This is a genomic window from Xanthobacter sediminis, from assembly GCF_043195015.1.
Classification (GTDB): Bacteria; Pseudomonadota; Alphaproteobacteria; order Rhizobiales; family Xanthobacteraceae; genus Xanthobacter.
Genome location: NZ_JBAFWH010000003.1, coordinates 115,343 through 172,139 on the forward strand (window position 1 = coordinate 115,343; position 56,797 = coordinate 172,139).

Annotated in this window: 52 protein-coding genes (2 of these 52 cut by a window edge); 24 read left to right on the top strand and 28 right to left on the bottom strand. The window is 68.9% G+C overall.

The features are described from left to right. The 3 genes in view from V5F61_RS04600 to V5F61_RS04610 are tightly spaced (at most 12 nt apart) and all read right to left on the bottom strand, a layout consistent with a single transcriptional unit that may run on beyond the window. Positions 1-489, bottom strand: partial view of a DUF4381 domain-containing protein gene (locus tag V5F61_RS04600; RefSeq protein ID WP_393989600.1) — the 5' portion only. It extends 24 nt beyond the left edge of the window; 489 of the gene's 513 nt are visible here — the first part of the coding sequence; it begins with the start codon at positions 487-489; its stop codon lies beyond the left edge, outside the window. Then, positions 489-1,475: a DUF58 domain-containing protein gene (locus tag V5F61_RS04605; protein WP_393989601.1), complete on the bottom strand. Its 987-nt coding sequence runs from the start codon at positions 1,473-1,475 to the stop codon at positions 489-491. The genes V5F61_RS04600 and V5F61_RS04605 overlap by 1 nt, the downstream gene beginning before the upstream one ends. A gap of 12 nt (positions 1,476-1,487) precedes the next feature. Continuing rightward, positions 1,488-2,408: an AAA family ATPase gene (locus tag V5F61_RS04610; RefSeq protein WP_393989605.1), complete on the bottom strand. Its 921-nt coding sequence runs from the start codon at positions 2,406-2,408 to the stop codon at positions 1,488-1,490. Positions 2,409-3,367: 959 nt separating this feature from the next. On the opposite strand from V5F61_RS04610, the gene V5F61_RS04615 reads away from it, so the two are divergent. From V5F61_RS04615 to trmB, 11 genes are all read left to right on the top strand, one after another. Next, a complete protein-coding gene (locus V5F61_RS04615; RefSeq protein ID WP_393987717.1) occupies positions 3,368-4,513 on the top strand; it encodes a tlde1 domain-containing protein in 1,146 nt (381 codons plus the stop codon). Positions 4,514-4,990: 477 nt separating this feature from the next. Continuing rightward, positions 4,991-5,497, top strand: a complete 507-nt coding sequence (locus tag V5F61_RS04620) for a PadR family transcriptional regulator (RefSeq protein ID WP_393987716.1) — start codon at positions 4,991-4,993, stop codon at positions 5,495-5,497. A gap of 93 nt (positions 5,498-5,590) precedes the next feature. Next, on the top strand, positions 5,591-6,616 hold the full coding sequence (gene cobT / locus V5F61_RS04625; protein WP_393987715.1) for a nicotinate-nucleotide--dimethylbenzimidazole phosphoribosyltransferase: 1,026 nt from the start codon (positions 5,591-5,593) through the stop codon (positions 6,614-6,616). Positions 6,617-6,780: 164 nt separating this feature from the next. Further along, positions 6,781-8,199, top strand: a complete 1,419-nt coding sequence (miaB, locus tag V5F61_RS04630) for a tRNA (N6-isopentenyl adenosine(37)-C2)-methylthiotransferase MiaB (protein WP_393987714.1) — start codon at positions 6,781-6,783, stop codon at positions 8,197-8,199. A 3-nt stretch (positions 8,200-8,202) separates the two neighbouring features. Further along, the gene (locus V5F61_RS04635; protein WP_393987713.1) at positions 8,203-9,288 is read left to right on the top strand and encodes a PhoH family protein; all 1,086 of its coding nucleotides are present in this window, start codon (positions 8,203-8,205) and stop codon (positions 9,286-9,288) included. A gap of 3 nt (positions 9,289-9,291) precedes the next feature. Continuing rightward, positions 9,292-9,813 (top strand): rRNA maturation RNase YbeY, encoded by a 522-nt coding sequence (ybeY, locus tag V5F61_RS04640; RefSeq protein WP_393987712.1) that lies wholly within the window; start codon positions 9,292-9,294, stop codon positions 9,811-9,813. A gap of 15 nt (positions 9,814-9,828) precedes the next feature. Beyond that, entirely contained in the window at positions 9,829-10,803 is a 975-nt protein-coding gene (locus V5F61_RS04645) for a hemolysin family protein (RefSeq protein ID WP_393987711.1), read from the top strand. Positions 10,804-10,897: 94 nt separating this feature from the next. Then, positions 10,898-12,550: an apolipoprotein N-acyltransferase gene (gene lnt / locus V5F61_RS04650; protein WP_393987710.1), complete on the top strand. Its 1,653-nt coding sequence runs from the start codon at positions 10,898-10,900 to the stop codon at positions 12,548-12,550. Positions 12,551-12,648: 98 nt separating this feature from the next. Continuing rightward, a complete protein-coding gene (locus V5F61_RS04655; protein WP_394033150.1) occupies positions 12,649-13,056 on the top strand; it encodes a helix-turn-helix domain-containing protein in 408 nt (135 codons plus the stop codon). Positions 13,057-13,161: 105 nt separating this feature from the next. Further along, complete coding sequence (gene metK, locus V5F61_RS04660) at positions 13,162-14,355, top strand: methionine adenosyltransferase (RefSeq protein WP_393987708.1); 1,194 nt, start codon at positions 13,162-13,164, stop codon at positions 14,353-14,355. A 287-nt stretch (positions 14,356-14,642) separates the two neighbouring features. Continuing rightward, positions 14,643-15,353, top strand: a complete 711-nt coding sequence (gene trmB / locus V5F61_RS04665) for a tRNA (guanine(46)-N(7))-methyltransferase TrmB (RefSeq protein WP_393987707.1) — start codon at positions 14,643-14,645, stop codon at positions 15,351-15,353. 101 nt (positions 15,354-15,454) lie between these two features. Here trmB and V5F61_RS04670 read toward each other — a convergent pair whose 3' ends face one another. The 9 genes from V5F61_RS04670 to hemE form a co-directional block, all read right to left on the bottom strand. Beyond that, positions 15,455-16,327 (bottom strand): Rossmann-fold NAD(P)-binding domain-containing protein, encoded by an 873-nt coding sequence (locus V5F61_RS04670; RefSeq protein WP_393987706.1) that lies wholly within the window; start codon positions 16,325-16,327, stop codon positions 15,455-15,457. 41 nt (positions 16,328-16,368) lie between these two features. Beyond that, positions 16,369-17,310 carry a lyso-ornithine lipid O-acyltransferase gene (gene olsA, locus V5F61_RS04675; RefSeq protein ID WP_393987705.1) on the bottom strand — a complete coding sequence of 314 codons (942 nt, stop codon included), beginning with the start codon at positions 17,308-17,310 and terminating at the stop codon, positions 16,369-16,371. Positions 17,311-17,316: 6 nt separating this feature from the next. After that, complete coding sequence (locus tag V5F61_RS04680) at positions 17,317-17,694, bottom strand: Fur family transcriptional regulator (protein ID WP_393987731.1); 378 nt, start codon at positions 17,692-17,694, stop codon at positions 17,317-17,319. A gap of 150 nt (positions 17,695-17,844) precedes the next feature. Continuing rightward, positions 17,845-18,312 carry a GNAT family N-acetyltransferase gene (locus V5F61_RS04685; RefSeq protein WP_394104010.1) on the bottom strand — a complete coding sequence of 156 codons (468 nt, stop codon included), beginning with the start codon at positions 18,310-18,312 and terminating at the stop codon, positions 17,845-17,847. Beyond that, positions 18,312-18,995, bottom strand: coding sequence for a tRNA (adenosine(37)-N6)-threonylcarbamoyltransferase complex dimerization subunit type 1 TsaB (gene tsaB / locus V5F61_RS04690; protein ID WP_393987703.1), 684 nt, complete (start codon positions 18,993-18,995; stop codon positions 18,312-18,314). The genes V5F61_RS04685 and tsaB overlap by 1 nt, the downstream gene beginning before the upstream one ends. Before the next feature lie 152 nt (positions 18,996-19,147). After that, the gene (locus tag V5F61_RS04695) at positions 19,148-19,711 is read right to left on the bottom strand and encodes a NifU family protein (RefSeq protein ID WP_393987702.1); all 564 of its coding nucleotides are present in this window, start codon (positions 19,709-19,711) and stop codon (positions 19,148-19,150) included. Positions 19,712-19,862: 151 nt separating this feature from the next. Next, positions 19,863-21,134 (bottom strand): transcription termination factor Rho, encoded by a 1,272-nt coding sequence (gene rho / locus V5F61_RS04700; RefSeq protein WP_393987701.1) that lies wholly within the window; start codon positions 21,132-21,134, stop codon positions 19,863-19,865. Positions 21,135-21,393: 259 nt separating this feature from the next. Then, positions 21,394-21,819, bottom strand: coding sequence for a protoporphyrinogen oxidase HemJ (gene hemJ / locus V5F61_RS04705; protein WP_393987700.1), 426 nt, complete (start codon positions 21,817-21,819; stop codon positions 21,394-21,396). A 26-nt stretch (positions 21,820-21,845) separates the two neighbouring features. Beyond that, entirely contained in the window at positions 21,846-22,892 is a 1,047-nt protein-coding gene (gene hemE, locus V5F61_RS04710) for a uroporphyrinogen decarboxylase (protein WP_393987699.1), read from the bottom strand. 327 nt (positions 22,893-23,219) lie between these two features. On the opposite strand from hemE, the gene V5F61_RS04715 reads away from it, so the two are divergent. The 10 genes from V5F61_RS04715 to V5F61_RS04760 all read left to right on the top strand — a co-directional run bounded on the left by V5F61_RS04715 (position 23,220) and on the right by V5F61_RS04760 (position 33,159). Continuing rightward, complete coding sequence (locus V5F61_RS04715) at positions 23,220-24,083, top strand: pyruvate, water dikinase regulatory protein (protein WP_393987698.1); 864 nt, start codon at positions 23,220-23,222, stop codon at positions 24,081-24,083. 6 nt (positions 24,084-24,089) lie between these two features. Next, the gene (locus V5F61_RS04720; protein WP_393987697.1) at positions 24,090-24,704 is read left to right on the top strand and encodes a Maf family protein; all 615 of its coding nucleotides are present in this window, start codon (positions 24,090-24,092) and stop codon (positions 24,702-24,704) included. Further along, on the top strand, positions 24,701-25,549 hold the full coding sequence (locus tag V5F61_RS04725) for a shikimate dehydrogenase (protein WP_393987696.1): 849 nt from the start codon (positions 24,701-24,703) through the stop codon (positions 25,547-25,549). The genes V5F61_RS04720 and V5F61_RS04725 overlap by 4 nt, the downstream gene beginning before the upstream one ends. A gap of 4 nt (positions 25,550-25,553) precedes the next feature. Further along, the gene (coaE, locus tag V5F61_RS04730) at positions 25,554-26,159 is read left to right on the top strand and encodes a dephospho-CoA kinase (protein WP_393987695.1); all 606 of its coding nucleotides are present in this window, start codon (positions 25,554-25,556) and stop codon (positions 26,157-26,159) included. A gap of 20 nt (positions 26,160-26,179) precedes the next feature. Beyond that, positions 26,180-26,902 (top strand): DNA polymerase III subunit epsilon, encoded by a 723-nt coding sequence (dnaQ, locus tag V5F61_RS04735; RefSeq protein ID WP_393987694.1) that lies wholly within the window; start codon positions 26,180-26,182, stop codon positions 26,900-26,902. Positions 26,903-27,266: 364 nt separating this feature from the next. After that, the gene (gene mnmE / locus V5F61_RS04740; RefSeq protein ID WP_394104011.1) at positions 27,267-28,568 is read left to right on the top strand and encodes a tRNA uridine-5-carboxymethylaminomethyl(34) synthesis GTPase MnmE; all 1,302 of its coding nucleotides are present in this window, start codon (positions 27,267-27,269) and stop codon (positions 28,566-28,568) included. A 134-nt stretch (positions 28,569-28,702) separates the two neighbouring features. After that, on the top strand, positions 28,703-30,613 hold the full coding sequence (mnmG, locus tag V5F61_RS04745; protein WP_393987692.1) for a tRNA uridine-5-carboxymethylaminomethyl(34) synthesis enzyme MnmG: 1,911 nt from the start codon (positions 28,703-28,705) through the stop codon (positions 30,611-30,613). Positions 30,614-30,640: 27 nt separating this feature from the next. Next, a complete protein-coding gene (gene rsmG / locus V5F61_RS04750) occupies positions 30,641-31,345 on the top strand; it encodes a 16S rRNA (guanine(527)-N(7))-methyltransferase RsmG (protein ID WP_393987691.1) in 705 nt (234 codons plus the stop codon). A 57-nt stretch (positions 31,346-31,402) separates the two neighbouring features. After that, positions 31,403-32,245 carry a ParA family protein gene (locus V5F61_RS04755; RefSeq protein WP_393987690.1) on the top strand — a complete coding sequence of 281 codons (843 nt, stop codon included), beginning with the start codon at positions 31,403-31,405 and terminating at the stop codon, positions 32,243-32,245. Positions 32,246-32,277: 32 nt separating this feature from the next. Next, positions 32,278-33,159, top strand: coding sequence for a ParB/RepB/Spo0J family partition protein (locus V5F61_RS04760; RefSeq protein WP_393987689.1), 882 nt, complete (start codon positions 32,278-32,280; stop codon positions 33,157-33,159). A 146-nt stretch (positions 33,160-33,305) separates the two neighbouring features. Here V5F61_RS04760 and V5F61_RS04765 read toward each other — a convergent pair whose 3' ends face one another. Then, positions 33,306-33,773, bottom strand: coding sequence for a Ros/MucR family transcriptional regulator (locus V5F61_RS04765; protein ID WP_393987688.1), 468 nt, complete (start codon positions 33,771-33,773; stop codon positions 33,306-33,308). Positions 33,774-34,620: 847 nt separating this feature from the next. On the opposite strand from V5F61_RS04765, the gene recR reads away from it, so the two are divergent. Then, complete coding sequence (recR, locus tag V5F61_RS04770; RefSeq protein WP_393987687.1) at positions 34,621-35,226, top strand: recombination mediator RecR; 606 nt, start codon at positions 34,621-34,623, stop codon at positions 35,224-35,226. Positions 35,227-35,284: 58 nt separating this feature from the next. On the opposite strand, the gene V5F61_RS04775 is transcribed toward recR, so the two are convergent. The 13 genes from V5F61_RS04775 to V5F61_RS04835 form a co-directional block, all read right to left on the bottom strand. Further along, the gene (locus tag V5F61_RS04775) at positions 35,285-37,228 is read right to left on the bottom strand and encodes an FUSC family protein (RefSeq protein WP_393987686.1); all 1,944 of its coding nucleotides are present in this window, start codon (positions 37,226-37,228) and stop codon (positions 35,285-35,287) included. Then, positions 37,225-37,701 carry a MarR family winged helix-turn-helix transcriptional regulator gene (locus V5F61_RS04780; protein ID WP_393987685.1) on the bottom strand — a complete coding sequence of 159 codons (477 nt, stop codon included), beginning with the start codon at positions 37,699-37,701 and terminating at the stop codon, positions 37,225-37,227. The genes V5F61_RS04775 and V5F61_RS04780 overlap by 4 nt, the downstream gene beginning before the upstream one ends. 79 nt (positions 37,702-37,780) lie before the next feature. Beyond that, a complete protein-coding gene (locus V5F61_RS04785) occupies positions 37,781-38,926 on the bottom strand; it encodes a cytochrome-c peroxidase (protein WP_393987730.1) in 1,146 nt (381 codons plus the stop codon). A 289-nt stretch (positions 38,927-39,215) separates the two neighbouring features. Then, on the bottom strand, positions 39,216-40,094 hold the full coding sequence (gene nadC, locus V5F61_RS04790) for a carboxylating nicotinate-nucleotide diphosphorylase (RefSeq protein WP_393987684.1): 879 nt from the start codon (positions 40,092-40,094) through the stop codon (positions 39,216-39,218). 244 nt (positions 40,095-40,338) lie between these two features. Next, entirely contained in the window at positions 40,339-41,892 is a 1,554-nt protein-coding gene (locus V5F61_RS04795) for an L-aspartate oxidase (protein WP_393987683.1), read from the bottom strand. Then, the gene (gene nadA / locus V5F61_RS04800) at positions 41,889-42,872 is read right to left on the bottom strand and encodes a quinolinate synthase NadA (protein ID WP_393987729.1); all 984 of its coding nucleotides are present in this window, start codon (positions 42,870-42,872) and stop codon (positions 41,889-41,891) included. The genes V5F61_RS04795 and nadA overlap by 4 nt, the downstream gene beginning before the upstream one ends. An 83-nt stretch (positions 42,873-42,955) precedes the next feature. Continuing rightward, a complete protein-coding gene (locus V5F61_RS04805) occupies positions 42,956-43,909 on the bottom strand; it encodes an NUDIX hydrolase (RefSeq protein WP_393987682.1) in 954 nt (317 codons plus the stop codon). A 60-nt stretch (positions 43,910-43,969) separates the two neighbouring features. Continuing rightward, positions 43,970-45,022, bottom strand: coding sequence for a two-component system response regulator (locus V5F61_RS04810; RefSeq protein ID WP_393987681.1), 1,053 nt, complete (start codon positions 45,020-45,022; stop codon positions 43,970-43,972). Beyond that, positions 45,019-45,594, bottom strand: a complete 576-nt coding sequence (locus V5F61_RS04815; protein WP_393987680.1) for a chemotaxis protein CheB — start codon at positions 45,592-45,594, stop codon at positions 45,019-45,021. Before V5F61_RS04815 ends, V5F61_RS04810 begins: the two co-directional genes overlap by 4 nt. Before the next feature lie 2 nt (positions 45,595-45,596). Continuing rightward, positions 45,597-46,451: a CheR family methyltransferase gene (locus V5F61_RS04820; RefSeq protein ID WP_393987679.1), complete on the bottom strand. Its 855-nt coding sequence runs from the start codon at positions 46,449-46,451 to the stop codon at positions 45,597-45,599. Continuing rightward, the gene (locus V5F61_RS04825) at positions 46,448-50,050 is read right to left on the bottom strand and encodes a response regulator (protein ID WP_393987678.1); all 3,603 of its coding nucleotides are present in this window, start codon (positions 50,048-50,050) and stop codon (positions 46,448-46,450) included. The genes V5F61_RS04820 and V5F61_RS04825 overlap by 4 nt, the downstream gene beginning before the upstream one ends. Positions 50,051-50,154: 104 nt before the next feature. Beyond that, positions 50,155-50,517: an arsenate reductase (glutaredoxin) gene (arsC, locus tag V5F61_RS04830; RefSeq protein WP_393987677.1), complete on the bottom strand. Its 363-nt coding sequence runs from the start codon at positions 50,515-50,517 to the stop codon at positions 50,155-50,157. A 105-nt stretch (positions 50,518-50,622) separates the two neighbouring features. After that, entirely contained in the window at positions 50,623-51,846 is a 1,224-nt protein-coding gene (locus V5F61_RS04835; protein ID WP_393987676.1) for an MFS transporter, read from the bottom strand. 324 nt (positions 51,847-52,170) lie between these two features. Here V5F61_RS04835 and lptM point away from each other — a divergent pair, with 324 nt between their 5' ends. Both lptM and lysA read left to right on the top strand, forming a co-directional pair. Next, entirely contained in the window at positions 52,171-52,467 is a 297-nt protein-coding gene (gene lptM / locus V5F61_RS04840; RefSeq protein ID WP_393987675.1) for an LPS translocon maturation chaperone LptM, read from the top strand. 52 nt (positions 52,468-52,519) lie between these two features. Further along, complete coding sequence (gene lysA, locus V5F61_RS04845) at positions 52,520-53,788, top strand: diaminopimelate decarboxylase (protein ID WP_393987674.1); 1,269 nt, start codon at positions 52,520-52,522, stop codon at positions 53,786-53,788. Positions 53,789-53,857: 69 nt separating this feature from the next. Here lysA and V5F61_RS04850 read toward each other — a convergent pair whose 3' ends face one another. After that, on the bottom strand, positions 53,858-55,195 hold the full coding sequence (locus V5F61_RS04850) for a putative bifunctional diguanylate cyclase/phosphodiesterase (RefSeq protein WP_393987673.1): 1,338 nt from the start codon (positions 55,193-55,195) through the stop codon (positions 53,858-53,860). A gap of 207 nt (positions 55,196-55,402) precedes the next feature. After that, a protein-coding gene (locus V5F61_RS04855) for a bifunctional acetate--CoA ligase family protein/GNAT family N-acetyltransferase (RefSeq protein WP_393987672.1) crosses the window boundary here: on the bottom strand, positions 55,403-56,797 show its 3' portion. It continues 1,272 nt past the right edge of the window; the window shows 1,395 of its 2,667 coding nt (coding positions 1,273-2,667); the start codon falls outside the window, past its right edge — the gene reads right to left on this strand; its stop codon occupies positions 55,403-55,405.

Below are 56,797 nucleotides of genomic sequence, written 5' to 3' on the forward strand. Positions count from 1 at the left end.
CCGCACCGCCGCCACCAGGGCCGCGCGGTCGATCTCCTCCGCCTCGGGCGCGCCGGGCGGCAGATAAGGCGCCATGGCGAGGAAGCGGCCGATCTGCGGCGGCACGCCCTGCGGGCCGGCACCGACGAAACGCGCGAACGCCTCGCCGGTGAAGGCGGCGGCGGCGGCGTGCGGGTCGCGGCTCAGCAGCACCCTGCGCACCAGCACGGCGGCGGCCGCGCCCACCGCGCGGGTGTCGCCCTGCCGCGCCGCGCGCTTGAATTCCTGCAGGGCGCGATAGGCCAGCGTCTGCCGCCGCCGCCACTCCAGGAACAGGCCCAAGGCGGCGAGCGCCAGCATCAGCCCCGCCACCGCGAACCAGCCCGGCGCCGGCGGCCAGAAGGCCACCGCGTCCGGCAGGTGGATGTCGTGGAGGGTGGCAAGCGGGTCCGCGCCGGGGTCCAGTGTCACCGGCGGGCTCTGCGGGGGCAGAACGAGATCCTGCGCCATCAGCCCACCGCCCGGCGCGCGGCGCGGCCGGTTCCCAGCCGCTCGGGGTGGAGAAGGTCGCCCGCGTCCTGCCCGGTCTCCAGCGGCACGAAGGCCATGCCGTGCTGGCGGGCGAAGGTCTCGATGCGGGCGCGTCGGGCCGCGAAGCGCGCGGCATAGGCGGCCGCGAGGTCGCCCCGCGCCGGATCGAGCCGCGCCACCGCCTCGCCGTCGCTGATGCGGTAGGTGCCGCGCGGCGGCAGGCGCGCCTCCAGGGGATCGAAGGTGAAGACGGCGGTGGCCTGGCTCGCGTGGGAGAGGCGGTTCAGCTCGCGGGCGGCGGCGGCGTCGAAATCGGCGAAGTCGCTGGCGATGAACACCAGCGTGCCGGGCCGCGCCGCGCCACGCAGGCGGGCGAAGGCCTCCGCGAGGGTGGGTTCGGGCGCCGTCGCGGTCTCCTCCAGGCCGAAGCCCTGGGCGGTGGCCTCGGCCACGGCCTTCACGAAATGGAGGATGCGCCGCCGGCTGCGCTCGGGCCGGAAGGCGGCCAGCTCGAAGGGGGTCAGCACCACCCCGCCCACCCTGTCTCCCCCGGCGATGGCGACCCAGGTGAGCACCGCTGCCGCGCGCGCCGCCAGCACCGACTTGAAGCAGTCGCGGGTGCCGAAGCGCATGGCGCGGCGCGTGTCCACCAGCAGCAGCACCGGCCGCTCGCGCTCTTCCTGGAACAGCTTGGTGTGGGCCTTGCCGGTGCGTGCGGTCACGCGCCAGTCGATGGTGCGGATGTCGTCACCGGGCTGGTAAGCGCGCACCTCGTCGAATTCCATGCCGCGCCCGCGGAAGGAGGAGCGATGGCCGCCGAACTGGTGGGTGCGCACCTTGCCGCCGGGGGCGAAACCGCCCACCCCGTCGCCGGGCCGCGCCGCCACCAGCTCCTGCAGGCTGGCGACGAGGCCGTAGAGGGGATCGGCGGCCGTTTCGGCGGGCGCGGGCGGGGTCTGGGGCATGGCGTTCGCGGGTCAGCTCACGGGGACGCGGGCGATGAGGGCGTCGAGGAAGTCGTCGGCCCCCATGCCGTCGGCCTCGGCCTCGAAGGTCATGAGCACGCGGTGCCGCAGCACCGGCTTGGCCACCGCCTGCACGTCCTCCGGAGTCACGAAGTCGCGGCCCCGCAGCCAGGCGTGGGCACGCGCGCAGCGGTCGAGGGCGATGGAGCCGCGCGGGCTCGCCCCGAACGACACCAGCCCGTCCAGGTCGGAGCCGTAGAGGGTGGGGTTGCGGGTCGCGAACACGAACTGCAGCAGATATTCCTCCACCGCCTCGGACATGTAGGTGGAGAGCGCCGCGCGGCGGGCGGCGAAGATGGTGCTCTGGGAGAGCGGCGCGCCGACGCCCACCACCTCGCCGTTCGCCTCCCCGCGCACCAGGCGCAGGATGCGCCGCTCGGCTTCAAGGCTGGGGTAGTCTATCTTCACATGCAGCAGGAAACGGTCGAGCTGGGCCTCGGGGAGCGGATAGGTGCCCTCCTGCTCGATGGGGTTCTGGGTGGCCATCACCAGGAACAGCTTGGGCAGGGCGTAGGTGACGCCGCCCACGGTCACCTGCCGCTCGCCCATGGCCTCCAGCAGCGCCGCCTGCACCTTGGCCGGGGCGCGGTTGATCTCGTCCGCCAGGATGAAATTATGGAACACCGGGCCCGGCTGGAAGCGGAACGAGCCGTCCTCCGGGCGGAAGATGTCGGTGCCCGTGAGGTCGGAAGGCAGGAGGTCCGGCGTGAACTGGATGCGCTGCTCGTCGCAGTCGATGGCCTTGGCGAGGGCCTTGATGGCCTTGGTCTTGGCGAGACCCGGCGCGCCTTCCACCAGGAGGTGCCCGTCCGCCAGCACCGCCACCAGCAGCAGGTCCACGAACGCCGGCTGCCCGAGGATGCTGGCGTTCATGTAGTCGGCGAGGCGGGCGAACGCGCCGGCGAGGTCGGGGGCGGCCGGCTTCGCGGCAGCGGCGCTCGCACCCGCCGGGGCGCTGACGTCAAAGGCGGCATCGGGTGTCGAGGACATCGCGGGTCGGTTCCAGTTCGGGCGGTCGATGAGGCCCCTTATAGCGCTCTCGCGGCGCGATACGCACGGGTGCGCTGATCATCACTTCGCGCGCAAAAGGGGGCATGGCGGGGCGGGGCGCCGGCCTGCGTGCTCTTGACGCAGGCCGGCGCCCCGCCCCGCCGCCACGGCAGGCGGATCAGCACCGGCGCTCAATTCTCCCGCGGCACCCACGCCTTTCGCTGCGTCGGGAAGGCCCCTCCCCCGCTTGCCGCAGCCGGGTGCCACACCCAGTTGTGAAGGCGAAGCCCGTGCCGACGCCGGGCGCGCGTGTATGACTTGAGCCGGACAAGCCCATGATCGGGCAAGGGGGCGGTACGCAGATGAGCTGAGGCGGAATATGGCCCTTGGTGCGCCGCAGCATGCGGAGCGCACAGGCTGGTAACGGGCGCCCCGGCCGGGGCGCCGGCGCGGGCAAGGCCTGCTGGCGTCGCTCCTTATTCTCGCCTTTTCAATCTGTTCCGGTCCCCGTAAAGACATTGGTTACGAAACCGGCCTAGGGTCCGGGCAAGTGCCTTGAGGTGGGTCGCCGCAGTGCGGCAGCCAGCGGAAAGGCCGGCCCTTTCCGGGTCCGAGGAAAGGGCATCGCGGATCATGGCATCCGGCATCGCCTCGGACATGGTGTGGTGATCGTGGGCTGGCGTCGGCGGGGTGGGGCTCAATCTCCGGAATCACGGGATCCGGCGGGCCTGCGCGAGGCGGTTTCCGGGGGCTCAGCCTCGGGCAACCGCGGCATGGAAGACTGGCAGCCGGGGGACCGGGGCCGGGACGGCAGTGAGGCAGCCTTTCGAGCATCGAGGGTCATGGCGGAACCGACTTTCACACCGGACCCGGATTTCGACCCGGATCTGTACGACGAGGCCCCGCGGCGCCGCTGGCGCGCGGCGCATGTCGTCGCTGCAGGTCTCGTGGGCGTGTCGGTGATCGCCGTCGGTGCCTTCGCCGCCACCTCCGGCTTCGCGCGGATCGAGCCCGAAACCGCGGCCGACGGCATCGACTATGCCGCACTCCGGGCGGCCATCCACGCCGGCCCGCGCGTTTATACCCTGGCCAGCGCCGCCGATCCGGTGAGCCGGGCCGACGGCCTGCCGGCCTCTGGCGCTCTTTCCGTCGATTCCTACTGGATTCTCAGCCCCGGCCTCGCCGCGGCGCCACAAAGCTTCGCCACGCCGCCCCTCACGGCGGGCACCAACCCCGAGCGCGACGCGCGCATCGCCGCCATCATCGTCGAGAGCGTGCCGGTGCCCTCGCGCAATCCGCTGGTGGCCGGGCGCCTGCCGGAGGTGGAGCCCTCCGCCCCGCCGGTGCCGTTGCCGCTGGGCAATCCGCTGCTGCGGGCTCGCCGCCAGCTCGCCTCCCTCACCCCCGGCGACCTGCCGGAGATGCCGGCGCCCGCCAGCCGGCCCGCGGAGCCGGCTGCGCCCACCCCCGCATTGCCCGCGGCGCCGAGCGCACCCGCCGCGCCAGGCGCGGTAGAACAAGAAGTTCCCATGCCCACGCCGGGCAGCGGCTTCGCGCTCTACGACATCGAGGGGCGCACCCTCTACATGCCCAGCGGCGAAAAGCTGGAAGCCCATTCCGGCTATGGCGAGGCCATGGACGACATCCGGCAGGTGGCGCTGAAGATGCGCGGCCCCACCCCGCCCAACGTCTACACCCTGCGCCCGCGCGAGGCGCTGTTCCACGGGGTCGAGACCCTGCGCCTCAGTCCCGTGGGCGGCAGCAAGATGTATGGGCGCGACGGCTTTCTGATCCACCCGTTCATGATGGGCCCGCGCGGCGATTCCAACGGCTGCGTCTCCGTGAAGGAGCACACCAAGGTGCTGGAGGCCTACCGGCGCGGCGAGGTGAAGAAGCTGGTGGTCGTGGCGCGCCTGCCCAACAGCCAGAAGCCCGCTCCCTCGCTGCTCTCCTGGCTGATGCCGAAGCAGCAGACACCCGCACAGTGACCTGCGCGGCCTGCGCCGCCCGACCACCCCACCTCCCCGACATCGCGCCAGTGCTCACGCTTCGGCGGCAGTCGCGTGCTGGCGCGTCTGTCCTTTGCTCCGGCCTTGACCGGCGCCAAGCGCCCGCCGCCCGGTGGCGGGCAGCGCTCACGGGGGGATTCTCCCGGACGCGGCCCAGACGTGATCAAACGTCGGCCAGAAGGTTCACGGGTCCCTGGCGGCGCCATCCTCGACATTTCGGCGGTCGCCGTTTCCGCGTCCCCGCGGGCGGGCGCCTTGGCGGTTGTGGTACGTCTTGACACTCAGATATATCGAAAGATATGTTTGTGTCAGATCATATCTAAAGACATATCTTAGGAGTCTAAAATGTTCGGATGCCGATCCTTCCGGGATGAGGCCCGTTTCGCCGGAGAGGGCGGCCGGGGCGAAATGCACGGGCCGCGCGGCGGCCGTGGGCGCGGTGGTGGTGGCGGGGAGATGTTCCGCATCGGCCGCATGCTGGCCCATGGCGACCTGAAGCTGCTGGCCCTCTCCCTCATCGCGGAGCAGCCGCGCCACGGCTACGAGATCATCAAGGTGATCGAGGAGAAGACCGCCGGCTGGTATTCGCCAAGCCCGGGCGTGGTCTATCCCACCCTCACCTTCCTGGAAGAGGCGGGCTACGTGACCGCCGAGCCGGACGGCGCCAAGAAGCTCTATTCCATCACCGTCGAGGGCCGCGCCTATCTCGACGAGAACCGCGACTTCGCCGATGCCATCCTCGCCCGCCTCTCGCAGATCGGCGACAAGATGAGCCGCGTGCGCAAGTGGATGGGCTGGAGCGAGAGCGGCCCCAATGCCGGCGCCGAGCTGCCGCGCCTGGTGGAAGCCGCCCTCGAGAACCTGCGCGATACCGCCCAGCAGAAGCTGGAGCAGAGCCGCGCGGCGGAAACCCGCATCGTCGAGATCCTGGCCCGCGCCGCCGCCGAGATCCGTGAGGCGTGAGCGCCCGCCCCGGCGCCTCATTTGCGATGTGGCGCCAGGGGCTTTATTGAGCGCGCACGATCGCGCCGTCCCGCGCGCTGCCCTGGGCTTTCCATGTTCGCTCCCGAAACCGGCCTTCCCTTCGACGACATCCGCGCCCTCATCGCCACCATGCCCGGCCCCGATGAAGGCGCCCTCGGCGCGGCGCTGAAGCGCCAGAGCCAGCTGGTGAAGCCGCCGGGCGCCCTCGGGCGGCTGGAGGAGATCGCGGTTCACGTGGCCGCGTGGCAGGGCAATTCCATGCCTGTGGTCAACCGCCCCATGGTGGCCGTGTTCGCCGCCACCCATGGCGTGGCGGACCGGGGCGTCTCGCCCTATCCGGGCGCGGTGACCCGCCAGATGATGGACACCTTCACCGCCGGCAAGGCCGCCGTGAACCAGATCTGCGCCACCTTCGACGCCGGCCTGCGCATATTCGACCTCGCCCTCGACTATCCCACCCCCGACATCAGCCGCGAGGCGGCGCTGGACGAGAAGGCCTGCGCCGCCACCATGGCGTTCGGCATGGAAGCCATCGCCGGCGGCTCCGACCTGCTGTGCCTGGGCGAGATGGGCATCGGCAACACCACCATCGCCGCCGCCATCTGCCACGGCCTCTACGGCGGCACGGCGGAGGACTGGGTGGGCGCCGGCACCGGCTCCACCGGCGATGTGCTGGCGCGCAAGATCGAGGTGGTGCGCGAGGCGGTGGCCCTGCACAGGGACCACCTGAAGGACCCGCTGGAGCTGCTGCGCCGCCTGGGCGGGCGCGAGATCGCCGCCATGGCCGGCGCCATCCTCGCCGCCCGGCACGAGAAGGTGCCGGTGATCCTCGACGGCTATGTGGTGACCTCCGCCGCGGCGGTGCTGCACGCCATCGACCCCTCCGCCATCGACCACTGCCTCGCCGGCCACGTCTCCGCCGAGAAGGCGCACGGGGCGGTGCTGGAGCGGCTCGGCCTCAGGCCCGTGCTCGACCTGGGCATGCGGCTCGGCGAGGGCTCGGGCGCGGCGCTCGCCATCGGCGTGGTGAAAGCGGCGGTGGCGTGCCACCGCGGCATGGCCACCTTCGCCGAGGCCGGGGTTTCCCAGGACGACTGAATCACCGGAGCCGGCCCGCCCGGTGCCGGGATGTCCGCAGTTCCCAAAGCCTCCGTTTGCCGGTAGGATCACGAAATCCTGAAGCCAACGTGGGACGAACCGATCCGGCGTCACGATCACGTCGCGCCCGCGCGCGAAGGTGTGAGCCGGCAGAACACGCGACAATGCAGCAGCCCCGCAAGCTCTATGTGAAATCCTTCGGGTGCCAGATGAACGTCTACGACTCGCAGCGTATGGCGGACACCCTGGCGCGCGAGGGCTATGAGGAGACGCAGGACCCGGCCGATGCCGATCTCGTCATCCTCAACACCTGCCATATCCGCGAGAAGGCCGCCGAGAAGGTCTATTCGGAGCTGGGCCGCCTGCGCAAACAGAAGCAGGAAGCCGGCGCCGACACCATGATCGCGGTGGCCGGCTGCGTCGCCCAGGCCGAGGGTGCCGAGATCATGCGCCGCGCACCGGTGGTGGATCTCGTGGTCGGCCCCCAGAGCTACCACCGCCTGCCCGAGCTGCTGGCCGAGGCGAAGGCGGGCCGGCGCATGGTCGACACCGACTTCCCGGTGGAGGACAAGTTCGACCACCTGCCCGCTCCCACCCTCGCCGCCACCCGCTCCCGCGGGCCCGCCGCGTTCGTGACGGTGCAGGAGGGCTGCGACAAGTTCTGCACCTTCTGCGTGGTGCCCTATACCCGCGGCGCCGAGATGTCGCGCCCGGTGGCGAAGATCCTGGACGAGGCCCGCAGGCTCGCGGACCAGGGGGTGCGCGAGATCACCCTCATCGGCCAGAACGTCAACGCCTTCCACGGCGAGGGCGAGGACGGCGCCACCTGGGGCCTCGCCCGCCTGCTGGAGAAGCTGGCCGGCATCGCCGGCATCGCCCGCCTGCGCTACACCACCTCCCACCCGCGCGACATGGACGAGGCGCTGATCGCCGCCCACCGCGACCTGCCGCAGCTCATGCCCTATCTGCACCTGCCGGTGCAGTCCGGCTCCGACCGCATCCTCGCCGCCATGAACCGCAAGCATGGGCGCGATGCGTTCTTCGCGGTCATCGAGAAGATGCGCGCCGCCCGGCCGGACCTCGCGCTCTCGTCGGATTTCATCGTCGGCTTCCCCGGCGAGACCGACGCCGACTTCGAGGACACCATGGACCTGGTGCGCCGGGTCGGCTTCGCCAGCGCCTATTCCTTCAAGTACAGCCCCCGCCCCGGCACCCCCGCCGCCGAGCACGACGCCCAGGTGCCCGAGGCGGTGAAGAGCGAGCGCCTCGCCATCCTGCAGAAGGAGCTGGAGGCCTCCAAGGCCGCCTTCGACGCCGCCTGCCGCGGCCGCACCTTCGACATCCTGCTGGAGAAGCCCGGTCGCCAGCCGGGCCAGCTCATCGGCCGCTCGCCCTATCTCCAGAGCGTGGTGGTGAACGATCCCCCGGCCCGCATCGGCGACATCATCACCGTCACCGTCACCGATGTGGGGCCCAACAGCCTCGCCGGGCGCTGCGAGGGCGGCCCCGCCGCGCCGACCGCACCCGCGCAGATCACCCGTTCCCGTGGCCCGGCGACCCATGCGGCGCCCTTGGAGGCTTAGAGCTTGCGCAGACCCGGCAGCGACCGCGACCGCTCCGATCGCCCCGCGCAGGGCCCCGCCCGCGCGGCGGTGACCGCGCCCTGGGCCACCACGGACGAGGAGGCCCCCACCCATGTGGTGCTCGCCTTCGACGACAACCGTCTCGCCACCCTGCTGTTCGGCCACTACGGGCGCAACCTCGCCCTGATCGAGCGCAAGCTGGGCGTGAAGGCCGATTCGCGCGGCAACCACGTCACGCTCGAAGGCGGCCCGGAAGGCTGCGCGCAGGCCCGCGCGGTCCTGGAGCACCTCTATGAGGCGCTGAAGAAGGGGCGCGACATTTCCCAGGGCGATGTGGACGGCGCCATCCGTGAGGTGACGTCGCAAGGCTCGCTGTTCGATTTCGACCCCGCCGCCCAGCGCCAGAACTTCGACGAGATCCAGCTCCGCCGCCGCCCGGTGCGGGCGCGCACCGCAGCGCAGGATGCCTATATCCGCGCGCTCAAGCGGCACACGCTGGTGTTCGGCGTCGGCCCCGCGGGCACCGGCAAGACCTGGCTGGCGGTGGCCTATGCGGTGCATCTGCTGGAACGGCGCATGGTGGACCGCATCATCCTCTCCCGCCCGGCGGTGGAGGCGGGTGAGCGGCTCGGCTTCCTGCCCGGCGACATGAAGGACAAGGTGGACCCCTACCTTCGCCCCATCTACGATGCCCTGTACGACCTCATGGACCGCTCGTTCGTGGAACGGTCGCTGCAGTCGGGCGAGATCGAGATCGCGCCGCTCGCCTTCATGCGCGGGCGCACGCTCTCCAACGCCGCCGTCATCCTGGACGAGGCGCAGAACGCCACCTCCATGCAAATGAAGATGTTCCTCACCCGCCTCGGCGAGAACTCCCACATGATCGTCACCGGCGACCCGAGCCAGACCGACCTGCCCGGCGCCCAGACCTCCGGCCTCGCGGAGGCGGTGGGGCTTCTGGAGGGCGTGGAGGGCGTGGGCGTGTGTACTTTCAAGGCGGAAGACGTGGTGCGCCACGAGTTGGTCGGCCGCATCGTCGCTGCCTATGAGCGCGCTAGCGCGCCGCGCAAGCTCACGGCGGAGGGCTGAACCATGGCCGACACCGAACTTCTGCCCCCCGACGCGGTCGAGATCGACGTGCTGGTGGAGGTGCCCCTGTGGTCCGCACTGCCGGACGCTGAGGGTATCGTCGTGGGCGCCGCCCTGGCGGCCCTTGCCGCCGTGCCCGAGGAGGTGCCCGCCCCCGCGGAGATGAGCATCACCCTCACCGACGACGCCCACATCCAGGTGCTGAACCGGGAGTGGCGCGACATGGACAAGGCCACCAACGTGCTCTCCTTCCCCGCCCCGGAGCTGCCGGAGGACATGGAGGACGCGCCCCAGCCCCTGGGCGACGTGATCGTCGCGTTCGAGACGCTGAAGCGCGAGGCGGAGCTGGAAGACAAGGCCATCGCGCATCACCTCACCCATCTGGTGGTGCACGGCACCCTGCACCTGCTAGGGTATGATCACATCGAAGACGACGAAGCAGAAGAAATGGAGGGCTTGGAGCGCCAGATCCTTGCCGGGCTCGGGATCGACGATCCCTACCGCCTGCCGCAGGACGGTGGCTGAAGCTGAAGAGAGGCCATGGCCAACACCGACCAACCGACCGAGACCAGCTCCTCGGAGCCCCAGAGTTTTCTCGATCGATTGCGTGCCCTCCTCGGCACGTTCCGACCGCACGGCTCCCTCCGCACCGACCTGACGGAGGTGCTGGACGCGTCGAGCGCAACCGGGGAGGAGAGCGAGTTCACGCCCGCCGAGCGCAAGATGCTGCGCAACATCCTTCACCTGAAGGAGGTGGGCATCGGTGACATCATGGTGCCCCGCGCCGAGATCGTCGCCGTGCGCAAGGACATCTCCCTGAGCGAGCTGCTCAAGGTCTTCGTCTCCGACGCCCATTCCCGGCTCGTGGTGTATGATGACACCCTCGACGACCCGGTGGGCATGGTCCACCTGCGCGACCTCATCGGCTTCCTGGCCGGTGACATCGCCTCGAGCCCGCCCGGCGCCAAGGTCGACCTTTCGGCGGTGGACCTCGACCGCACCCTGGAGGATGCCGGCCTCACCCGCCGCCTGCTGTACGTGCCGCCCTCCATGCCGGCGGTGGACCTGCTCGTTTCCATGCAGGCCGCGCGCACCCACCTCGCCCTGGTGATCGACGAATATGGCGGCACCGACGGCCTCGTCTCCATCGAGGACGTGGTGGAGGAGATCGTCGGCGAGATCGAGGACGAGCACGACGAAGCCGCCGAGAGCCTGCTGGAACACCAGGACGACGGCAGCTACCTCGTGGATGCCCGCGCTCCGCTGGAATCCATCGTCGAGGTGCTCGGCCCCGGATTCGCTTCCGAGGAGGAGCTGGAGGAGGTGGACAGCCTCGGCGGGCTGGTGGTGCGGCTCGCCGCGCGCGTTCCGACCGAGGGCGAGATCATCACCCTGCCCGGCCAGTACCAGGTGGAGGTGCTGGAGGCCGACCCCCGCCGCGTGAAGAAACTGCGCATCATCCCGCCAGCGAAAGCCGGCACTGCGGAAAGCGCCGTCGCCGCCGGCGAGGCATGAGGCGGCGGCTTCCCGCAGCCGGCCGGAAGATTGCAGGGGCGGCCGGGTGCCGCCCGCCCATCCGCCGCCACCCAAGACCGGTTCGGACCCCGTCATGACATTCGAGAAGACCCTCTCGCCGGTGAACGGCGGACGGCGGCCCGCGCCCGGCTTCCTGCAACATTTCGCGGCCCAGGTGCGCGGCCTTTCCGGCTGGCGGCGCGCCGTGACGGCCATGGCGGCAGGCGCGCTCGGCGCCCTCGCCATGCCACCCTTCGGCATTTGGCCGGCGCTCGCCGTGAGCTTCCCGGTCATGGTGCTGTTGCTCGATGGCACCCGCGGGCGGGCGTGGGCCCGGCTGAAGACTGCGGCCGGCATCGGCTGGGCCTTTGGCTTCGGCTACTTCTTCGCCTCGCTGTGGTGGATCGGCGCCGCCTTCCTGGTGGAAGCGGACGTGTTCGCCTGGCTGCTGCCGTTCGCGGTGCTTGCCATGCCGGCCGGGCTCGCGCTGTTCACCGCGCTGGGCGCGGCGCTAGCGCGCCTGCTGTGGTCGGATGGCCCCCTGCGGCTGTTCGCCTTCGCCTTCGCCTTCACCACCTCCGAGTGGCTGCGCGGGCACGTGCTCACCGGCTTTCCCTGGAACGCCTTCGGCTACGCCTTTGCGCAGTGGCTGCCGCTGATGCAGAGCGCGGCCCTGTTCGGGGCCTACGGCCTCACCTTCTTCGCGCTGCTGCTGCTTTCGACCCCCGTGCTTGCCCTGTCCGGGCGCCGGCGGGATCTTGCCGGCGTGGCGGCGGCCGCGGCGCTGATCGCGCTCGCGGCGCTCTGGGGCGAGGCGCGCCTTGCCGCCGCGCCGACCCGGTTCGCGCCGGATGTGCGCCTGCGCATCATGCAGCCCAACCTGCCGCAGGACCAGAAGTTCAACTATGCCCGCCGCCGGGAGATCCTCGACGACTATCTCGCGCAGAGCGCGGAACCTTCGCCGACCTATCCGGCGGGCCTTGCGGACGTCACCGTGCTGGTGTGGCCGGAGAGCGCGCTGCCCTTCATCTACGAGCGCGAGCCGTGGGCGGCGGCCGCCATGGGCGAAGCACTTCCCCCAAACGTTACTTTGATTACTGGGGCGGTACGCTATGGCGCACCTCCGGAGGGCCAACATTCACCTTTCTACAACTCTGTGCGCGTTATCGACCACGAAGGACACGTGCTCCGGAGCACCGACAAGGCGCACCTCGTTCCGTTCGGTGAATACTTGCCGTTCCAGAATCTTCTGGAGCGCCTGGGCGTAGAACAACTCACGCGTGTGCGCGGCGGTTTCTCCTCGGCCGCATCCCTGCGCGCCCTGGAGGTGCCGGGCCTGCCGCTGGTCGCTCCGCTGGTATGTTATGAAATTATCTTTCCCGGAAACGTGATTCCGAATGGGGAAAGGCCGCATCTGCTTCTCAATCTGACCAATGACGCATGGTTCGGACTGACCCCGGGCCCCTACCAGCACTTTGTGCAGGCACGGTTGCGGGCGGTGGAGGAAGGCCTACCCCTGGTGCGCGCGGCGAACACGGGCATCTCCGCCATCGTCGACCCCATGGGACGAATCGTCGCACTCGGTCCCCTGGGTGTTCGCGCGGTGGTGGATGGCGCCCTGCCCCAACCCCTGGAAACGGCTCCACCTGCTGCGGTGCATGCAAGATCGTTCCTGTTCTGGGTGCAATTTTTCAGTCTACTCCTGGCGCTATTACCACTCTCCGCACGCGTTACACGCAAAAGTTGATCGACGCTAACCCATTGTGTCCGTATGTTCGCGGGCAATCAGGGCAGCCTTCGCATCGCGAAGTTACAATACTCTTTTCCGACATAGCCGGAGAGACCATGGTCAAGAAGGCGCCGAACCCTATCGACAAGCATGTTGGCTCACGCGTGCGAATGCGCCGCATGATGATCAGCATGAGCCAAGAGAAACTGGGTGAGCACCTCGGCATCACGTTTCAGCAGATCCAGAAGTACGAAAAGGGGACCAACCGCATCGGGGCGAGCCGATTGCAGCAGATCTCCATAGTGCTGGGCGTGCCGGTGGCGTTCTTTTTCGAGGGAGCCCCTTCCGTGGGGCCGGAAGGCGAAGGTTTCGCGGAGGATCAATCCCCCGCTTACGTGTCGGACTTCCTGGCAACATCGGACGGGCTCGCTCTCACCCGCAACTTCATGCGTATTTCGGACGCGCGCGTCCGCCGTCGCATCGTCGACCTCGTCATCGCGCTCGCCGGAGAAGCGGAGAGCTGACGTTCGATTTGACGAACGCCGTGGCCTCGGTGATCTTGACCACACCCCGCCGCGTTGCGAAAAGCACCACACGCAACGCGGTGCGGGCGCAAGAAGGGCCGAGACATGGCGCGTCAATCCTACCTGTTCACAAGTGAATCCGTTTCCGAGGGGCATCCGGACAAGGTTTGCGATCGCATCTCCGACGAGGTCGTGGATACGTTCTTCCGAACTGCCGAAGCCGAAGGCTGGGACCCGACCCAGGTCCGCGTCGCCTGCGAGACCCTCGCGACCACGAACAAGGTGGTGATCGCCGGCGAGACGCGCGGCCCCTCCACCATCACCCACGACCTGATCGCCCACGCCGCGCGCCTCGCGATCAAGGACATCGGCTACGAGCAGGACGGCTTCCACTGGCAGACCGCCGACATCGACGTCGTGCTGCACTCCCAGTCCGCCGACATCGCTCAGGGCGTGGACATCGCTGGCAACAAGGACGAAGGCGCCGGTGACCAGGGCATCATGTTCGGCTATGCGGTCCGCGAGACCCCGGAGCTGATGCCCGCTCCCATCTATTACGCCCACAAGATCCTCAAGACGCTGGCGGAAGCTCGCCATTCCGGCGCCACCACCGCCCTCGGCCCCGATGCCAAGAGCCAGGTGACCGTGCGCTACGAGAACGGCAAGCCGGCCGGCGTGACGCAGATCGTGCTCTCCACCCAGCACCTGGACGAGCACCTCTCGTCCCAGGACGTGCGGGCCATCGTCGAGCCCTATATCCGCTCGACCCTGCCCGATGGCTGGATCTCCAAGGAGACCATCTGGCACGTCAACCCCACCGGCAAGTTCGTGATCGGCGGACCCGACGGAGACACCGGCCTGACCGGCCGCAAGATCATCGTGGACACCTACGGCGGCGCGGCGCCCCACGGCGGCGGCGCCTTCTCCGGCAAGGACCCCACCAAGGTGGACCGCTCGGCCGCCTATGCCGCGCGCTACCTCGCCAAGAACGTGGTCGCCGCCGGCCTCGCCGACCGCGCCACCATCCAGCTCGCCTATGCCATCGGCGTCTCCGATCCGCTCGCGGTCTACGTGGACCTGCACGGCACGGGACAGGTGGACGAGGCCAAGCTGGAAGTGGTGCTGCGCGAAGCGGTGAACCTGCGTCCGCGCGGCATTCGCGAGCATTTCGGCCTGTGCAAGCCCATCTACGCCCGCACCGCCGCGTACGGCCACTTCGGCCGTCCGCCCGAGGCCGACGGCGGCTTCTCCTGGGAGAAGACCGACATCGTGGATGCGCTGAAGTCCGCCTTCGCCTGAGCGCGATCGGTCTTTCGAACAGGAATGGCCGGGCTTGTCCCGGCCATTCTCTTTTGAGACACCGGGTCTCGGCATGCTTGCCATCGCCGCGCTATAGAGCTCATCCTGAGGTCAGCCGCCTGCGGCTCCAGGGGTGCGGTGGTCTTCAGCTCGCGGCTTCGGAGCGTTTTTCGCTCCCATCGATTGCCTGCGATTGCCGTAGATTCCCAAGATCACGCATGTTCCTCACACGAACCGGCATCCACTTCGCGTGAGGGCGTTCCAAGCGACAGGGCAAGAGTTCCAACGTGGCCAACCCCGACATCCGCCGATCCCCGTCCGATCCCCTGAATCCCGGCGCCTTCTACGGACGGCGCATCGGCAAGGCGCTGCGCGCCACGCAGCAGGACGCCATGGCGCGCGTCCTGCCCCGCTATCGCTTCACCCTGGACGAAGCATCGGCTCCCGTCGCCCTGTTTCCCTTCTCGCCGGAAGCCCTCTGGCTGGAGATCGGCTTCGGCGGCGGCGAGCACCTGCTCGACCATGCCGCGCGCCAGCCCAAGATCGGCTTCCTCGGGGTCGAGCCCTTCATCAACGGCATGGCGCGCATGCTGGTGGATCTCGAAAGCAGCGGTCGCGACAACATCCGCCTGTTCGACGCCGACGCCGCCCTGCTGCTCGACCGCCTGCCCGAGGGCGCGCTGGCCGGCGCCGATCTCTTCTATCCCGATCCCTGGCCCAAGAAGCGCCACTGGAAGCGCCGCTTCGTGCGTCCCGACAACCTCGACCGCCTGGCGCGGGTGATCGTTCCCGGTGGAACCCTGCGTGTCGCTTCCGATGTTCCGGACTATGTGGGATGGACGCTGGCCACCGTGCGCGCCCACGGCGCCTTTCGCTGGACCGCCGGCACGGCCGCGGACTGGACCACGCCCTATCCCGGCTGGCCCGGCACACGCTACGAGGCCAAGGCGCTGCAGGAAGGCCGCATTCCCACCTATCTCACCTTCACTCGAACCTGAAACGCCCCTCAGCGCTGTCAGGAGAAGCGGAAGTCGGCCGGCATCAAGATGGCGCGCTTGTCACACCAGGCAAGAGCCGGCATAGGCACGCGGGAAGCGCGCTACCGCCCCTCGCCGGCCGCGGAGAGCGCATTCAAGCCCTCGCGATAGGTGGGAAATGCGAGCCGCACACCCAGGTCTTCCTTCAGGCGGCGGTTCGAGACCCTCTTGCTCGCGCCCCAGAAGCTGAGCGCCATGGGGCTCATGGCGCGCGCCGCCTCCTCGAACGGGATGGCGCGTGGAACCGGCAGGCCGAGCAGCCGCGCAGCGTAGGCTATCGGCTCGCCGGGCGCGGTCGGCAGATCGTCGGCAACGTTGAGGATGCCGTCGAAGCGCTGCGCCACAACCGCCATGATGGCGCGGCTGATGTCCTCAACATGGATGCGGTTGAACACCTGGCCGGGCCGGTCGATGATTCGCGCCTCGCCAGCCTTGAGCTGCGCCAAGGCGTTGCGACCGGGGCCATAGATTCCGGCGAGGCGCAGCGCTGCCACCGCCACGTGCTGGCGGCGGCCGAATTCAAACCAGGCCGCTTCCGCCTGAAGCCGCCGCTCCAGCCGTGACGTGCCCGCCCGGGCGGGGCTCGCCTCGTCCACCCAGGCGCCCTGGTGGTCGCCGTAGACCCCGAGGGTCGTGAGATAGACCACCTGCCGTAGTCCGCCGCGGGCGAGCGCATCGGCGCCCAGCCGCAGCAGCGGGTCGCCGGCCGCGTCCGGTGGCGCGGACACGAGCACCACGTCTGCGTCGCCAAGCGCATGGGCCAGCTCCGGCGACATACCCACACCATCGAACACGAACCCGCGCACCCCCGGCGGCAGGCGTGCGATACCGTCTTCGGTGCGCGCGGTGGCGATCACATGCGTGAACGCCTGCGGACGGGTGGCCAGGAAGTGGCGGGCGCAATAGCCGAAGCCGATGGCGGCAAGTGTCGTCAATACAGAATCCTTTCCGTGTGGAAAGTTTCTATTTAGCCGGCTTATTCAGACCGACCGGAAAGGCTGGCGGCGAGCTGCCGCCGCACGCACTCTTCCGCCGCGCGGGTGACGCTCTTGCGATCATGGCCTGCGTCGAGGCGCAGCGGCGGCGCGAACGTCACCTCCACGTCGAGTGCCCCCTGGCGCAGCACCGCCAGCAGATGCGGTGCAAGTTCCATATCGCCATACCAGGATGCGAGCGGGCGCAGGCTTCTGCCCATCGGCAGGCCCTGCACCCGTGTGTAGGCCACCACCAGTGGCTGCACCACCACCACGTCGTGGGTGGAAAAGACATCCCGCACCGCGCCCACCAGGGCCGTGCGGAACGGCAGCACGCGGTTGCCGTCGCCCGAGGTGCCCTCGGCGAACAGCACCACCGGGTCTCCGTCCACCAGCCGCTCGGCAATCTCGCGGTTCACGTCCCCCGTCGCCTGCCGCTTCTGCCGGTCCACGAACACCGTGCGCTGGAACCTGGCAAGCAGGCCAATGAGCGGCCAGGAAGCCACCTCGCTCTTGGCGACGAAGAACAGCGGCGTCAGCGAACCGATGACGGGAATGTCGAGCCACGAGGTATGGTTGGAGAGGATCAGCAGCGGCCGGTGCGGATCGGGCGCACCCTTCACCGTGACGCGGACGCCGAGCGCCTTGAGCACGATGCGATGGTAGAGCGCGGGAATGTGCCGCCGCCAGGGCAGGCCCAGGCGCAGGGATACCCATTGCAGGGGAATGCCGATGAGGGTGGCAAGGCCGATGCCAGCCAGCACCGTGCCCATCCTCAGCCGATCGAGGATAGCGGTGCCAAGCGCACATTCCGGGCCGAGCGCCGGAACACCCTCGCGCTTGCGCCGCGCGCGGGCGGCGGGCGTCTCGTCAGCGGGTGCCTCGGGTGGAAGAGCGAGGGGGCTCGTGTCGCCCCCGGCGGTTTCTCTCCGGCGCTGGCGCACGCGCGTCTACTCCTCGTCGTCGAGCGGCACCGCATAAAGCTCGAGCCGGTGCCCGCGCAGCTTGAAGCCGAGCCGCCGGGCGATCTCTTCCTGCAGCTTCTCGATCTCCTCGGAGCGGAACTCGATCACCTGGCCCGATTTGAGATCGATCAGGTGGTCGTGGTGCTCGTCCGGCATCTGCTCGTAGCGCGCGCGGCCGTCGCCGAAATCATGCCGCTCGATGATGCCGGCATCCTCGAGCATCTTCACCGTGCGATAGACGGTGGAGATGGAGATGTTGTCGTCGATGGCGGCGGCGCGGCGGTGCAGCTCCTCCACGTCCGGGTGGTCCTCCGCGAACGAGAGAACCTGCGCGATCACGCGGCGCTGCTCGGTCATCCGCATACCCTTGGCAAGGCACGCCTGCTCGATGACACTGATCTTTCCGCTCAAGCGGCACCTCCGCAATGACGGCGGGACATCACCGCCTTATCACCCTGCCGGCCTTATGCCGCAAGGGGTTCCTGCATCGGGCGCGAAGCCGTGGACGAAGCTTCAGAAATCCCGCCGCAGCAGCAGCGCGTCGGTCCCCCTATAGTAGCCTTTGCGCCGCCCCGCCTGCTGATAGCCGATCCCTGCATACAATTTCAACGCCGGCACATTGCCTTCCTCCACCTCGAGGAAGGAAGTGGTGACCCCCTCCGCCGCAAGGCGCGAGAGATGGTGGGAGAGCAGCTCCCGCCCCAGACCCCGGCCACGCGCCGGCACCGCCACGGCGATGGAGAGGATCTCCGCCTCCGGCACCACCACATGGGACAGCACGAAGCCGAGAATGCCGCCCCGGCTGGCCGCGGCCACGTGGCCGCGCGCCGCCTGCTCCGACAGCAGGCGCTCGAATTCCTCGGCCGCCCAGCCCTGGGCGAAGCAGGCGCCATGAAGTGTGGCCAGCTCTCCGGCGTCGGCAGCAGTCGCCGCGCGCATCACCGGTGGCGCGGAGGGGAAAATGTAGTCGATCAACGACATCATCGCCGCGCGATGCGCGCCTTGTCCTGCGGCTTGGCATCCGGCGGCCGCAGGTAAAGGGGCTTGGGCTCGGCCGCCTCGGGGTCCGCTGCCACACCCAGGCGTGCCACCCAGGCCACGTCAGGCGCGGGAACCACATCCACCGATACCGGCGGCGCCTCGCCGCTCGGCCACGCCTCGGCAAGAAGGCCGGCACCCGACCCCACCAGCCGCGCCGGGCCGATGGCCACCGCACGCGCGGCCTCGCGCACCGAGGTCGCCTTGGGCGCGATCAGCGTCCGCCCACCCACCCCGAACATCTGCAGGAAGACATGGCCGTGCCTGGCATCGACCGCGCTCACCACCGGCACCGCGTCGTCCAGGGCAAGGAAGGGTGCGGCGAGGGTCGCGAGCGTCGTTACCCCCACCACCGGACGGTTGGCCGCAAGCGCGAAGCCCCGTGCCGCCGAAAGCCCCACCCGGAGCCCCGTGAAGCTGCCCGGCCCGACGGTGACGGCAAAGCGGCCGATATGCTCGAAATCAAGCCCGGCGTCGTCCATCACGCGCTTCACCAGGGGCACGAGGGCCTCGGCGTGGCCGCGCTCCATGAGCAGCGAATCGCCAGCCACGATGCTGTCACTCTCCGCGTCGAGCACCGCCGCTGAGCACGCCGAAAGCGCTGTATCTATGGCCAGGACGAACATGAACCGGAAGCCCCTCTCGCCGCCACGATTGCCCGAAACGGACGCAAACGGAAGGGGACCCGCCCCGCTCACCTTGCCAAAAGGTTAATATTGGCGGCCGACCATGATGGACCGGCACGCCCTCGCGTGAACCGGCTACCAGCCGCGCCGCCTCAGGCGGCCTGCACCTCGCGGATTTCCGGCACGAAGTGCTTCAGGAGGTTCTCCACCCCGTTCTTCAGCGTGGCGGTGGAGGACGGACAGCCGGAGCAGGACCCCTTCATGTTGAGATAAACCACGCCGTCCTTGAAGCCGCGGAAGGTGATATCGCCGCCGTCATTGGCCACCGCCGGGCGCACGCGGGTGTCGAGCAGTTCCTTGATGGTGGCCACGATCTCCGCGTCGGCACCATCGTAGAATTCGTCGCCGTGGTCGTCGGCCGCGAGCGTCACGCCCTCGGCGATGATGGGCGCGCCGGACATGAAATGCTCCATGATGGCGCCGAGGATGGCAGGCTTCATCTGCCGCCAGTCGCCCTCCGCCTTGGTGACGGTCACGAAGTCCGGTCCCAGCATCACGCCGTCCACCCCGCGCACCTCGAACAGGCGCCGCGCCAGGGGCGAGGCCTCGGCATCTTCCGTAGTGCGCAGGTCGAGCACGCCCTCGCCCAGAACAGGACGGCCCGGCAGGAACTTGAGGGTCGCCGGATTGGGCGTGGCTTCGGTCTGGATGAACATGGCCTAATCCTCAAAAAATGCTGGCCGGCAAAGCCGGCTCCTCATTTGCGAAGATAGGTCCTCCCCCCGGAATGCGAAAGGCCGGCTTCGGGAAATGCCGGAATTGACATGTCCCGAACCGGCCTCGTCCGCATGGCGGCGCGGAGCGCCGTCAGGTGTTCATGGAGTCGAAGAAGTCCTGGTTGGTCTTGGTCTGCCGCAGCTTGTCCAGCAGGAACTCGATGGCGTCCACCGTGCCCATAGGGTTCAGGATACGGCGCAGGACATACATCTTCTTGAGCGTGTCGGAGGGAACCAGCAGCTCCTCCTTGCGGGTGCCCGAGCGGGTGATGTCGATGGCCGGGAACACGCGCTTATCGGAGACCTTGCGGTCGAGGATGACTTCCGAATTGCCGGTACCCTTGAACTCCTCGAAGATCACCTCGTCCATGCGCGAGCCGGTCTCGATGAGCGCGGTCGCGATGATGGTGAGCGAGCCGCCTTCCTCGATATTGCGCGCCGCGCCGAAGAAACGCTTGGGCCGCTGGAGGGCGTTGGCGTCCACGCCGCCGGTCAGCACCTTACCGGAGGACGGCACCACCGTGTTGTAGGCGCGGCCGAGGCGGGTGATGGAATCCAGCAGGATCACCACGTCGCGCCCGTGCTCCACAAGGCGCTTGGCCTTCTCGATGACCATCTCCGCCACCTGCACGTGGCGGGCGGCGGGCTCGTCGAAGGTGGAGGAGATGACCTCTCCCTTCACCGAGCGCTGCATGTCCGTCACTTCCTCCGGCCGCTCGTCGATGAGCAGCACGATGAGGTAGCACTCGGGGTGATTGGCAGTGATGGACTTGGCGATGTTCTGCAGCAGCACCGTCTTGCCGGTGCGCGGCGGCGCGACGATGAGACCGCGCTGACCCTTGCCGATGGGCGCGACCACATCGATGATTCGCGGCGAGAAGTCCTTCTTGCCGCTGGTCGTCTCTTCGTGCTCGAGCTTCAGCCGCTCATCGGGATAGAGCGGGGTCAGGTTGTCGAAATTGATCTTGTGGCGGGTCTTCTCGGGGTCTTCGAAATTAATCGTGTTGACCTTGAGAAGGGCGAAATAGCGCTCGCCTTCCTTGGGGGAGCGGATCTGCCCCTCCACGGTGTCGCCGGTGCGCAGGCCGAAGCGGCGGATCTGCGAGGGGGAGACATAGATGTCGTCCGGACCCGGCAGATAATTGGCCTCCGGGGAGCGCAGGAAGCCGAAGCCGTCCTGCAGCACCTCCACCACGCCTTCGCCGATGATCTCGGTCTCGCTCAGGGCCAATTGCTTGAGGATGGCGAACAGCAGCTCCTGCTTGCGCAGGGTGCTCGCATTCTCCACCCCGTTCTCCTCGGCAAAGGCGAGCAGCTCGACAGGGGTCTTGGATTTCAGGTCTTGAAGTTTCACTTCCCGCATATGGGAAAGCCTCGATCAGGGTCTTGAAGAGTCATTCCATGTGGACACATGGAACGGACAAACAGGGAGGGAGGGAAATCGCAGGTCTTCAGGAGCAGCTGGGGCGAGAGCGTCCGCCTGACGCGCGCGCCTGAGCCACAAATGGGTCAACCCCGAGGGCTCAAGCCTCAGCGAGCGCGTTTGCCTGCGTTGAGGAAAGCACGCGGAGGATATGCACGCCGCGCACGCAGCGCAAGCCCTTCCTTTGGAAAAGCCCTCATCAAAAAGGCTTCACCACCACGAGGATAACGATACCGATCATCAGCAGGGTCGGCACCTCGTTGGCGATGCGGTAGAATTTTGCCGTCCGCTCATTGGCGTCCGCCGCGAACTCGCGCACCCAGCGGGCCTGGAAGCCATGCACCGCCGACAGCGCAAGTACCAGCGCGAGCTTGGCGTGGAACCAGCCCTGCGTGTACCAGCCGCCCTCATAGGCCAGAAACAGGCCGGCGATCCAGGTGACGATCATGGCCGGATTGGAGATCGCCTTCAGCAGGCGCCGTTCCATGACCTTGAATGTCTCCGACTGCGCCGAGCCCTTCAGCGCCATGGCGTGGTACACGAACAGGCGGGGCATGTAGAGCAGCGCCGCCATCCACGCGATGACCGCCATGACGTGCAGCGCCTTGATCCACAGGTAGAGCATGGCCGCTCCTCGGCTCTAAAGCCGACTCATGATGCCGCGCGCACGCCGTCCACCAGCGCTTCCACATGGGCGAGCGGGGTTTCCGGGCGGATGCCGTGGCCGAGATTGAAGATGTGGCGGCTCCCCGAAAAATCGGCGCGGATCCGGCGGATCTCCTCCGTCAGGGCATCGCCGCCGGCGATCAGCCGCAGGGGATCGAGATTGCCCTGCAGCGCCACCCCGCCGCCGAGCCGGGCGCGGGCCGCCGCACGATCCGCCGTCCAGTCGAGGCCCACGGCGCTGATGCCGATGGCGGCGAGGCGCTCCAGCGCCTCCAGGCTCGCGCCCTTTGGAAAGGCGATCACCCGCACGCCCGGATGCTCGGCCCGAAGGCCGGCAACGATGCGTTTCAACGGCTCCACGCACCACGCCTCGAACGAAAGGGGATCGAGAACGCCGGCCCAGGTATCGAAGATCTGCACCGCGTCGGCGCCGGCACGTACCTGCGCCGAGAGGTGGGTGATGGAGGCGTCCACCAGCCGGTCGATCAGCGCCGCGAACACGGCGGGATCACGCAGCGCCAGCAGGCGCGCGGGCGCCTGGTCGTCGGTGCCCTGCCCGGCCACCATGTAGGTGGCGACCGTCCAGGGCGCGCCGCAGAAGCCGATCAGCGCGACCTCGGGCGGCAGCTCCGCCCGCACGGCAGCAATGGCCTCGTAGACAGGCTCCGTGCGCGCGGGATCGAGCCGTGCGGCGAGGGAGGCGATGCGCGGCGCGCTGTCCACGCGCTCCAGGCGCGGGCCCTCGCCGGCGGTGAAGGTGAGATCCACGCCCAGCGCGTGAGGTACCACCAGAATGTCTGAGAAGATGATGGCCGCATCGAAGCCGAACCGGCGAATGGGCTGGAGCGTCACCTCGGCGGCGAGCTTCGGGCTGTAGCACAGGGTGAGGAAATCACCGGCGATGGCCCGTACCTCCCGATATTCGGGCAGGTAGCGGCCAGCCTGTCGCATCATCCAGAGCGGCGGCGGGTCGAGGGGGGTTCCGTCCAGGACGGCGAGGAAGGGCGATCGCGTCGCCGGAGAGCGGCTCATCCCATGCCTTCAATCAATGAGAGTCTTATTTAAAGAGAGAGTCTTCAGAGTCTTTACGGTTGATTAACCAGTCGCAGCGCCGTCGACAACCAATCCACACGCCATCCCGATTCAGATACCGCATTTGCCGCACCTGGGAGGGCGCTCGGGAGCCGGTTAACAAAGGATTAACGGACCGGGTGCCATGGGATATTCACATCGGCACACAGGAGGGGTTCTGAATCGCTCCCTTCGAGTCGAAATGTGGATGACGTTCCCCCCTTTCCCCAGGCCGATCTTGCGTCGGCCAGGGGAGCGTGCCTTCTTCAACAGCCTTCCACAGCGGCGGTGGATAAAGTGACGGCCACGAAAGTCCCGAGCGAGAGCTATTTTCACCTGCATCTGGTGTCCGACGCGACGGGCGAGACGCTCATCACCGTGGGGCGCGCGGCGTGCGCCCAATATGCGAACGTGCAGGCCATCGAGCACGTGTACCCGCTGGTGCGCTCCATGAAGCAGCTGGAGCGGGTGCTGAGCGAGATCGAGGCCAATCCAGGCATCGTGCTCTATACGCTGGTGGACAATGAGATCCGCAGCCACCTGAAGCAGACCTGCCAGGAGCTGGGCGTGCCCTATCTCTCGGTCATGGCGCCCATCGTGCGGCTGTTCCAGTCCTACCTCGGCGGCGAGCCGACCCCGCGCATCGGCGGCCAGCATTCCCTGGACGCGAGCTATTTCAAGCGCATCGACGCGCTGAACTTCACCGTGATGCACGACGACGGCCAGATGACCGATGATCTGGAAACCGCCGACGTGGTGCTGCTGGGGGTGTCGCGCACTTCCAAGACGCCGACCTCCATCTATCTCGCCAACCGCGGGATCAAGACCGCGAACATTCCCCTGGTGCCGAACGTGCCCACGCCGCCGGGAATGGAGATGCTGAAGAAGCCCCTGGTGGTGGGGCTGGTGGCGAGCCCGGAGCGGATCGTGGAGATCCGCCAGAACCGCCTCCTCGGCCTCAACGCCGCCGATACCGGCACTGCCTACACTGATCGCCATGCCGTTTCCGAGGAGATCGCCTTCTGCCGCCGGTTGTGCGCGCGCAACGGCTGGCCCTTGATCGACGTTACCCGCCGTTCCATCGAGGAGACGGCGGCCACCATCCTGGCGCTCTTCAACGAGCGCCGTCGCCGTGCCATTGCCGAGACCTGAAGACCCATGGAAAGCAAGACCCTCTGGCGCGGCGAGCAGCCGCTCGTCCTGGCCTCCAAGAGCGCCACGCGCCTCAGCCTTCTCGTGCATGCGGGCATGCCGGTGGAGACCGTGTCCATCGATGTGAACGAGCGCACCCTCCAGGCCGAAGCGGGCGATCTCGACCCCTGCCGGGTGGCGCTGATGCTGGCGCGCGCCAAGGCGGCGGCCGGTTCGGTGGCGGCCCCCGGCCGCATCGTGCTCGGCGCCGACCAGACCCTGGCGCTCGGCAGCGCGGTCTTCCACAAGCCGAGTACGGTGGAGGCGGCGCGCAGCCAGCTTGAGGCGCTCTCCGGCAAGACGCACGCTTTGCATTCCGCCGCCGCTCTGGTGGTGAACGGCGAGTTCGTATTCGAGACGGTGGCGAGCGCCTACCTCACCATGCGCCCGCTCTCCCAGGACATGCTGGATACCTATCTCGCTGCCGCGGGCCAGCGCGTGCTCACCTCGGTCGGGGCCTACCAGCTCGAATCAGTGGGTGTGCACCTGTTCACCAAGGTGGAAGGCGATCACTTCACCATCCTGGGGCTGCCGCTGCTCCAGCTTCTGCCCTTCTTCCGCGAGCAGGGCATGCTGCCGTGACCGTGCGGGCCTGCGTCACCGGGTCGCCGGTCGCCCATTCCCGCTCGCCGATGCTGCACGGCTACTGGCTCGCGCGCTACGGCATCGATGGCGCCTATGGCCGCGAGGAGGTGCCGCCGACCGAGGCGGCGGCCTTCTATCGCGGCCTTGCGGCGCGGGGCTATGCGGGCTGCAACGTGACGCTGCCCAACAAGGAGATCGCCTTCTCCGTCCTCGACGAGGCGGACGAAAGCGCGGCGGCGCTCGGCGCCGCCAACACGTTGTGGCTGGAGGGCGGCCGGCTCCATGGCGCCAACACTGACGGCTACGGCTTCCTCGCCAATCTCGACGCCACGGCGCCGGGCTGGGAGGGACGGCGCGAGAGCGTGGTGGTGATCGGCGCTGGCGGTGCCTCGCGCGCGGTGGTGCATGCGCTGGCGGGCCGCGGTTTTGGGCGCATCGTGCTCGCGAACCGGACTCTTTCCCGCGCCGAGGTGGTGGCCGCGCCCCATGGCACGCGGGTGCGCCCTTTGCCGCTGGGCGATGTGGAAGGGGTGCTGGGAGAGGCGGATGTGCTCGTCAATTGCACCTCCCTCGGCATGAAGGGATCGGACCCGCTCGATCTCGACCTCTCGCGCCTGCGGCCTGATGCGGTGGTGACGGATATCGTCTATGTGCCGCTGAAGACGCCTTTCCTGAGGGCGGCGGAAGCGCGGGGCTTGAGGACTGTGGACGGCCTGGGCATGCTGCTGCACCAGGGCGTGCCCGGTTTCGAGCGCTGGTTCGGCGTGCGGCCGGAGGTCACGGACGATCTGCGCGCGCTTCTGGTGGCGGACCTGAAGGCGAAGGGGCAGCTGGAGGCGTGACGCCATGTGGATCCTCGGCCTCACCGGTTCCATCGGCATGGGCAAATCGGCTACCGCCGCCATGTTCCGCGACTTCGGCGTTCCCGTGCACGATGCGGATGCCGCCGTGCACGACCTCTATCGGACAGAAGCCGTGGCTCCGGTGGAAGCGGCTTTTCCCGGGGTTGTGAAGGACGGCGTGGTCGAGCGGCCGGCGCTCGCGGCGCGCGTGCTGAACGATCCGGTGGCGATGGCGCGGCTGGAGGCCATCGTCCATCCGCTGGTGTGGGCGCGGGAGCGCGCCTTCCTGGAACAGGCGCGGCGCGCGGGAACGCGCCTGTGCGTGCTCGATATACCCCTCCTGTTCGAGACCGGGGCGACCCGCCGCACCCATGCGGTGGCGGTGGTGAGCGCGCCGCCGCAGGTGCAGAGCCAGCGGGTGCTCGACCGGCCGGGGATGACGCCGGAAAAGCTGGAGGCGATCCTCGCCAAGCAGATGCCGGATGCGGAAAAGCGCCGGCGCGCCCATTTCATCATCGACACCGGACGCGGCTTCGAGGCTGCGCGCCATCAGGTGGCGGGAATCATGCGCGCCTTGTGCGGCCCCGGCCGGCGCGTGCCGGGCGCGTAGGGGTTTATGGAGAGCCGCTGATGCGTGAGATCGTGCTCGACACGGAAACCACGGGCCTTGAAGCCAATGGCGGCGACCGCTTGGTGGAAATCGGCTGCGTGGAGATGGTGAACCGGATCCTTACCGGCACAGTCTACCACGTCTACATCAATCCGGAGCGGGACATGCCGCAGGAGGCCTTCAATGTGCATGGCCTCTCAAGTGAGTTTCTCTCGGACAAGCCGGTATTCGCCGCCGTTGCCGATGAGTTCCTGGAATTCATCGCCGACGACACGCTGGTCATCCATAATGCGGCGTTCGACATCGGCTTCCTGAATGCGGAACTGACACGGCTCGGGCGGCCGGTGATTTTACGAGATCGTGTTGTTGATACGCTGGCTCTCGCCCGCCGCAGGCATCCGGGCGCGAGCAACCGGCTCGACGACCTGATGAACCGCTACGGCATCGACAGCTCCCGCCGGGTGAAGCACGGCGCGCTTCTGGATGCCGAGCTTCTGGCGGAAGTGTACAGCGAACTGCTCGGCGGCCGCCAGGCCAGCCTTATGGGTCTCGTGGAGGAGTCGAGCGAGGCGCCGCGGCTGGTGGTGGAGGCGAAGGCGGCGCGCCCACGCCCCTCGCCTTTGCCCTCTCGTTTGAGCGCGGAGGAGGAGCAGGCGCACGCGGCGTTCGTCGCGGCACTGGGCGAGAAGGCCTTGTGGCTGAAATACACGCCGCGGGACGAAGCGAAGGCCGAAGAGGCCTGATGCGGGTTCGCGCAATCTGTTGCGCAACTAAAAATTGCGTTATCGAGAATTCTTGCGAAAAAATTGATCGAATAGGAAGCTGCCAGACGGCAAGATAGGGTATGTTTCGATGCAAAGGTCATCGGGACATGAAATCCTGCCATAGCGCTTCTGACGCGATTTGGATCCGGGTCGTCAAAATCCGCCGGCGCAATGGCGGGGTGGTGCCTTTCGGATGTCCCTTGGGCGCGCTCGGGTAAGAGCGCTTTTGATTTTCTCCCCATAGTCTGTTTCTCGGCGGCGATTGGATCGGCGGCAGCGGCGGTCTATCCATCTTCTTCTCGGGTGCACGATGCTTGCACCCGCGGCAGGAGGGGAGAACCGGATGATAACCGCCGACACCATTTTTGCGCTGTCCTCCGGTCGGCTCCCCTCTGGAGTCGCGGTCGTCCGAATTTCGGGACCGATGGCGCGCGGGGCGGTTCTTGCCCTCGCGGGCGAAGTGCCGCCGGCGCGGCAGGCGCGCTATGGCATCCTGCGGCATCCCGGGGGTGGCGAGGTGCTGGACCGCGGCCTGCAGATCTTCTTCCCGGGCCCCGCCAGCGCCACGGGGGAGGATGTGGTGGAACTGCATCTGCATGGCGGACGGGCGGTGGTCGCGGCCGTGCTCTCCGCGTTGTCGTCTCTGCCGGGACTGCGGCCAGCGGAGGCCGGGGAGTTCACGCGACGGGCGCATGCGAACGGTAAGCTCGATCTTTCTGAGGTGGAGGGGCTCGCGGATCTGATCTCAGCGGAGAGCGAGGCGCAGAGGCGTCAGGCCCTCGCACAGGCCTCGGGCGCGCTTTCGCGGCGCGTGGAGAGCTGGCGCGAGGCTTTGCTGTGGGCGCTCGCCATGGCGGAGACGGGTCTCGATTTCGCCGACGAAGGGGATGTGGAGGAGCGCCTGGGCGCCGATATGCGCCACGCTCTGGCGCCGGTGGTGACGGAGATGGAAGCCGCTCTGCGGGATTCGCAGCGCGGCGAGCGGGTGCGCGACGGGGTGGTGATCGCCATCGCCGGTCCGCCGAATGCCGGTAAGTCGAGCTTGTTGAACCGGCTTGCCGGGCGCGACGTGGCCATCGTTTCTCCCCTCGCGGGCACGACGCGGGACGTGCTGGAGATCCACCTGGAGCTGGCTGGCCAATCGGTGACGGTGCTCGACACTGCCGGCCTGCGGGAGACGGTGGACCAGGTGGAAGCCGAAGGCGTGCGCAGGGCCCTGGCCCGGGCGGAGGAGGCGCATCTCGTACTGTGGCTGTCGGATGAAGCGGTATCGCCGCCGCCGGAGCTTGGCCACGCAATCCTGGTGCGTACGAAAGCAGACCTGGGGGGCGCGTGTCCGCGCGGCTGGATCGCCCTCTCCACAGTGGAGAAGGATGGGCTGGAAAAACTGCTGGGCGTGGTCGGGGAGCTTCTGGAGGCCCTGGTGGGCGGTGAGCCGGCGCTCATCACCCGCGAGCGGCAGCGGCATGCGGTGGATCTCGCGCTGGGCTATCTGCGCGCGGTGGTGGAGAACCCCTGGGTCAGCGACGAGCTGAAGGCCGAGGAGCTGCGGCTCGCGGCGCGGGCGCTCGACCGTACCATCGGCCGCATCGATGTGGAGGATGTGCTGGACCGCATCTTCTCCACTTTCTGTATTGGCAAGTGAGACCGGTGGAAGGTGTAAAGGCGCGTAAGATCACGATCGCCGACCATGTTTCACGTGAAACATAAGATGCGTTGCCGCCGATTTGTTGAGCGCCACGCTTGACGCGGCCTGTCCTTCGGCGTTCTCCAAAGAGCATGATGGACACGCACCACCTTCCCTTCCCTGCACCTGTCGCGCTTTCGGCATTCGACGTGATCGTGGTGGGCGGCGGCCATGCCGGCTGTGAGGCCGCTGCGGCCGCCGCGCGCGCCGGAGCGCGAACTGCGCTGGTCACTCATGCTGCCGCCACCATCGGCGCCATGTCGTGCAATCCCGCCATCGGCGGGCTCGGCAAGGGGCATCTGGTTCGCGAGATCGATGCCCTCGACGGGCTCATGGGCCGCGTGGCCGATGCGGGGGGAATCCAGTTTCGAGTGCTTAACCGGCGAAAGGGGCCCGCCGTGCGCGGTCCTCGTGCGCAGGCCGATCGGCGGCTCTATGCCCGCGCGATGCAGCAGGCGCTCGCAGAGACCCCCGGACTCGTCATTCTCGAAGGCGAAGCTGACGATCTGGATGTCAGGGATGGCCGGGCGGTGGCCGTATGCCTCGCCGATGGCCGGCGCCTTGCGGCGGGCGCGGTGGTCCTCACAACAGGCACGTTTCTGAATGGCCTCATCCATATGGGCGAGGTGAGCTTTCCTGCGGGGCGGATCGGTGAGAAGCCAGCCTTGGGGCTCTCGCCGGCGCTGGCGCGGCTGGGCCTTTCGCTCGGCCGGCTGAAGACCGGCACACCGGCGCGGCTTGACGGGCGCACCATCGATTGGGCCGGTCTGGAGATGCAGCAGGGCGACGACCCGCCGGAGCCCTTTTCCGCGCTCACGCGGGTGTTGCTAAACCCGCAGATCGCCTGCGGCATCACCCGCACGACGACGGCAACCCACGAGCTGATCCGCGCCAATCTCGGCCGCTCGGCGATGTACTCCGGCCGTATCGAGAGCACGGGTCCGCGCTATTGCCCGTCCATTGAGGACAAGATCGTGCGGTTCGGCGACAGGGATGGGCACCAGATCTTCCTGGAGCCGGAGGGGCTGGAGGACCACACGGTCTATCCGAATGGCCTGTCCACCTCCCTGCCGGAGGAGGTACAACTGGCCTTTCTTCGTACCATTCCCGGGTTGGAGCACGTGGCCGTGCTGCGGCCCGGCTATGCCATTGAATATGATCATGTCGACCCACGGCAACTTTCGGCGACGCTGGAGGCGCGGTCCGTGCGGGGCCTGTTCCTCGCCGGGCAGATCAACGGCACGACCGGTTATGAGGAGGCAGCGGCGCAAGGCGTGCTCGCGGGCTTGAATGCGGCACGGTGCGCAGGCGGTGCCGAAGGCGTGGTGCTTGACCGCGCGACGGCCTACATGGGTGTGATGGTGGATGACCTCGTCACGCGCGGCGTCAGCGAGCCCTACCGCATGTTTACATCCCGCGCCGAGTATCGGCTGACGCTGCGGACCGACAACGCGGACCGGCGGTTGACCGGGTTGGGTGAGAGGCTTGGCCTTGTGGGGCGCGAGCGGTCGGATGCGTTCGCGCGCCGCAGCGCGATGCTGGAGCGGGCCCGTGCGCTTGCCTGTTCAGTGAGCCTGACCCCCACCGAGGCCGTGAGCCATGGGCTGAACCTGAACAAGGATGGGCAGCGAAGGACGGCCTTCGACCTGCTGGCTTACCCGGATGTGGACCTGAGGCGCCTGTCGTCTGTCTGGCCGGAGCTGGGGGAGCTCGACCCGCGGATCGCGGAGGAGATCGAGGTCGATGCCAAATATGCCGTGTACCTCGAACGGCAGGCGGCGGATATCGCGGTGTTGCGGCGGGATGAGGCGCTGCGGCTACCAGACGATCTTGCATATGACACGCTTGCCGGCCTATCGAATGAGCTGAAGCAGAAGCTGGCACGCACGCGCCCGCAGACGGTTGGTCAGGCGGGGCGGATGGAGGGCATGACACCGGCGGCCCTCGCGCTGCTTGCCACTTATGCGCGGCGGGAGAAGGGATCGGCGCGCGCCGTTGGCTGAGCGGCCGGTCCAGAAGGGCAGGATAGTTTGGCACGTAAGGCGGAGATCGACGAGTGGGACGGCGCGGAACGACGCGCAGTGGAGCGTGCTGTTTCACGTGAAACATTCCAGCGCCTGGCGCTGATCGTCGACCTTCTGGCAAAGTGGCAGAAGACCATCAACCTAGTGGCGCCGGCGAGCCTGCCGCGTGTCTGGGAACGGCATGTGGCCGATTCGCTGCAACTGGCGGCTCTCGCTCCCGCCGGTGTCACCCGGTGGGTGGATCTTGGCTCGGGCGGGGGTTTCCCCGGCCTGGTGGTGGCAGCCACTCTCGCCGAACGTCCGGGAGCCCGCGTCCATCTGGTGGAAAGCGATACCCGCAAGGCCGCCTTCTTGAGGGAGGCGGCGCGGCAAGGCGAGCTCCCCGTGGAGATTCACGCGCAGCGAATCGAGGCGGCAGCGCCCGCTCTCGCCGCCGGATGCCAGGTGGTATCGGCGCGCGCGCTCGCCGCTCTTCCGAAATTGCTTGATCTTTCCGCTCCTTTTCTCGCGGCGGGGGCGCTTGGGCTGTTTCTGAAGGGGAAGGATGTCACGCGCGAATTGACCGAGGCGTCCAAAGGCTGGACACTCGACTTCGAGTTGGCTCCCAGCCGCACGGACGCCGATGGGCGAATCGTGCTGGTGCGGAGCGCCAGACCTGTCGCCGATGCCGCCATGTCCGCGGCTGTTCGCACGGACAAGCCGGAACTTTGACCTGCTGCCATGCCGCCGGCGATGCCCGTTTCGATCTGACCCGAGGATCCTCGACCCATGAGCGATCTCAATAGCGCTTCTCCCGTCCTGCCCCCCTCCTCTCGCGCACGCGTGCTCGCGCTGGCCAACCAGAAGGGCGGCGTGGGTAAGACCACCACCGCAATCAATCTCGGCACCGCGCTCGCCGCCATTGGCGAGAAGGTTCTGGTGGTGGACCTCGATCCGCAGGGTAACGCGTCCACCGGTCTCGGCATCGACCGGCGCGCACGCCAGCGCTCCACCTATGACGTGCTGGTGGGGGAAGCGACGTTCCGCGAGACGATTATGGAGACGGGCGTGCCGTCTCTGCACGTGGCGCCGTCGACCCTCGACCTCTCCGGCCTGGAACTCGAGATCGCCACGGCGCGAGACCGGCCGTTCCGCCTGCGCAACGCCCTGCACGCGCTGATGGAGGACCCGTCCGCTCCGCGCTACAGCTATGTCCTGGTGGATTGCCCGCCGTCTCTGTCGCTGCTGACGGTGAACGCCATGGCTGCTGCCGATGCCATCGTGGTGCCTCTCCAGTGCGAGTTCTTCGCCCTGGAGGGGCTCTCGCAGCTCATGAAGACGGTGGACCAGGTGCGCGCGGGCCTCAACCCGAACCTGGTGATCCATGGCATCGTGCTCACCATGTACGATGGGCGCAACAACCTGTCGGACCAGGTGGTTCAGGATGTGCGGGCCTTCATGGGGGAGAAAGTGTACGACACTGTGATTCCCCGGAACGTGCGCATCTCGGAGGCGCCGTCCTATGGCAAGCCTGCCCTGCTCTACGACCTGAAATGCGCGGGATCTCAGGCCTATCTGAAGCTGGCGTCGGAAGTGATCCAGCGTGAGCGAGCTGCGCGGGCGGCGGCTTAAAATCGAGTTCTGACGGAAGGAAAGCCTTGTCCATGGCGGATGAACCGCGCTCCCGGCTCGGCCGGGGGCTCGCCGCGCTGATCGGCGAGATGAACGATCCCCAGCCTGCGGCCGCTGCCGAAGCGCCGGCGCGTGGCGGCGCGCCCCGGCGCCTGCCCATCGAGCAGGTGCGGGCCAATCCGCGCAATCCCCGCAGGGCATTCCTGGAGGAAGGTCTGGAGGACCTCACCGCGTCGATCCGTGAGAAGGGAATCATCCAGCCGATCGTGGTGCGGCCCCTCTCCGGCGGGGGGGCGTATGAGATCGTCGCGGGTGAGCGGCGCTGGCGCGCGGCGCAGCGTGCGGCGCTGCACGAGGTGCCAGTGGTCGTGTTGGAGCTCACCGACCGGGAAGCGCTGGAGATCGCGATCATTGAGAACGTCCAGCGGGCGGATCTGAACCCGGTGGAGGAGGCGCAGGGCTATGAATCCCTGATGGCCGAGTTTGCTTATACGCAAAGCGATTTAGCAAAGGTTATTGGCAAGAGCCGAAGCCACATCGCGAACACGCTGCGGCTTCTGAAGCTGCCGGCGGAAGTGAAAATCTACCTGGAGGACGGACGTCTCACGGCGGGCCACGCCCGTGCCCTCGTCGGGCAGGAGCACCCTGAGCAGATTGCCCGGCAGGTGGTTGAGAAGGGCCTCAACGTGCGCGACGTGGAGGCCCTGGTGAAGGCGGGTGCGGAGGACATACGGCCGAAGGCTCCGCGGGAGAGTGCGAAATCCGCCGATGTGCGGGCGCTGGAAAAGCGCCTGAGCGACGCGTTGGGCCTCGGCGTGTCCCTGGAGAGCCGGGGCGAGGGCGGAGAGCTGCGTATCCGCTACGCGAGCCTTGAGCAGCTGGATGACCTGTGCCGCCGGCTCGGCGTCGCCTGAGCAGGAAGGCTCTTTCGCCGGTGGGCGTAAGCGGGGGCCAGGCGGGCGCTCGATCCGCGCCGAAGTGCTTCAGGCGCCAATGTTCTTCGCGGCCTGAGGTGGGCTCAAGCCGCGAAGATATTTCTCAATCGCCGATCTGCGGGTGATCAGGCGGCGGGGGCCTTGCGGCGGGTCGGCTTCTTTACGGGCGCGGCGGGCGCTTTTTTGCGGCTCTGGCCGAGGCCCATGTTCTTGGCGAGCTCGGAGCGCGCGGCGGCATAGGCCGGGGCGACCATGGGGTAATCCTTGGGCAGGCCCCACTTCTCGCGATAGACGTCGGGCGTCATGCCATAGCTGGTGCGCAGGTGGCGCTTCAGCGACTTGAACTTCTTTCCGTCCTCAAGGCAGATGATGTACTCGGGCGTCACCGACTTCTTCACGGGAACGGCCGGCTTCTGCTCTTCGACAGGGGGAGCGACGGGAGCGCCGAGCTGGCCGAGGGCGCGGTGCACGGACTCGATCAGGGCCGGAAGATCTGCTGCAGCCACGCTATTGTTGCTGACATAAGCGGCGACGATGTCGGCCGTGAAGTCGATGTGGCTCGGCGACTGCGGATTGGTGGTGGAGTCGCTCACGGGGCGTCCCTTTCTGCTTGCAAGCTGCGGCTGCCGGTTGCGACAGCACTGCATTTTGTCGAAATATCTGTGAAGTCGAAGCTTAGAAAATATTCTATAGCAGACGCCGGAGCAGTTACAATCAGGTCTCCGAAAAAACTTTGAAACCGAATGTCCGCAAAGGTTTCATGCATGAGCGAAGGTAGGCCCACCGCGAAAATCAATAAGCCGAAAGCGTGTGTGAAGACGGTTGATTCGCCTTTGCAAGTGGGGTGGCATGTCCCTTGGTCAAGTCGTGGGGGCAACCAAAAGATGCAAGAATTGCCGGAGGAGGATGCTCTGTTGCGCTGAATTCCGGCAAAGAGCTTGCCGGGCCCTCCCTCGCGCACCTCCGCGAAGTTCTCGTGAAGAGAGCGGTGGCCGCTAGCCGCCGAAAATTCGCGAAACACCGACGCCCATGCTTCTTCTGCTGCTCTTTTCCAGCAACGACGCCAACCCCGGGCGAAATGGCAGCCAATCGAGGCACCCCGGCACGCGCTCCACATGGCATGATTTGACGGCACCGGGCTGCCGCCGCTTTTGGGGAAATGAAGAAGGTGGTGCCGCCCTCTGAGGTCGAGCAAGAGTGAAGTCTGCGTTGCCGGGTGTCATTTCCATTTTGCTTGCTCGCCGCTTTCGATTGAAGAAAGGCGCCGTGATGCAAGTTGTTCCGGTTCAAAGGCGTGTGGCGCGGTGCATCGCGGGCGGTGAGCACTTTCGGGCCGCGCCAGCGGTTGCATTCGTCCCCTATGGGTGGTTCGCCCATTGGCGGAGGCGTCGCGAGGGTCTACATGCGGTCATCCTTGCCGCCACGAGATGAAGACAGGCCATGCCCCGTGCCGTCGCCGGACCCGAGATCGAACGCCTCATTCAGCTTTTGGCGCGCCTGCCGGGCCTTGGTCCGCGCTCCGCACGCCGGGCGGTGCTCCAGCTCATCAAGAAGCGCGAGGGGTTGATGGCGCCGCTGGCCCGCGCCATGACGGATGTGCTCGACAAGGTGGTGGAGTGCCGGGTGTGCGGCAATGTCGATGTGTGCGACCCCTGCACGGTGTGCACTGATCCCGTGCGGGACGGCCGGCTGCTGGTGGTGGTGGCCGATGTGGGCGATCTCTGGGCGCTGGAGCGCGCGAGCGTGCTCAATGCGCGCTACCACGTGCTCGGTGGCGTGCTCTCGCCGCTCGACGGGGTCGGCCCCGATGATCTCAATCTGCCGAAGCTGGTGGCACGGGTGCATGACGATAAGATCAGCGAGGTGATCCTCGCCCTCGGCGCCACCGTGGATGGGCAGACTACTGCCCATTACATCACCGATCTGCTTCGGGATCTTCCGGTGCGGGTCACGCGCCTCGCGCAGGGCGTGCCGGTGGGCGGCGAGCTCGATTATCTCGATGAGGGCACGCTTTCGGCGGCCATTCGCGCCCGCACCCAGATGTAGCCGCCCGCGCCTGAACGAGACCAGCCCGGCGCCGAGGGGAGGCCGGGGAGCGATGCTCTCAGGCGCCGGCCGGCGAGCGGGGGTCCATGAAGAAAGCGCGGTTGGCGCGCAGCGCCGCGGCGCCGCGGCGCAGGGCACCGGCGCCCTCGGCATCGTCTTGGCAAAGCCGCCGCGCGGCCCGGTCCAGGGCATCGGCCACCCGTTCGGGCTTCTTCGACAGGACGCGGAAGCTGGCCAATGCGGCCGACAGCGCGCGCGCCACGCTGTCGGAGCGGTGCTGCCCGGTGGCGCGCGTGTGCAGGGTGCGCACCGCCGTGCCCAGCGCCAGCGCCGCGAGCCCGCCGTCCACGGCCCCGAAGCCACGGTCTCCGGATTTCTCGCTCCAGCGCACCAGCCGCAGCAGCCGGTGATAGAGCCGTGCCCGCCAGCGCGCCGCTTCCGCCGGGCCGAAAGGTGCGCGCGCCATGGCCTCGAGCTCGCCCACCATCATGCCGATCAGCATGGCCCTCCGCCGTCGCGCGTCCATGGGAAAGGCGACGCGGAAAGCGACCATGGCGATGAGCGGCCCCAGCAGCATGGCGAGCACCATCTGCGCCATTCCCGCCGGCGTGCCATGCAGTGGGAAGGCCGGCTGGAGCAACAGCAGCAGCGACATGTTGTAATCCATGCCGGCCAGCAGGGTGCGGCGATGGGCCATTACGCCCGCGCCGAGGAGGATGAACGGCACGGTGAGCGCGATCACCTGGACGAGGTCGCCGGCATGGGGCAGCACCAGCCACCGCGCCGCGAGCGCGGCGAGCGCCCCGGCCACCGAGCCGCCGAGCACGAAGCGCATGGTGAGCGCGGGGTTGTCGAAGGTGGAGAACAGCGAGGTCATGATGGCCGCGCCCATCAGCATGAAGGGCCCGTAGGCCCAGCCGGTGGAGAGCCAGACGGCGCCCACCACCAGCACCGCGCCGGTGGCGCGCAGGGTGGCCGCGCGCGCGCCCGCGATGTCCCGGTGGAGAAGGAACTGGGGCTGGCCTGTGTCGTCCGGCGCATGGGGGCCATCGAGGTCGAGGTAAGCGCGGGCGAGGCTTTCCGCCGCGTGGTCAAGGCCGCTGTCGCTCCCATCGTCGGCGAGGCGTCGCCGCAGGTGGGCGAGGAGCACGGTGTCCGGCGTGGCGGCGTCCAGGGCATCGGCGGCGTCGCGCAGGGCGGCAATGCCCACGGCCTTCTGGCGGACGGTGGGCGCGGTGCCCAGGCGCCCGCGGGCGAACACCAGCGCGCCGAGCAGCGCCGCCATGAGCGTGCGCGTGCGCCGCACGGCCTGCCGCCGCCGGGCGGAGCCCGCCCCATGGGGCTCCAGGGCGTCGTCGATGGCCGCCATTTCCGAGACGATGGCCTGCTCCTCCGCGAGCAGGCGCGGCGCATCCGCGCTGTCGAGCGCGCCGGCGAGGTGGCGCAGCACGCGGGCGGTGAGCCGCCGCACGCGGCCGGGCAGGTCCGCCTCCGCGCTCGCGGGGGTGAACAGCCAGCCTACCGCGAACGACACGCCGACGCCGACACAGATGGTGAGCACCCGGTCCAGCGCGAGGCCGTAGATGTGGGCGGGGTGGCTGAAATCCACCAGCGCCACCATGGCGGCCGAATAGCCGGCGAGGATGGTGCCGTAGCCGGTGAAGCCGCCGATGAGGTTGCCGGCCCCCGCGCACAGCCCGATCCAGGCGGCGAGCCCGGCCACCAGCAGCGCCGGCTGGTCGGCGCAGCCGAGGATGAGCGCCACGCCGACGAGTGCGCCGGCCATCGTGCCGGCGATGCGGAACAGGCCCTTCTCCAGGAGCTGCCCGCGCGTCGGCTGGGCCACCACCCATACCGTCATGGCCGCCCATTGGGGGTTGTCGATGCGCAGCGCCGCAGCCACGGCGAGGGCCAGGGCGGAGGCGAGCGCGGTGCGCAGGGTAAAGGCGAGGCGCGGCCCGTCGAAGCCGAGCCGGGCGAGGCGGGAGGGGGCGGGCGTCAACGCAGCTTCTCCTCGCCTGGCATGGCGGGGGCGTCCGCCGCGGCGATGCGTTCGTCGATGCGCGAGAAGGCGGACATCATGGTGTCCAGCTCAGCGTCCGAGAGGTCTTCGAGCAGCTGGTCCTCGATGTGCGCGAGCTTGGTGCGGATGTCCGCCACCGCGGCGCGGCCGGCGGGGGTGAGGCTGAGCAGCTTCAGGCGGCGGTCGCGCGCGCTGGGGCGGCGCTCCACCAGCCCGCGCTGGGCGAGCAGGTCGATGAGCCGCACCAGGGTCGAATCGTCGATCCCGACGGCAAGCGCCAGTTCCTTCTGGCACAGGCCGTCGCCCTTCTGGGCGAGGTGCACCAGCGGCGCCCAGCTCGCGTCGCTGAGGCCGATGGCGGCGAGGCGATGATCAAGGGCGCGGCGCCAGCGGCGGGCAAGGCCCACGAGCTGGATGCCGAAGCGGCGGCGGCCGGACGAATCTATTTGCATCAAAGTCATTTGAATTAAAACTAATAGGTGCGCAACGGTCGAGCCATGCGCCTCGTGCGTGGCTCGACCTCGCCTGCCCTCAGTTCTGCAGGTGCTCGTAGCGGCGATCGGTCAGGGTCTTCAGGAAGGCCACCAGGGCGTCGATGCGCTTGTCGTCGAGGGCGGGGCCGGTCTCCAGCTCCTCCAGGGAAATGTTCTCAGCCACTTCCGGCGGCTCGAAGGGCTTGCCCGTCTCGGGGTTGATGTGCCGCGCCGGGTTCTGCGTGTTGTAGGTGTTGTAGAAGAGAACCACCGTGCGCAGATCCTTGAACACGCCATTGTGCATGTAGGGGCCGGTGACGGCCACGTTGCGCAGGGTGGGCACCTTGAAGCGGCCGGCCTGGGCCTTCTTCTCACGGCCCTTCAGGGCGGGGTTCTGGGCCAGGCCCAGGTCCCGGCTTTCGGGCTTCAGGCCTGCGGCCGCGCGCGCGGCGGAGTTCTTCGGCACGCCGATGTTGTGGAACTCGTAATTGCTGAAGGGCTCGCCATCCGTGCCGCCCTGCGCGTTCAGCTGGTGGCACAGGCTGCAATTGGTGAATTGCTGCGAGAAGAACAGCACCCGGCCCAGCTCCTCCTGGTCCGTCAGTTTTGCCTCGCCGCGCAGGTAGCGATCGTACTTCGAATCGAACGGGGCGAATTCGGGTGTCGCCTCATAGGCCGCGATGGCGCGGGTCATGGCGGCGTAGCCCTTGTCGGGCCCGTCGAGCACGCCCTTTCCGTAGAGCGTGTCGAAGGCGCTCACATAAGCGGGGTTCTCCTTCAGGCGCGCCACCACGCTCGCCTTGTCGGGCATGCCCATTTCCGCCGGGTTGAGGGGTGGGCCACCGGCCTGGGCCGCGAGATCGGCTGCGCGGCCGTCGAGGAACTGGCCGCCGTGGTAGAGGCCGGGCTTTGTCGCCTTGCCGAACGCCGGGCTGAAGCGGGCGTAGGCCGCCGTCGGCGCGTTGCGATCGCCGAGGGAGGTGCCGTCGTCGCCCAGCGACACCGCGCCCCCAGCGGCGGGCGTCTCGCGCGGGTCGGTGAAGGCGCGGTCGGGCGCGTGGCAGGTGGCGCAGGCCTGGGTGCGGTTTCGGGACAGATTGGCATCGAAGAACAGCGCCTCGCCGAGCTTCTCCGGCGTGGTGAGGATCGATGCGTCCCCTGCCCCAGCGCTGCCGGGCCCGCCGAGCAAGGCGATCACGGCCATCGCAGCCAGCGTGCCGCGCGGCCCAGGGGGCCGGCGCCGCGTGGTCCCGCGTGCGAAAACGGCGCGGTTGCCGTGGGCTCCCGCACCGAAAGAAAGGTTCACCATGGCGCTCCTTGCCGGTCCTGGGCCGGCGGGCACCGGGCCCGATCCGACAATTGGGACGCATCCTTTCGGCATGAAGCCGCCTTTGCCGGCGGGGGGCAATCCGGGAATCTACGAAAAGTCCATGAACTCAATGCCTTGGAATGATTCCAAGGCGCGCGGCGGTGCGTCCGCGTTACCGCCGAGGCTATTCGGCGGCATCGAGGCCGATATCCAGAATGGGGGCGCTGTGGGTCAGCCAGCCGGCGGAGATGAGGTCCACGCCGGCGGCGGCGATGGCGGGGGCCGTTTCACGTGAAACGCGGCCGGATGCCTCGGTGGTCATGCGCCCGTCCACCAGGGCCACCGCTTCCTGCAGCGTCGGCGGCGCCATGTTGTCGAGCAGCACGGCATCGACGCCGAGGGGGATGAGCTCGCGCAGCTGCTCCAGCGTGTCCACCTCCACCTCGATCTTCACCATGTGCCCGGCATGGACACGGATGCGGCGCACCGCCTCGGTGACCGAGCCGGCGATGGCGACATGGTTGTCCTTCACCAGCACCGCGTCGTCGAGGCCGAAGCGGTGATTGGAGCCGCCGCCGGCCCGTACGGCGTGCTTCTCCAGCGCCCGCAGGCCCGGCGTGGTCTTGCGGGTGCAGACGATGCGCGCTCGGTGGCCGCGCACCGCCTCCACCAGAGACGCGGTGGCGCTGGCGATGCCGGACAGGCGGCACATGAGGTTCAGCGCCGTGCGCTCAGCCGCGAGCATGCCGCGCCCCGGCCCCGAGACGCGGGCGATGAGGGTGCCGGCTTCCACTGCCGCGCCATCGCGCAGCCGCGCGTCGAAGGCGATGGCGGGGTCCATGAGCGCGAAGGCCAGCCGGGCGCAGTCGAGCCCCGCGACCACGCCGGGCTGGCGCGCCACCAGGTCCATGCGGGCGATGTGCCCGGCGGGAATGATGGCATCGCTGGTGATATCCCCGGCCCGGCCGAGATCCTCCAGCAGGGCGGCGCGGACGACGGGTTCGACCAGCAGGGTTGGAAGGGGGGGCAGGTCTGCGGGCGCGTTCACGGGCAGGTCCGTCATGGCGTTTCCTTCGGCAGGGTCGCGCGGCGGGATCGAGGAGTGACCCTGCCGGTGTTTTCTTCGTTCGCGCCTTCAGGCAGTACGCCTCGAGGGCGCCCGAGGGCGCGAACATTATCTTTGCGTCAGTGCATCCCTGAAGTCTTGCCAGGCCTCTTTTATTTGCGCTGTGGCCCAAAGCGGGTGCTCATGGGCTGCGCCGCAGCATCTTCCCGCGCGAAGCGGTTCCGGCATCGCGTGACTGCGCTCAGTGGCCGCGGACCAGTGCCGCGGGAGGGCCGGCGAGCTGTTCGGCCGCTGCCAGCGCCTGTGCCAGGGTGAGGTGGCTGCGGCATGCCACCGTCGCGGCTAAAGGAAAATCGGTGCGGCTGTGGGCGCCCCGGCTTTCCTCGCGGGCGAGGGCCGAGACCGCCATCATGAGGCCGACGATGGCGGGATCGGCTGCCGGCCCGCCGGCCCGTGCCAATGGCGCCAGGGCAGCCATGGCGGCTCGGAGCCCCTCTCCCATCCGCAGCACGCCCAGGTGCCGCGACACGATCGCCCGAGCCGCCGCGGGATCGGGCGGTGGCGGCATTTCCGCCGGCAGGCGGCGCGCGGGCGCGGTGGCGGGCTGGCCGGCAAGGCTTGCCGCCACCCAGCGGCCGCAGACGACCCCTTCCACCAGCGAATTGCTGGCGAGGCGATTGGCCCCGTGAAGCCCGGTGGAGGCCACCTCGCCGCAGGCCCACAGCCCCTCCACCGTGCTGCGCCCCTCCCCGTCCGCGGCGACGCCGCCCATGTGGTAGTGGGCCGCCGGGCGGATGGGGATGGGCTGGCTGGCGGGATCGATGCCGGCCGAGGCACACAGGCCGGAGATGGCGGGGAAGCGGCGCGCGAAGCCGGTGCCGAGGGCAGCGCGGGCATCGAGGAAGACCTCTCGCCCGGCCTGGAGCTCCGCCCATACCGCGCGGGCCACCACGTCGCGCGGGGCCAGCTCCGCGCCCGGCACATGAGCCAGGAACCGCGTGCCGTCGGCGGTGACGAGGGTGGCCCCCTCCCCGCGCACGGCCTCGCTGACCAGCGCGAGCGGCCGGGCGGCGCCGGCAAGCGCGGTGGGGTGGAACTGCACGAATTCCATGTCCGCCAGCACCGCACCCGCCCGCGCCGCGAGGGCGAGGCCGAGGCCGAAGGCGGAATCGGGATTGGTGGTGTGTTCGAACAGGGCCCCTGCCCCGCCGGTGGCGAGCACCACCTGCCGCGTGCGCAGCAGCGCCCCGCCGCCCGGCCCCGCCACCAGCACGCCGGCGATTGCGCCGTCCACGGTCGCGAGGCGGCGCGCCTCCACGCCTTCCACCACGGTCACCGAAGGGCATGCCCGAACCGCTGCCGCGAGGGCGCGCACCAGCTCGCGGCCGGTGGCATCGCCATCGGCGTGCACGATGCGGCGGCGGCTGTGGGCGGCCTCCAGGCCCAGGGTGAGGCGCCCGGCCCCGTCGCGATCGAAGCGGGTGCCGATGCGCGCGAGATCGGCGACGGCACCGGGCGCGGCGGCGAGGATGCGGCCCGCCGCCTGCGGATCGCAGAGGCCATCGCCGGCGGCCAGGGTGTCGGCGAGGTGGAGCGCGGCGTCGTCATCCGCGCCGACGCTGGCGGCCATGCCGCCCTGGGCGAGCGGGCTCGATCCGTCGCCGCCCAGCGGCGCGCGGGTGAGCAGCACGACGGGGCGCGGCGCCAGGAATAGCGCAACCGAGAGCCCCGCCACACCGCCGCCGATGATGACCGGCTGGTCTTCGAGCCCGGAGAAGGCGGTTGCGCCGGTCACAGCGCCAGCATCCGTTCGACCGCGACGCGGGCGCGCGTGGCGATGCCGGGCTCGATCTCCACCACATGCAGGTTCTCCTCCAGCGCCCGCCGGATGTTGGCGATGGTGATCTTCTTCATGTGCGGGCACAGGTTGCAGGGCCGCACGAAGTCGAGGTCGGGATACTGCAGGGAGATGTTGTCGCTCATGGAGCATTCGGTCAGCAGAACCACGCTCGGCGGCCGCTTCTCGCCCACATAGTCGGCCATGGCGGCGGTGGAGCCGGAGAAGTCCGCGGCCTGCACCACTTCGCGCGGGCATTCGGGGTGCACGAGCACCGCGACGCCGGGGTGGCTCTCGCGCAGCTCGGCCACGTCGGCGGCGGTGAAGCGCTCGTGCACCTCGCAGCTGCCGGGCCAGGAGACGATCTCCACCCCCGTCTCGGCCGCCACGTTCTCCGCCAGATACTGGTCGGGCAGCATGATGACCCGGGGCACGCCGAACGACTGGACCACCTTGCGGGCATTGCCGGAGGTGCAGCAGATATCCACCTCCGCCTTCACCGCCGCGGAGGTGTTCACATAGGCGATCACCGGCAGGTCGGGATTGGCGATGCGCATCTGGCGTACCCCCGCCGGCGTGATGGAATCGGCAAGCGAGCAGCCGGCGCCGGGATCGGGGATCAGCACCGTTTTCTCGGGGTTCAGCAGCTTCGCCGTCTCCGCCATGAAATAGACCCCGGCGAGCACGATCACGTCGGCATCGGTGGTGGCCGCCTCGCGGGCGAGGGTGAGGCTGTCGCCCACGATATCGGCCACGCAGTGGTAGATTTCGGGGGTCTGGTAATTGTGGGCGAGGATGACGGCGTTGCGCTCGATCTTCAGGTGCTGGATCGCCTCCACGTCGTCGGCGAGCAGCCCCCACTCGGCGGGGGGGATGACGCGTTTCACGCGCTCGTAGAGGTGGGAGGCGCGGGCGGTCGCCGAGCCGACGGCGGACATTTCCACGGGCGTGAGCTTGGACATGGCACTATACTCACTTTGAGCATATATTGGCTATATGCTTATACTGAGCATAACCCCTGTCAAGTGCGCGCGAGGGGCAGCTTGGTTCCCGAGAAGGCCCGCTCGGCCAGCACCGCGTGGCGGAAGCGGAAGAGTTTCGCAGGCCGGCCAATGCCTTCGGAGGTGGAAGCGCCGGTTTCCTCCACCAGCTCCTGCTGTTCCATGAGCCGGCGAAAATTCTGCTTGTGCACGGTGCGCCCGGCCAGCGCCTCCACGCAGCGCTGGAGCTGGAGCAGGGTGAAGGTCTCCGGCATCAGCTCGAATACCACCGGGCGATACTTGATCTTGGCGCGCAGCCGGGCGATCCCGGTGGCGAGGATGCGGCGATGGTCGCCGATCATGGGAACGCCGCCCGCCGTGTCTCCCGCCGCGCCGCCGCCCGCCGTTCCGTTGCGGCGGCCCTCGGGCACCAGCCCGGCCTCATAGAGCAGCTCGTAGCGCTGAAGCGTCATCTCCTCGTTCCAGGGCTGGTCGTCGAGGCCGAAGGCGGTGGCGGCGCGCAGGCGGCGCACGGCGCGCTCCGTGCCTGGCCGCCCCGCTTCGCTCCAGGCGGCCAATGCGGGGGAAATAAGCCGGCTAATCACATCCGGGGCGCCGTCGCGATGGTCCTCCCAGGGGAAGTAGTCGTACCAGCTGCGCCAGCCCCCCTCGCCGCCCGAGCGCTCATGCGTGAGGCCGAGGTAGCTGATGGAGATGGTGCGCGCCCCGCCATCTCCGGCGCGGTCCTTGTCGGCGAAGGTGTAGAGCTGCTCCACGTAGCCGATGGGATGATGGGTCTGCTGCTCCACCCATGCCCGGAGCCCGGATTGCAGCGAGCGGTGACCGAGTTCGAACGGTCCGGACGGCAGGGCCCGGCCCTGTTCCAGCGTCAGCACCTGCGGCGCGCCGCGGGAAACCGCCACCAGCACGGCGATGAGGTCCACCTGGATGGCGTGGACTGCCGCCGTCTCCGCCCGTTCGTTCTCGTCGCTCATGGCGCGATGCTCACGGGGCTGGCGTCGTCGGCATGCTGGCGGGCGGGCGCGGGGCGCACCTCAGGCATCGGCGGCGAGGTCTTCACGGGAGGCGAGGGCCTGCAACGAGGCGAGGCGGACGTTGCCCTTCCCGCTCTTCTTCACCTCATACATGGCGTCATCCGCGAAGCGCATGAGCGTCGCCGCGTCGGTGGCATGGTACGGGTAAAGAGCGATGCCGATGGAGGCTCCGACCGAGACCGTCACCGGGGTCGGTGTCTGGCGCAGGCCATAGGGCTGGCGCAGGGCGCTGCACAGCCGCTCCCCCTGGGCGAGGGCTGTCTGATCGTCGGGGAGATCCACCATGATGACCGCGAACTCGTCGCCGGACAGGCGCACCGCGAAGTCCTCGTGCCGCAGGTTCGCGCGCAGCCGCTGGGCGATGGCGCACAGCAGCTCGTCGCCGGCGGCGTGGCCGTGGCGGTCGTTCACCTGCTTGAAGCCGTCGATGTCGATGTAAAGCAGCGCGAATGCGTGTCCGTTCTGCTCGGCCTGGGCGAAGGCGCGGGTCAGGTGCTCCATGAACAGGATGCGGTTGCCGAGCCCAGTAAGGGGGTCATGGGTGGCCATGTGGCGCACCTGCTTCTCCACCCGGCGCCGCTCCTCGATCTCGATCTCGAGCTGCCTGTTGCGCTTCTCCAGCTCCTCCATCGCCGCCTTGAGGCGCATCTTGGAGATGTGCAGCTCCAGGAACACGGTAACCTTGGAGAGCAGCACCGCGTCGTTGATGGGCTTGGCGATGTAGTCCACCGCGCCGAAGGTGTAGCCCTTCAGGCGGTTGATGTCGTCGAGATAGGCCGCGGTCACGAACACGATCGGGATATCGCAGGTGGCCGGGTCGTTATTGAGCAGGGAGGCGACCTCGAAGCCGTCCATGTCCGGCATCTGCACGTCGAGCAGGATCAGCGCGAACCGGTGGTCGAGGCACAGGGCGAGCGCCTCGTTGCCGGACTTCGCCTCGTAGATGTCCGCCTCGACCGCCGCCAGCAGCCGGCGCATGCTGGCGAGGTTGGCGGAGACGTCGTCCACCACCAGGATCTTTGGGCGCGGCTCCGGGGCGGAAGATTCGGTCATGGCCGCACCGCTGCGTTGATGCGGACGGCGAGGGCGTCGAGTGGCGCGCACAGGTCGGCGCCGGCCCGCTCCAGCGCCGCGCGCGGCATGGTGGGGACTTCGGCTTCCTCAGGAGATTGGACCAAGGCAAGACCTCCCCGCTGGCGGATCTGCGCAAGACCTTCCGCGCCGTCGCTGCTCGCTCCGGTGAGAACGACACCAATAAGGCATTTGTGGTACGCCCGCGCAGCGGTTTCGAACAGCACATCGATCGAGGGGCGGGAGAAGCATACTTTCGGGTCTACCGAAAGGGAAAAGTGGCGGTCGGGCTCGATCAGCAGGTGGTAACCGCTTGGGGCCACGTGCACGCGGCCTTGTGTCACTGGCATGCGTTCCTGTGCCAGCGCCACCGGCAGGGCGCAGCTCTGCCCGAGCACCTCGGGCAGGAGGTCCGGCCCGCGTGCGCCCACATGGTTCACCACCACCACCGCGGCCGGAAGGCCGGGGTCGAGGCGCTCCAGCAGCCGGCGCAGGGCGGCGGGGCCCCCCGCCGAGGCGCCGATGACCACAGCCTGTGCGAGCGCCCCTGCCATGGTCAGGGCGCGCTGGTGCGGCGGTAGATCTGCGCCGCGCCGTCGATCAGCCTGAACTTCTCCCGCGCGTTCGCGAGTTGCATGTTCTCGCGGGTGCCGATGCACAGGAACCCGCCGCGCACCAGGCTGTCGGCGAACATGCCGAGAACCCGGTCCTGCAGCGGCGTGGAGAAATAGATGAGCACGTTGCGGCACAAGATGAGGTGGGCCTCACAGAACACCGTGTCGGTGACGAGGTTGTGCTCGGCGAAGGTGACGCGGGAGATGAGACGCTCGTCGAGCTTCAGGAAGTCGTAGCGCGCGTGGTAGTAGTCGGAGAGGCTGCCGGCGCCGCCGCTGTCGAGATAGCGCTGGGACGCCTCGCGCGCGTGCTGCAGGGGGAAGATGCCTTCCCGCGCCCGCACCAGGGCATTGGCCGAGATGTCGGTGGCGTAGATGCGCGCGCGCTCGTAGAGCCCGGCCTCGGTGAGCAGGATGGCAAGGGAATAGACCTCCTGCCCGTGGGCGCACCCCGCCTGCCAGATGTTGATGGCCGGATAGGAGGAGAGAATGGGGAACACCTGCTCCTTCAGTGCCCGGAACACGTGCGGGTCACGAAACAGCTCGGAGACCGGCACGGAAAGGCCGGAGATGGCCTCGGTGATCCGCTCGGGGCTGTGCAGCAGCGTGTCGGTGAGCGCGGTGAGAGTGGGCGCGCCGAACTGCAGGGCGAGGTTGCGCGCCCGCCGGGTGAGCGAGGCGCGGTTGTATCCGGAAAAGTCGTAGCCGTAGCGCCGGTCGAGGGCTGTGACGAACAGGTCGAGCTCCAGCTCCTCCAGGGCGGCGCAGATGGCGGCGGGATCTTCGGGCGGGGTCATCGGGGCGGCAGCCAGGCGCGGATCATGGAGAGCAGCTTCGGCACGTCGATGGGCTTGGAGAGATAGTCGCTCGCCCCGGCGGCGAGGCACTTCTCGCGGTCGTCCTTCATAGCCTTGGCGGTCAGGGCGATGATGGGGAGCTTCGCGAAGCAGGGCCGCTTGCGGATCTCCGCCATGGCCTCATAGCCGTCCATCACCGGCATCATGATGTCCATGAGCACGATCTCGATGTCGGGGCGGGTGTCGAGCTGGGCCACGGCCTTGGCGCCGTCCTGCGCCAGGATCACCTCGATGCCCTTGCCGCGCAGCACCTTGGCGAGGGCGTAGATGTTGCGCATGTCGTCGTCCACCAGCAGCAGGTGGCGGCCCTTCAGGTCGGCGTCGGGGTTCTCGGAGAGGGCCTTGGCCTCGTGCCGCACGGAGTGGAGGAACAGGCTCACCTCGTCCATGAGCCGCTCGGGCGAGCGGGCGCCCTTGATGACGATGCTGTCGGTGAAGGCCCGCAGCTTGAGACTCTCCTCGGCGGTCAGCTCGCGGCCGGAGTAGACCACCACCGGGACCTGCCGCTCCCCGGCCGCGACCCGTTCCAGCAGCTCGAAGCCCGACATGCCCGGCAGGCCGAGGTCGAGCACCATGCAGTCCACCGCCTCGCGGCCGATGACCTCCAGCGCTTCCTCTCCGCTGCCGGCCTCCAGCACCTTCACCGCGCCGGCGCCGATGAGTTTGCGCACGGCGAGGCGGGCGGCGGGGTCGTCGTCCACCACCAGCACGCGGCGCGGCTGGTCCTGGGAGAAATGGGCGAGGGTGGCGAGCGCGCCGTTGAGGTCCTCCGCGCTCACCGGCTTGGTGAGGAAGCCCACGGCGCCGAGGTCCCGTCCGCGCTTGGCCTCGTCAAGGGCGGAGACGAAATGCACGGGGATGTGGCGGGTGGCGGCATCGGACTTCAGCCGCTCGATGACGGTCCAGCCATCCATGCCCGGCAGCATTACGTCCAGCAGGATGCCGGTGGGCCGGTAGTGGCGGGCGAGCTCCAGCCCGCTCTCGCCGTCGATCGCCGCGAGCACCTGGTAGCCCTTGCGCCGCACCAGGCCGACGAGGGTGCGCGCGAACGCGGGGTCGTCCTCCACCACCAGGATGGTGGTGAGCCCCTCCCGCAGGGCCGCCCGGTCGTCCTCGATCACCAGCGCCGGCCGCGGATGGGACGAGGCGGCGGCGCGTGGCGACTCCGGCACCGGGGCTGGGGCGGCCGGCGCCTCCTCCACCACCGGCGCGCCGATGGGCAGGGTGAGGCGGAAGGTGGAGCCGGCGCCGAGCCGGCTCTCCACCGTCACGTCGCCGCCCAGCAGGCGGGCGAGGCGCTGGGTGATGGCGAGGCCGAGGCCGGTGCCGCCGAACTGCCGGCGGGTGGAGGAATCCACCTGCTCGAAAGCCTGGAAGATGGTCTCCAGCTTGTCTTCGGGAATGCCGATGCCGGTGTCCGCCACCTGTACCGTCAGCGTGTCGCCGGCGCCGCGCGCGAAGGTGACGGTGATGCCGCCCTCGGTCGTGAACTTGAAGGCGTTGCCGAGCAGGTTGTTGGTGATCTGCTCCAGCTTGCCGTCGTCGGAGAGGACGTAGGCCGGCGCGTCGGGCGCGACGGTGACGGTGAAGTTGATCCCCTTTTCCTGCGCCACGTGGCGGAAGTTGCGCTCCATCCGGCCGGCGACGGCGGGGATGGACACCGGCTCGCGCACCACGTCCATCTTGCCCGCCTCCACCTTGGAGAGGTCCAGGATGTCGTTGATGAGGCGCAGCAGGTTGGTGCCGGAGGAATGGATGATGGCCGCGGCCTCCACCTCCTCGGCATCGAGGTGGCCGGTGTGGTTCTCGGAGAGGTCGTGGGCAAGGATGAGCAGGCTGTTGAGCGGCGTGCGCAGCTCGTGGGACATGTTGGCGAGGAACTGCGACTTGTACTGGTTGGCGCGGGCGAGCTCGTCGGCCCGGGTCTCGGCGGCGAGGTTGGCGGCCTCCGCCGCCGCCTTCTGCGCGGCCAGCTCCTCCGAGCTGTGGCGCAGCACTTCGTTGGAGCGCTGCAGCTCGTCCGCCTGCACCCGCAGTTCTTCCTCGGAAGCGGCGACCTTCTGCGACTGCTCCTGGAGCTGCTCGTTGGTGGCGCGCAGCTCTTCCTGCTGGGTGCGCAGCTCTTCCTCCGCCACCCGCAGCTCGGCGGTCTGGCGCTGGGTCTGCTCCAGCAGCTCCAGGGTGCGCACCGCGCGGTTGAGATTGTCGAGGGAGAGCGCCACCACCGGCGCCACATCGTGCAGCAGCCGTTCTCGCGCGCCGGCGAGCGGCTCGAAGCTGGCCAACTCGATGACGCCCAGGAGCCGATTCTTGCTGACGACCGGCACCGCCGCCACCGTGAACGGCCGGCCTTCGCCGGTCCCGGAATGGATGCGGATGTAGTCCTCGGGCACCGGCGAGAGCACGATGGGTTTGCGTTCCTTCGCGGCCTGGCCGGCAAGCCCCTCGCCCAGCTTGTAATGGGTGGAGAGGTGGCGCCGCTCGGTGAGGGCGTAGGTGCCGCTGAGGACGAGCTGCTGGGTGGTCTCGTCGAAGGCATAGAACACGCCGACCCCCGCCTTCAGGCGTGGCGCCAGCTCCGTCAGCAGCTCGTCGGCGAAGCTGGTGACGTTCTCGGCCCGCTGGAGCTTCTCAGAGACGGCTCCGATGCCGGTCTTCACCCAGTTGCTGTCGTAGGTCTCGATGGCCATGGCCTTGAAGACTTTGAGAGCGCGGGCGATGGTGCCGACCTCGTCGCGGCGCTGGGTGTAGGGCACGACAATCGAGTGGTCGTGCCCGGCCAGCTGCTCCATGCGGCTCGCCAGAAGCTGCAGCGGTTGGGTGATGAGGCGGGCGGACAGGATCAGCGCGCCCACGCCCGCGGCGATGGAGGCGATGAGCGCCGCAAGGTTGACGAGCCGCAGCATCTGCTCGGTGCGCTCCAGCTCGGCCCGGGACAGCTGAAGCTCCGCGTCGGCCCGGCTGACGATCTGGCCGAGCACGTTGCTGATAGCACGGCTTCCGCGGTCGCCGGTGTCGCCGGTGGCGAAGTCGCGCAGGGCGTTGCCGCTGAATTCGGGGGTGACCTCGCCGCGGGCGCCGCGATCCACCAGGGTCAGCAGTGGCGCTGCCGTGACCGTCGACCAGGGCTCGTTGAGCTTGATGGCCTGATCCACCAGTGCGCGCAGCGCAGGGATGCCGGTCGCCGCCTGCTGCAGGTCTTCGAGCGCGGAATTGACCTGGTCTTCGCTGGTCTCCAGGCGCTGGCGCGCCACCGCAGGCTGGGCGAGCGCGTCCTGCACAAGCGTCAGCCTGCGCTCGCCGATGACGCGAATGGCGGCGTTGGCGAGGTTCATGTTGTGGATGAAGACGTTGGCCTGAGCCTGGAGCGTGTTGGCGCGCTGCATCGTCAGGCTGTTGGCACCCAGGAGCACGAGGAAGAGGAACAGCAGCACCATGAAGATGCTGCCCAGCTTCCATTGCAGCGACAGGTTGGCGAGCCAGGATGTGCCCGACCCGGCTCGTGCATCCGGCTCCGCCTCGGCGTTCACTCCGGCCATGCGATCCCCCATTTTGCTACCGTCCCGCGCGGCGGGCATTCAACCATGCAATCGGAAAAAAGTCCTGAAGCGGCAACGGGGTCGGCCGCCCTCCGCCGCTGCCTCTAGGGCAGGATCTCGCGCACGCGCTCCATCGGCCGGCACAGGCGCACGCCCCTGGTGGTGAACACGAACGGCCGCTCGATCAACGCGGGGTGCGCGACCAGGGCATCGAGGAGGGCGTCGTCGGGGAGGGCGGGGTCGTCGAGCCCGAGCTCGGCATAGAGGGCGCCCTTGCGGCGCACCGCATCCCGCACGGTGATGCCGGCGGCGGCGATGGCGGCGGCCAGCTCCGCGCGGCTCGGCGGGGTTTTCAGATACTGGACGATCTCCGGCTCGATGCCCGTTTCCCGCAGCAGCGCCAGGGTGTTGCGGGAGGTGCCGCAGGACGGGTTATGCCAGATGGTGACGCGCGACGGGCCGCTCATGGCCGGGGCTCCGGATGTGGGGGGCTGCGCCGGGGGCCCCGGCGCGCCGACATCAAGCGGCCGCCGATGGGTGGTGTCAATCGGCGCTGCCGGGCGCCGGCCCGCTCACACCGCCGGGGTGAGCGGGCCGGATTCCGTCCCGGCCTTTGCGGCGAGATCGATGCGATGGGAGACGATGGCGAGCAGCATGGCGACGCTGGCCAGCGTGGCGCCGATCCACGGCAGGTCCATGTAGCCGAGGCCGAGGGTCAGCCCCACCCCGCCGATGCCCGCGCCGATGGCGTTGCCCAGGTTGAAGGCGCCCTGGTTGATGGTGGAGGCGAGGTTGGGCGCTTCGGCGGCCTCCTTCACCACCCGCATCTGCAGCGGTGCCACCAGCGCGAAGCCCAGCGCGCCCCAGGCGAACAGCGTGATGGCTGCCGGCAGCGGATGGGCGCTGGTGAGCGGGAACAGCGCGAGCAGCACCACCTCCACCGCCGAGATGCCGATGATGGTGGGCATGAGGCTGCGGTCGGCAAGCCAGCCGCCGCCGAAATTGCCCACCGTGAGCCCCACCCCGAACACCAGCAGCATGAGCGTGACGCCATGGGCCGACACGCCGGTGTGGGTGGTCAGGATCGGCGCGATGTAGGTGAAGACGCTGAACAGGCTGGAGGAGGCGACGATGGAGATGAGCATCGCCAGCAGCACCTGGACCGAGCCGATGGCCCTGGCCTCCCGTTTCAGCTCCAGCGGCGGCGCTGGCAGCTCGCGCGGGAGCCACATGGCGAGGGCGACCGCCGCCACCACGCCGATGGCCACCACCGCGAGGAAGGTGTCGCGCCAGGAGAACATCTCGCCCATGGCGGTGCCGAGCGGCACGCCCAGCACGTTGGCGATGGTGAGGCCGGCGAACATCATGGCGATGGCCTGGGCCTTGCGGCTCGGCGGGGAGAGCTCCGCCGCCACCACGGCCCCGAGCCCGAAGAAGGCGCCGTGGCACAAGGCGGTGACGACGCGCGCGCCCATCAGCAGCCAGAAGCCCGGCGCCAGCGCGCACAGGAGGTTGCCGGCGATGAACACGCCCATCAGCACCATCAGCGCGTGGCGCCGGTTCATGCGCGCGGTGGCGATGGCGAGGAAGGGCGAGCCGAAGGTGACGCTCAGCGCATAGCCCGTGACCAGGAAGCCGGCCTGGGGGATGCTCACCGAAAGGTCCGCCGCCACGTTCGGCAGCAGGCCGACGATGACATATTCCGTCGTGCCGATGCCGAACGAGGCGAGGGCGAGCGCGAGCAGGGCGAGGCGCACGGCCTTCGCGCCGCCGGCGGGGGAGGATGAGCCATCCATGGGACGCAACACCGGGATAAGGGGCAAACGCCTGCAGGCTCCGGCGCGACGGCACGCCTTCCAGGCAGGATCCGCGGACCATATGCTGCGCCGCGATGGCGCGGAAATGAAATCTCCGACTAGATTCGAGGCGCGGCGAGAATGCTGGCGGCGCGGTGGCCGCCGGGCGGCAGAAGCCGGGCAGCCCGTGTCCCCGCCGATACGGCGCGCCGCTGTCGCGCGGCCCTCGGGTGTGCCGCGCCGAAAAGGGGGCGTGAAGGGGGCTCGCGTTTGGCGCGGCACAGGTTATATTGGCCGCGAATTGACCGGATGGCCCTAAGCTCCATGTTTCGTCTCACCTTGCCCCTGGCGCTCGTCGCCGCCTTCGCCCTGGCGGCGTGCGGCGTGAAGGGTCCGCTTGAGCCGCCCCCCGGCGCTCCGGTCGTGACGCCGCAGGCGCAGGTGGCGCCGCCCCCCAATGTCCGCCACAGCGCGGGCACTCTGGGCGGCTCCGCATCCGACATGGTTTCCAACTCCTCAACCCATGCGGCCTGGGAGAAGGACCAGAGGGGAGCCTCGAGTGATCCGCTGAAGGGTTACCCGCGGCCCGATCAGCCCTTCATTCTCGACGGCCTGCTCTGAGGCGCCCGGCGCCCCGGCCCGGCCCGGCGCGCAACGCGAAGACATTCGTTCCATGCACCATTTCGATTACCGCGACGGACACCTCCATGCCGAGGGCGTGGATCTGGTGACCCTGGCGTCGGAAGTCCGCACGCCCCTCTACTGCTATTCCTCGGCCACGCTGGAGCGGCACTACAAGGTCTTCATGGAGGCCTTCGCCGATCGCGAGGCGCTGTTGTGCTACGCGCTGAAGGCCAATTCCAACCAGTCGGTCATCGCCACCCTGGCGCGGCTGGGGGCAGGGGCGGACATCGTCTCCGTGGGCGAGCTGCGGCGCGCGCTGGCGGCCGGCGTGCCGGGCGGCCGCATCGTCTTTTCCGGCGTCGGCAAGACGCGCGAGGAGATGGCGGAGGCCATCGCCGCCGGCATCCTCTGCTTCAATGTGGAAAGCGAGCCGGAGCTGCACGTGCTCTCCGAAGTGGCGACCGCCCTCGGGCGCACCGCTCCGGTCTCCATCCGCGTCAATCCGGATGTGGACGCCAAGACCCACAAGAAGATCTCCACCGGCCGCTCGGCCACCAAGTTCGGCATTCCCATCTCCCGCGCGCGGGAGGTCTATGATCTGGTGGCGCGCCTGCCCGGCCTCGCCGTCACCGGCGTCGACATGCACATCGGCAGTCAGATCACCGACATGGCGCCCGTGGAGAACGCCGTGGCGCTGTTGGCGGACCTTGCCCGCGACCTCATGGCCGCCGGCCACCGGCTGCATCACCTCGACCTCGGGGGCGGCCTCGGCGTGCCCTATGCGGCGAGCGACCCGGTGCCGCCGCCCCCCGCCGAATATGCCGCGGTGGTGCGCCGGGCCCTGGGCGGGCTCGACCTGCCGCTGGTGTTCGAGATGGGCCGCATGGTGGTGGCCAACGCCGGCATCCTCGTCACCCGCGTGCTCTACGTGAAGCATGGTGAGGGCAAGACCTTCGTGATCGTGGATGCGGCCATGAACGACCTCATCCGCCCCACCCTCTACGAGGCTCACCACGACATCCTGCCCGTGGCGGAACCGGCGGCGGACACCCCCACCATGGTGGCCGACGTGGTCGGGCCGGTGTGCGAGACCGGTGATTTCCTCGCCCTCGACCGCGAGATGCCGGAGGTGAAGGCGGGCGACCTGCTGGCGGTGATGACCGCAGGCGCCTATGGCGCGGTGCAGGCCTCCACCTACAACACCCGCGCCCTGGTGCCGGAAGTGCTGGTGAACGGCGCGGCGGCCGCCGTGGTGCGCCCGCGCGTGGACGTGGACGCCCTCATCGCCCTCGACAGCATGGCGCCCTGGCTCGGCTGAACCGACGGGGACGCCGCCGGGCGCCCTTCGAAAGGAGTCGGAAGCGGGCCTGCTACGAGGCGGGCGGCTTCAGGCCGTGGCGCGTCCATGCTTGGCGATGAACGCCACCAGCGCGTCCTCGGTCATGGGGCGGCCCAGGTAGAAGCCCTGCACCTCGTCGCAGCGGTCCGCCTTCAGGCTGGCGAGCTGGCTTTCGGTTTCCACTCCTTCCGCCACCACCTGCATGCCGAGCGCGCGGCCGAGGCCCAGGATGGCCTGCACGATAGCGAGCGCGCCCTTGCTCTGGTCGAGGTCGCCCACGAAACTGCGGTCGATCTTGAGCGCGTCGAAGGGGAAGGTGCGCAGGTAGCCGAGCGAGGAATAGCCGGTGCCGAAATCGTCCATGGACAGGCGCACGCCGATATCCTTGAGCTGCAGGAGCACGTCGAGCGCCTTGTCGGTGTTCTCGATGAGCACGCTCTCGGTGATCTCCAGCTCCAGCCGGTGGGGGGCGAGGTCGGTCGCCTTGAGCACCGAGCCCACGGTCTCCACCAGCTCGCCGCCGCGGAACTGCACGACGGAAACGTTGACGGAGACATTGAGGCCCGGCAGGCGGGCGATGGTGTCGCAGGCCTTGCGCAGCACCCATTCGCCCATGGGGACCACGAGCCCGCTCTTTTCCGCGAGCGGCACGAACTCGTCCGGCACCAGGCGGCCGAGCTGGGGGTGGTCCCAGCGGATCAGCGCCTCGACGCCGATGATGCGCAGGGTGTCCGTGCTCCAGCGGGGCTGGAACAGCAGCACGAACTGATCCGAGAGGATGGCGCGCCGCAGGTCCCCCTCCAGGGATCGCCGGCCGCTCGTCTCGTCGTTCATCTCGGACGTGAAGAAGCAGGAGACGCCGGGGCCGATGGCCTTCGCCCGCTCCAGGGCCAGCCCGGCGCGATGCACCAGCGTTTCCGCCTCCTCGCCGTCGGCGGGGGCGACGGCGATGCCCAGCGTCGCCTGGGGATAGAGCGTGGCCATGGCCAGCACCACGGGGGCGCTGAGGGCGTTCTGCAGGCGGCCGCACAGGCGTTCGACGGTCTTCGCGTCGGAAAGGCCGGTGGCCACCAGCACGAACTCGTTGGCGCCGACCCGCGCCACGAGGTCGTTGTCGCGCACGCAGCGCTTGAGGCGCCGGGCCATCTCGGCGAGCACGGCGTCGCCTGCGGCGTCGCCGAAGGTGTCATTGAGCTGGCGGAAATTGTCGATGTCGAGGGTGACGACCGCGACCATGCGTGCCCCGTCCTGCGCCGCATCAAGGGCGCCGGCCAGGAACTCCAGCATCAGCAGCCGATTGGGCAGGTTGGTGAGGGAATCGTGCAGGGCCAGGTATTCCGATCGCCATGGACCGCCCACCACCTCGTCTGTGCTGTCAGTCGCCATCTTGCGCAAGCCGGTGAATGGGCCGCCGGATGCCCCGCGGGGCGGGAACCGGCGGCGGATGCCTCGGGATCGTCGCACGCCCCCCGGCGCGCCGCAGGGCCAGCACACATCGCGTGAAGCCCGCTCCCCCGGCGCCCATTCCGTGTGCAAGCCTGGATATTGTGCCCACTGGCCAAAATCGTCAAGTCGCCGCCGGTAGGGGAGTCTTCACAGGGTGATGACGACACGCATCACCGATGGATCCTCGCTGCTTGGCGCCACCTTGAAGCCCAGGTCCTCAGCCATGTGCAGCATGGGGCCGTTCTCGCGCATCACGTCGCCGAACACGCGCTTGAGGCCGCGGGCGCGGGCATGGTCGAGAATCTCGGTCATGAGGCGGTAGCCGAGGCCTTTCCCCTTCATGTCCGAGCGGACCATGATGGCGTATTCCGCCTCCTCGCTGTCCGGATCGGCGATGATGCGCACCACGCCGCAGATGTCGCCGCCTTCCTCCACCGCCACGAACGCCATCTCGCGGTCGTAGTCGATCTGCGAGAGGCGGGCCGCCATGAGGTGTGGGAAGTCCTTCACCGAGCCGAGGAAGCGCATGCGCACGTCCTGCGGGTCGGAGCGGCGCACCACGTCCACGAGGCCGGGCTCGTCCTCCGGGCGGATCGGGCGCAGGGTGACGAAATGCCCGTCGGTGAGGGGGATCTGCTTCACGTGCTCCGGCGGATAGGGGCGGATGGCGAAGCGCTTCGTGCCGTCCTGGGCCGCCTCGCTCACGACGATGCGGGCATCGAGGGCGATCACCCCGTTCTCGTCCGCGAGCAGGGGGTTGATGTCGAGCTCGGCGATCTGCGGCAGGTCGGCCAGAAGCTCGCCGATCTTGATGAGGGTGGACGCGATGGCGCCCATGTCCGCCGGGGGGTGGTCGCGATAGCCGGCGAGCAGCCTGGACACCCGCGTGCGGGAGATCATCTCCCGCGCCAGGACGCCGTTGAGCGGCGGCAGCGCCACCGCCCGGTCGCCGATCACCTCCACCGCCGTGCCGCCCTGGCCGAACAGCACCACCGGGCCGAAGGTGGGATCGTTGGCGATGCCGGCGATCAGCTCTTGGGCATTGGGCCGGCGCACCATCTGCTGCACGGTGAAGCCGTCCACCCTGGCGGCGGGCCGCTTTTCCGCCACCGAGGCGATGATCTCGCGGCACGCGGCCTCCACCGCCGCCGGGCTGTGCAGGTCGAGCCGTACGCCGCCCACGTCGGATTTGTGGGTGATGTCGTGGGAAAGCACCTTCACCACCACCGGCAGGCCCATCTGCGCGGCGATGCGTCCGGCTTCCTCGGGGCTGGCGGCGATGCGGGTTTCCACCACCGGGATGTCGTAGGCCGCGAGCACGGCCTTTGCCTCGAACTCGCCCAGCGCCTTGCGGCCGGAAGCGAGCACGTCTTCCACGATCCGCTGCGCCTCGGCCCGGTCCGGCTCCTCGAAGGTGCGGGCGGGCGGTGTCTCCATCAGCAGGGTCTGGTTGCGCTGGTAGGCCACGAGGTGGCCGAAGGCGCGCACCGCCTCGTCGGGGGTCTCGTAGGTGGGGATACGGCGGGCGGCGAACTTGCGCCG

Excerpts from the sequence above, each read along its gene's own strand:
- miaB (WP_393987714.1), top strand. The coding sequence starts at position 6,781 with ATGCAGCAGCCCCGCAAGCTCTATGTGAAATCCTTCGGGTGCCAGATG.
- V5F61_RS04645 (WP_393987711.1), top strand. The coding sequence starts at position 9,829 with ATGGCCAACACCGACCAACCGACCGAGACCAGCTCCTCGGAGCCCCAG.
- metK (WP_393987708.1), top strand. The coding sequence starts at position 13,162 with ATGGCGCGTCAATCCTACCTGTTCACAAGTGAATCCGTTTCCGAGGGG.
- mnmG (WP_393987692.1), top strand. The coding sequence starts at position 28,703 with ATGATGGACACGCACCACCTTCCCTTCCCTGCACCTGTCGCGCTTTCG.
- V5F61_RS04720 (WP_393987697.1), top strand. The coding sequence starts at position 24,090 with ATGGAAAGCAAGACCCTCTGGCGCGGCGAGCAGCCGCTCGTCCTGGCC.
- V5F61_RS04755 (WP_393987690.1), top strand. The coding sequence starts at position 31,403 with ATGAGCGATCTCAATAGCGCTTCTCCCGTCCTGCCCCCCTCCTCTCGC.
- V5F61_RS04780 (WP_393987685.1), bottom strand. The coding sequence starts at position 37,701 with ATGCAAATAGATTCGTCCGGCCGCCGCCGCTTCGGCATCCAGCTCGTG.
- nadA (WP_393987729.1), bottom strand. The coding sequence starts at position 42,872 with ATGTCCGCCGTCGGCTCGGCGACCGCCCGCGCCTCCCACCTCTACGAG.
- ybeY (WP_393987712.1), top strand. The coding sequence starts at position 9,292 with ATGGCCGACACCGAACTTCTGCCCCCCGACGCGGTCGAGATCGACGTG.
- lnt (WP_393987710.1), top strand. The coding sequence starts at position 10,898 with ATGACATTCGAGAAGACCCTCTCGCCGGTGAACGGCGGACGGCGGCCC.
- V5F61_RS04815 (WP_393987680.1), bottom strand. The coding sequence starts at position 45,594 with ATGGCAGGGGCGCTCGCACAGGCTGTGGTCATCGGCGCCTCGGCGGGG.
- recR (WP_393987687.1), top strand. The coding sequence starts at position 34,621 with ATGCCCCGTGCCGTCGCCGGACCCGAGATCGAACGCCTCATTCAGCTT.
- arsC (WP_393987677.1), bottom strand. The coding sequence starts at position 50,517 with ATGAGCGGCCCGTCGCGCGTCACCATCTGGCATAACCCGTCCTGCGGC.
- V5F61_RS04850 (WP_393987673.1), bottom strand. The coding sequence starts at position 55,195 with ATGGCGACTGACAGCACAGACGAGGTGGTGGGCGGTCCATGGCGATCG.
- V5F61_RS04760 (WP_393987689.1), top strand. The coding sequence starts at position 32,278 with ATGGCGGATGAACCGCGCTCCCGGCTCGGCCGGGGGCTCGCCGCGCTG.
- V5F61_RS04825 (WP_393987678.1), bottom strand. The coding sequence starts at position 50,050 with ATGGCCGGAGTGAACGCCGAGGCGGAGCCGGATGCACGAGCCGGGTCG.
- rho (WP_393987701.1), bottom strand. The coding sequence starts at position 21,134 with ATGCGGGAAGTGAAACTTCAAGACCTGAAATCCAAGACCCCTGTCGAG.
- V5F61_RS04695 (WP_393987702.1), bottom strand. The coding sequence starts at position 19,711 with ATGTTCATCCAGACCGAAGCCACGCCCAATCCGGCGACCCTCAAGTTC.
- nadC (WP_393987684.1), bottom strand. The coding sequence starts at position 40,094 with ATGACGGACCTGCCCGTGAACGCGCCCGCAGACCTGCCCCCCCTTCCA.
- hemE (WP_393987699.1), bottom strand. The coding sequence starts at position 22,892 with ATGAGCCGCTCTCCGGCGACGCGATCGCCCTTCCTCGCCGTCCTGGAC.
- hemJ (WP_393987700.1), bottom strand. The coding sequence starts at position 21,819 with ATGCTCTACCTGTGGATCAAGGCGCTGCACGTCATGGCGGTCATCGCG.
- V5F61_RS04820 (WP_393987679.1), bottom strand. The coding sequence starts at position 46,451 with ATGACCCCGCCCGAAGATCCCGCCGCCATCTGCGCCGCCCTGGAGGAG.
- lysA (WP_393987674.1), top strand. The coding sequence starts at position 52,520 with ATGCACCATTTCGATTACCGCGACGGACACCTCCATGCCGAGGGCGTG.
- lptM (WP_393987675.1), top strand. The coding sequence starts at position 52,171 with ATGTTTCGTCTCACCTTGCCCCTGGCGCTCGTCGCCGCCTTCGCCCTG.
- mnmE (WP_394104011.1), top strand. The coding sequence starts at position 27,267 with ATGATAACCGCCGACACCATTTTTGCGCTGTCCTCCGGTCGGCTCCCC.
- V5F61_RS04680 (WP_393987731.1), bottom strand. The coding sequence starts at position 17,694 with ATGCGGATGACCGAGCAGCGCCGCGTGATCGCGCAGGTTCTCTCGTTC.
- V5F61_RS04620 (WP_393987716.1), top strand. The coding sequence starts at position 4,991 with ATGTTCCGCATCGGCCGCATGCTGGCCCATGGCGACCTGAAGCTGCTG.
- V5F61_RS04610 (WP_393989605.1), bottom strand. The coding sequence starts at position 2,408 with ATGAACGCCAGCATCCTCGGGCAGCCGGCGTTCGTGGACCTGCTGCTG.
- V5F61_RS04810 (WP_393987681.1), bottom strand. The coding sequence starts at position 45,022 with ATGACCGAATCTTCCGCCCCGGAGCCGCGCCCAAAGATCCTGGTGGTG.
- coaE (WP_393987695.1), top strand. The coding sequence starts at position 25,554 with ATGTGGATCCTCGGCCTCACCGGTTCCATCGGCATGGGCAAATCGGCT.
- V5F61_RS04655 (WP_394033150.1), top strand. The coding sequence starts at position 12,649 with ATGGTCAAGAAGGCGCCGAACCCTATCGACAAGCATGTTGGCTCACGC.
- V5F61_RS04805 (WP_393987682.1), bottom strand. The coding sequence starts at position 43,909 with ATGAGCGACGAGAACGAACGGGCGGAGACGGCGGCAGTCCACGCCATC.
- cobT (WP_393987715.1), top strand. The coding sequence starts at position 5,591 with ATGTTCGCTCCCGAAACCGGCCTTCCCTTCGACGACATCCGCGCCCTC.
- V5F61_RS04785 (WP_393987730.1), bottom strand. The coding sequence starts at position 38,926 with ATGGCCGTGATCGCCTTGCTCGGCGGGCCCGGCAGCGCTGGGGCAGGG.
- V5F61_RS04685 (WP_394104010.1), bottom strand. The coding sequence starts at position 18,312 with ATGTCGTTGATCGACTACATTTTCCCCTCCGCGCCACCGGTGATGCGC.
- V5F61_RS04605 (WP_393989601.1), bottom strand. The coding sequence starts at position 1,475 with ATGCCCCAGACCCCGCCCGCGCCCGCCGAAACGGCCGCCGATCCCCTC.
- tsaB (WP_393987703.1), bottom strand. The coding sequence starts at position 18,995 with ATGTTCGTCCTGGCCATAGATACAGCGCTTTCGGCGTGCTCAGCGGCG.
- V5F61_RS04835 (WP_393987676.1), bottom strand. The coding sequence starts at position 51,846 with ATGGATGGCTCATCCTCCCCCGCCGGCGGCGCGAAGGCCGTGCGCCTC.
- dnaQ (WP_393987694.1), top strand. The coding sequence starts at position 26,180 with ATGCGTGAGATCGTGCTCGACACGGAAACCACGGGCCTTGAAGCCAAT.
- V5F61_RS04615 (WP_393987717.1), top strand. The coding sequence starts at position 3,368 with ATGGCGGAACCGACTTTCACACCGGACCCGGATTTCGACCCGGATCTG.